Source organism: Kribbella turkmenica (assembly GCF_004348725.1).
GTDB classification, from domain to species: domain Bacteria; phylum Actinomycetota; class Actinomycetes; order Propionibacteriales; family Kribbellaceae; genus Kribbella; species Kribbella turkmenica.
The window spans coordinates 1-46,256 of sequence record NZ_SMKR01000037.1 but is presented as its reverse complement, the minus strand read 5'-3'; the positions used below and the strand labels follow the sequence as shown (position 1 = coordinate 46,256).

Annotated in this window: 53 protein-coding genes; 31 read left to right on the top strand and 22 right to left on the bottom strand. The window is 69.6% G+C overall.

Annotation, left to right across the window (positions count from 1 at the left end; all coding sequences use genetic code 11):
• A partial coding sequence (locus E1218_RS11325) for a hypothetical protein (RefSeq protein WP_132319050.1) occupies positions 1-336 on the top strand: 336 nt, incomplete at its 5' end.
• Here E1218_RS11325 and otsB read toward each other — a convergent pair.
• From otsB to E1218_RS11310, 3 genes are read right to left on the bottom strand one after another with little or no spacing between them, the layout of a single operon-like run.
• The gene (gene otsB, locus E1218_RS11320) at positions 302-1,135 is read right to left on the bottom strand and encodes a trehalose-phosphatase (RefSeq protein ID WP_132319048.1); all 834 of its coding nucleotides are present in this window, start codon (positions 1,133-1,135) and stop codon (positions 302-304) included. The two genes, E1218_RS11325 and otsB, sit on opposite strands and share 35 nt — an antisense overlap.
• Positions 1,132-1,752: a LytR C-terminal domain-containing protein gene (locus E1218_RS11315; protein WP_132319046.1), complete on the bottom strand. Its 621-nt coding sequence runs from the start codon at positions 1,750-1,752 to the stop codon at positions 1,132-1,134. Before E1218_RS11315 ends, otsB begins: the two co-directional genes overlap by 4 nt.
• A 2-nt stretch (positions 1,753-1,754) precedes the next feature.
• Positions 1,755-2,063: a DUF3263 domain-containing protein gene (locus tag E1218_RS11310; protein WP_132319044.1), complete on the bottom strand. Its 309-nt coding sequence runs from the start codon at positions 2,061-2,063 to the stop codon at positions 1,755-1,757.
• A gap of 202 nt (positions 2,064-2,265) precedes the next feature.
• On the opposite strand from E1218_RS11310, the gene E1218_RS11305 reads away from it, so the two are divergent.
• The 6 genes from E1218_RS11305 to E1218_RS11280 all read left to right on the top strand — a co-directional run bounded on the left by E1218_RS11305 (position 2,266) and on the right by E1218_RS11280 (position 9,658).
• Positions 2,266-3,648 (top strand): amidase, encoded by a 1,383-nt coding sequence (locus E1218_RS11305; protein WP_233712162.1) that lies wholly within the window; start codon positions 2,266-2,268, stop codon positions 3,646-3,648.
• A complete protein-coding gene (locus tag E1218_RS11300) occupies positions 3,639-4,640 on the top strand; it encodes a Gfo/Idh/MocA family protein (RefSeq protein ID WP_132319040.1) in 1,002 nt (333 codons plus the stop codon). The genes E1218_RS11305 and E1218_RS11300 overlap by 10 nt, the downstream gene beginning before the upstream one ends.
• Positions 4,641-4,646: 6 nt before the next feature.
• Positions 4,647-6,044 (top strand): alpha,alpha-trehalose-phosphate synthase (UDP-forming), encoded by a 1,398-nt coding sequence (locus tag E1218_RS11295; RefSeq protein ID WP_132319038.1) that lies wholly within the window; start codon positions 4,647-4,649, stop codon positions 6,042-6,044.
• Positions 6,031-7,485 carry an FGGY family carbohydrate kinase gene (locus E1218_RS11290; protein ID WP_132319036.1) on the top strand — a complete coding sequence of 485 codons (1,455 nt, stop codon included), beginning with the start codon at positions 6,031-6,033 and terminating at the stop codon, positions 7,483-7,485. The genes E1218_RS11295 and E1218_RS11290 overlap by 14 nt, the downstream gene beginning before the upstream one ends.
• Positions 7,486-7,667: 182 nt before the next feature.
• Positions 7,668-8,156 carry an aspartate 1-decarboxylase gene (gene panD, locus E1218_RS11285; protein ID WP_132319034.1) on the top strand — a complete coding sequence of 163 codons (489 nt, stop codon included), beginning with the start codon at positions 7,668-7,670 and terminating at the stop codon, positions 8,154-8,156.
• A complete protein-coding gene (locus E1218_RS11280; protein ID WP_132319032.1) occupies positions 8,153-9,658 on the top strand; it encodes an aminopeptidase P family protein in 1,506 nt (501 codons plus the stop codon). Before panD ends, E1218_RS11280 begins: the two co-directional genes overlap by 4 nt.
• 66 nt (positions 9,659-9,724) lie before the next feature.
• On the opposite strand, the gene E1218_RS11275 is transcribed toward E1218_RS11280, so the two are convergent.
• Entirely contained in the window at positions 9,725-11,680 is a 1,956-nt protein-coding gene (locus tag E1218_RS11275; protein WP_132319030.1) for a M13 family metallopeptidase, read from the bottom strand.
• A gap of 135 nt (positions 11,681-11,815) precedes the next feature.
• Between E1218_RS11275 and E1218_RS11270 the strand changes: the two genes are divergently transcribed.
• Both E1218_RS11270 and E1218_RS11265 read left to right on the top strand, forming a co-directional pair.
• The gene (locus E1218_RS11270) at positions 11,816-12,751 is read left to right on the top strand and encodes an SMP-30/gluconolactonase/LRE family protein (RefSeq protein WP_132319028.1); all 936 of its coding nucleotides are present in this window, start codon (positions 11,816-11,818) and stop codon (positions 12,749-12,751) included.
• Positions 12,752-12,810: 59 nt separating this feature from the next.
• Entirely contained in the window at positions 12,811-13,758 is a 948-nt protein-coding gene (locus E1218_RS11265; RefSeq protein ID WP_132319026.1) for an SMP-30/gluconolactonase/LRE family protein, read from the top strand.
• Between the two features lie 44 nt (positions 13,759-13,802).
• Here the strand turns inward: E1218_RS11265 and E1218_RS11260 are convergent, their stop codons facing one another.
• Both E1218_RS11260 and E1218_RS11255 read right to left on the bottom strand, forming a co-directional pair.
• Positions 13,803-14,096: an HU family DNA-binding protein gene (locus E1218_RS11260; RefSeq protein ID WP_132319024.1), complete on the bottom strand. Its 294-nt coding sequence runs from the start codon at positions 14,094-14,096 to the stop codon at positions 13,803-13,805.
• A 155-nt stretch (positions 14,097-14,251) separates the two neighbouring features.
• Complete coding sequence (locus tag E1218_RS11255; protein ID WP_132319022.1) at positions 14,252-15,043, bottom strand: phytanoyl-CoA dioxygenase family protein; 792 nt, start codon at positions 15,041-15,043, stop codon at positions 14,252-14,254.
• Between the two features lie 71 nt (positions 15,044-15,114).
• On the opposite strand from E1218_RS11255, the gene E1218_RS11250 reads away from it, so the two are divergent.
• The 4 genes from E1218_RS11250 (at position 15,115) to E1218_RS11235 (ending at position 18,483) form a co-directional block, all read left to right on the top strand.
• Positions 15,115-15,918, top strand: a complete 804-nt coding sequence (locus E1218_RS11250) for a helix-turn-helix domain-containing protein (protein WP_165949229.1) — start codon at positions 15,115-15,117, stop codon at positions 15,916-15,918.
• Between the two features lie 83 nt (positions 15,919-16,001).
• Positions 16,002-17,024 (top strand): LCP family protein, encoded by a 1,023-nt coding sequence (locus tag E1218_RS11245; protein WP_132319018.1) that lies wholly within the window; start codon positions 16,002-16,004, stop codon positions 17,022-17,024.
• Positions 17,025-17,041: 17 nt separating this feature from the next.
• Positions 17,042-17,923, top strand: a complete 882-nt coding sequence (locus E1218_RS11240) for a YndJ family protein (RefSeq protein ID WP_407657604.1) — start codon at positions 17,042-17,044, stop codon at positions 17,921-17,923.
• Positions 17,920-18,483 (top strand): DUF1990 family protein, encoded by a 564-nt coding sequence (locus tag E1218_RS11235; RefSeq protein ID WP_132319009.1) that lies wholly within the window; start codon positions 17,920-17,922, stop codon positions 18,481-18,483. Before E1218_RS11240 ends, E1218_RS11235 begins: the two co-directional genes overlap by 4 nt.
• Positions 18,484-18,660: 177 nt before the next feature.
• On the opposite strand, the gene E1218_RS11230 is transcribed toward E1218_RS11235, so the two are convergent.
• Positions 18,661-19,164, bottom strand: a complete 504-nt coding sequence (locus E1218_RS11230) for a tyrosine-type recombinase/integrase (protein WP_132319007.1) — start codon at positions 19,162-19,164, stop codon at positions 18,661-18,663.
• 553 nt (positions 19,165-19,717) lie between these two features.
• Here E1218_RS11230 and E1218_RS11225 point away from each other — a divergent pair.
• The 5 genes from E1218_RS11225 to E1218_RS11210 all read left to right on the top strand — a co-directional run bounded on the left by E1218_RS11225 (position 19,718) and on the right by E1218_RS11210 (position 23,141).
• Complete coding sequence (locus E1218_RS11225; RefSeq protein WP_132319005.1) at positions 19,718-20,152, top strand: VOC family protein; 435 nt, start codon at positions 19,718-19,720, stop codon at positions 20,150-20,152.
• A 53-nt stretch (positions 20,153-20,205) separates the two neighbouring features.
• A complete protein-coding gene (locus E1218_RS11220) occupies positions 20,206-20,883 on the top strand; it encodes a uracil-DNA glycosylase (protein WP_132319003.1) in 678 nt (225 codons plus the stop codon).
• Positions 20,884-21,249: 366 nt separating this feature from the next.
• On the top strand, positions 21,250-22,437 hold the full coding sequence (locus tag E1218_RS11215) for an ROK family transcriptional regulator (protein ID WP_132319001.1): 1,188 nt from the start codon (positions 21,250-21,252) through the stop codon (positions 22,435-22,437).
• Between the two features lie 8 nt (positions 22,438-22,445).
• Positions 22,446-22,592, top strand: coding sequence for a hypothetical protein (locus E1218_RS35995; protein ID WP_165949227.1), 147 nt, complete (start codon positions 22,446-22,448; stop codon positions 22,590-22,592).
• 18 nt (positions 22,593-22,610) lie between these two features.
• Positions 22,611-23,141, top strand: coding sequence for a hypothetical protein (locus tag E1218_RS11210; protein WP_132318999.1), 531 nt, complete (start codon positions 22,611-22,613; stop codon positions 23,139-23,141).
• Between the two features lie 329 nt (positions 23,142-23,470).
• On the opposite strand, the gene E1218_RS11205 is transcribed toward E1218_RS11210, so the two are convergent.
• Entirely contained in the window at positions 23,471-24,394 is a 924-nt protein-coding gene (locus tag E1218_RS11205) for a mechanosensitive ion channel family protein (protein WP_132318997.1), read from the bottom strand.
• Between the two features lie 244 nt (positions 24,395-24,638).
• Between E1218_RS11205 and E1218_RS11200 the strand changes: the two genes are divergently transcribed.
• Complete coding sequence (locus E1218_RS11200) at positions 24,639-25,103, top strand: GNAT family N-acetyltransferase (RefSeq protein WP_132318995.1); 465 nt, start codon at positions 24,639-24,641, stop codon at positions 25,101-25,103.
• Here the strand turns inward: E1218_RS11200 and E1218_RS11195 are convergent.
• The 4 genes from E1218_RS11195 to E1218_RS11180 are packed head-to-tail and all read right to left on the bottom strand — an operon-like array spanning position 25,096 to position 29,508.
• Complete coding sequence (locus E1218_RS11195; protein ID WP_132318993.1) at positions 25,096-25,992, bottom strand: neutral zinc metallopeptidase; 897 nt, start codon at positions 25,990-25,992, stop codon at positions 25,096-25,098. The two genes, E1218_RS11200 and E1218_RS11195, sit on opposite strands and share 8 nt — an antisense overlap.
• A complete protein-coding gene (locus tag E1218_RS11190) occupies positions 25,992-26,903 on the bottom strand; it encodes a neutral zinc metallopeptidase (protein WP_132318991.1) in 912 nt (303 codons plus the stop codon). The genes E1218_RS11195 and E1218_RS11190 overlap by 1 nt, the downstream gene beginning before the upstream one ends.
• Entirely contained in the window at positions 26,903-28,291 is a 1,389-nt protein-coding gene (locus tag E1218_RS11185) for a neutral zinc metallopeptidase (protein WP_132318989.1), read from the bottom strand. Before E1218_RS11185 ends, E1218_RS11190 begins: the two co-directional genes overlap by 1 nt.
• Positions 28,292-28,320: 29 nt before the next feature.
• Positions 28,321-29,508 (bottom strand): neutral zinc metallopeptidase, encoded by a 1,188-nt coding sequence (locus tag E1218_RS11180; RefSeq protein WP_132318987.1) that lies wholly within the window; start codon positions 29,506-29,508, stop codon positions 28,321-28,323.
• A gap of 575 nt (positions 29,509-30,083) precedes the next feature.
• Between E1218_RS11180 and E1218_RS11175 the strand changes: the two genes are divergently transcribed.
• The 4 genes from E1218_RS11175 (at position 30,084) to E1218_RS11160 (ending at position 33,184) form a co-directional block, all read left to right on the top strand.
• Entirely contained in the window at positions 30,084-30,821 is a 738-nt protein-coding gene (locus E1218_RS11175; RefSeq protein ID WP_233712160.1) for an SAM-dependent methyltransferase, read from the top strand.
• Between the two features lie 117 nt (positions 30,822-30,938).
• Positions 30,939-31,361: a hypothetical protein gene (locus E1218_RS11170; RefSeq protein WP_132318985.1), complete on the top strand. Its 423-nt coding sequence runs from the start codon at positions 30,939-30,941 to the stop codon at positions 31,359-31,361.
• 96 nt (positions 31,362-31,457) lie between these two features.
• Complete coding sequence (locus E1218_RS11165; RefSeq protein WP_132318983.1) at positions 31,458-32,009, top strand: TetR/AcrR family transcriptional regulator; 552 nt, start codon at positions 31,458-31,460, stop codon at positions 32,007-32,009.
• Complete coding sequence (locus E1218_RS11160) at positions 32,009-33,184, top strand: FAD-dependent oxidoreductase (protein ID WP_132318981.1); 1,176 nt, start codon at positions 32,009-32,011, stop codon at positions 33,182-33,184. The genes E1218_RS11165 and E1218_RS11160 overlap by 1 nt, the downstream gene beginning before the upstream one ends.
• Here the strand turns inward: E1218_RS11160 and E1218_RS11155 are convergent.
• Positions 33,181-33,675 carry a class E sortase gene (locus E1218_RS11155; RefSeq protein ID WP_233712159.1) on the bottom strand — a complete coding sequence of 165 codons (495 nt, stop codon included), beginning with the start codon at positions 33,673-33,675 and terminating at the stop codon, positions 33,181-33,183. The genes E1218_RS11160 and E1218_RS11155 overlap by 4 nt on opposite strands.
• A 16-nt stretch (positions 33,676-33,691) precedes the next feature.
• On the opposite strand from E1218_RS11155, the gene E1218_RS36610 reads away from it, so the two are divergent.
• Positions 33,692-33,940, top strand: coding sequence for a hypothetical protein (locus tag E1218_RS36610; RefSeq protein WP_202865923.1), 249 nt, complete (start codon positions 33,692-33,694; stop codon positions 33,938-33,940).
• Positions 33,941-33,967: 27 nt separating this feature from the next.
• Here the strand turns inward: E1218_RS36610 and E1218_RS11150 are convergent, their stop codons facing one another.
• The 4 genes from E1218_RS11150 to E1218_RS11135 all read right to left on the bottom strand — a co-directional run bounded on the left by E1218_RS11150 (position 33,968) and on the right by E1218_RS11135 (position 37,292).
• Positions 33,968-34,510, bottom strand: a complete 543-nt coding sequence (locus tag E1218_RS11150; RefSeq protein ID WP_233712158.1) for a molybdenum cofactor biosysynthesis protein — start codon at positions 34,508-34,510, stop codon at positions 33,968-33,970.
• Between the two features lie 20 nt (positions 34,511-34,530).
• Positions 34,531-35,280, bottom strand: coding sequence for an aminoglycoside 3'-phosphotransferase (locus E1218_RS11145; protein WP_233712157.1), 750 nt, complete (start codon positions 35,278-35,280; stop codon positions 34,531-34,533).
• Positions 35,261-36,280, bottom strand: a complete 1,020-nt coding sequence (locus E1218_RS11140; RefSeq protein ID WP_202865921.1) for a LacI family DNA-binding transcriptional regulator — start codon at positions 36,278-36,280, stop codon at positions 35,261-35,263. The genes E1218_RS11145 and E1218_RS11140 overlap by 20 nt, the downstream gene beginning before the upstream one ends.
• A gap of 151 nt (positions 36,281-36,431) precedes the next feature.
• Positions 36,432-37,292 carry a DUF11 domain-containing protein gene (locus E1218_RS11135; RefSeq protein WP_202865920.1) on the bottom strand — a complete coding sequence of 287 codons (861 nt, stop codon included), beginning with the start codon at positions 37,290-37,292 and terminating at the stop codon, positions 36,432-36,434.
• 183 nt (positions 37,293-37,475) lie between these two features.
• Here E1218_RS11135 and E1218_RS11130 point away from each other — a divergent pair, with 183 nt between their 5' ends.
• From E1218_RS11130 to E1218_RS11120, 3 genes are all read left to right on the top strand, one after another.
• The gene (locus E1218_RS11130; RefSeq protein WP_132318979.1) at positions 37,476-38,474 is read left to right on the top strand and encodes a TerC family protein; all 999 of its coding nucleotides are present in this window, start codon (positions 37,476-37,478) and stop codon (positions 38,472-38,474) included.
• A 103-nt stretch (positions 38,475-38,577) separates the two neighbouring features.
• Positions 38,578-39,117 carry a hypothetical protein gene (locus E1218_RS11125; protein ID WP_132318977.1) on the top strand — a complete coding sequence of 180 codons (540 nt, stop codon included), beginning with the start codon at positions 38,578-38,580 and terminating at the stop codon, positions 39,115-39,117.
• A gap of 21 nt (positions 39,118-39,138) precedes the next feature.
• Positions 39,139-39,807 (top strand): hypothetical protein, encoded by a 669-nt coding sequence (locus E1218_RS11120; protein WP_132318975.1) that lies wholly within the window; start codon positions 39,139-39,141, stop codon positions 39,805-39,807.
• Between the two features lie 143 nt (positions 39,808-39,950).
• Here the strand turns inward: E1218_RS11120 and E1218_RS11115 are convergent, their stop codons facing one another.
• Entirely contained in the window at positions 39,951-40,691 is a 741-nt protein-coding gene (locus E1218_RS11115) for a TrmH family RNA methyltransferase (RefSeq protein WP_132318973.1), read from the bottom strand.
• 64 nt (positions 40,692-40,755) lie between these two features.
• Here E1218_RS11115 and E1218_RS11110 point away from each other — a divergent pair, with 64 nt between their 5' ends.
• On the top strand, positions 40,756-41,571 hold the full coding sequence (locus E1218_RS11110; protein ID WP_132318971.1) for an ACT domain-containing protein: 816 nt from the start codon (positions 40,756-40,758) through the stop codon (positions 41,569-41,571).
• On the opposite strand, the gene E1218_RS11105 is transcribed toward E1218_RS11110, so the two are convergent.
• Positions 41,555-41,848, bottom strand: a complete 294-nt coding sequence (locus E1218_RS11105) for a DUF4287 domain-containing protein (RefSeq protein ID WP_132319052.1) — start codon at positions 41,846-41,848, stop codon at positions 41,555-41,557. The two genes, E1218_RS11110 and E1218_RS11105, sit on opposite strands and share 17 nt — an antisense overlap.
• A gap of 66 nt (positions 41,849-41,914) precedes the next feature.
• Entirely contained in the window at positions 41,915-42,682 is a 768-nt protein-coding gene (locus E1218_RS11100) for a GAF and ANTAR domain-containing protein (RefSeq protein ID WP_202865918.1), read from the bottom strand.
• A gap of 64 nt (positions 42,683-42,746) precedes the next feature.
• Between E1218_RS11100 and E1218_RS11095 the strand changes: the two genes are divergently transcribed.
• Together E1218_RS11095 and E1218_RS11090 are read left to right on the top strand one after the other, a co-directional pair.
• Positions 42,747-43,340: a TetR/AcrR family transcriptional regulator gene (locus E1218_RS11095; RefSeq protein WP_132318967.1), complete on the top strand. Its 594-nt coding sequence runs from the start codon at positions 42,747-42,749 to the stop codon at positions 43,338-43,340.
• 16 nt (positions 43,341-43,356) lie between these two features.
• Positions 43,357-43,626, top strand: coding sequence for a hypothetical protein (locus tag E1218_RS11090; RefSeq protein ID WP_132318965.1), 270 nt, complete (start codon positions 43,357-43,359; stop codon positions 43,624-43,626).
• Here the strand turns inward: E1218_RS11090 and E1218_RS11085 are convergent.
• Positions 43,600-44,976: a pyridoxal phosphate-dependent decarboxylase family protein gene (locus E1218_RS11085; RefSeq protein WP_132318963.1), complete on the bottom strand. Its 1,377-nt coding sequence runs from the start codon at positions 44,974-44,976 to the stop codon at positions 43,600-43,602. The two genes, E1218_RS11090 and E1218_RS11085, sit on opposite strands and share 27 nt — an antisense overlap.
• A 165-nt stretch (positions 44,977-45,141) precedes the next feature.
• Between E1218_RS11085 and E1218_RS11080 the strand changes: the two genes are divergently transcribed.
• Positions 45,142-45,306: a hypothetical protein gene (locus E1218_RS11080; RefSeq protein WP_233712156.1), complete on the top strand. Its 165-nt coding sequence runs from the start codon at positions 45,142-45,144 to the stop codon at positions 45,304-45,306.
• Here E1218_RS11080 and E1218_RS11075 read toward each other — a convergent pair.
• A partial coding sequence (locus E1218_RS11075) for an MFS transporter (RefSeq protein WP_132318961.1) occupies positions 45,263-46,256 on the bottom strand: 994 nt, incomplete at its 5' end. The two genes, E1218_RS11080 and E1218_RS11075, sit on opposite strands and share 44 nt — an antisense overlap.

Sequence of the window (46,256 nt, the reverse complement as noted above, 5' to 3'; positions counted from 1 at the left end):
TACCGGGTGAGGTTCCCGGTGGCAGGGGCGTTCACGATCGGGAACGTCGTCCTCAGCAAGCACGACCGCACGTACTTCGACGACGACGCCCTGGTGCGGCACGAGGAGCGGCACTCCTGGCAGTACTTCTGCCTGATCGGGCTGCCGCTGTGGCCGTTGTACGCCGTCGGCGTCGTCGTCTCGTGGGTGCTCACCGGTGACCCGGCGTCGCGGAACCCGTTCGAGCGGATGGCGAACCTCGAGGACGGGGGGTACGTCGAGCGGCCGATCCAGTCCTTCGGCCGGACGCTCAGCCAGACGTTCAGCGTGCTGCGATCGCGTCCGAAAGAGCCGTGAGCACGGTCACCACCCCGGTCGGGTCGTCCACGACGATGTCGGCGGCCTCGATCAGCTCGGTCGCGTTCGACGACCGCGTGGCCAGCAGCACGGCACGCAGACCGGCCTTGCGCTGCTCCTCGACCGCCCGGTACGCCGCCAGGTCGCCGAGGTCGTCGCCGGCGTACAGGATCGACCGAGCACCCGTGGACTCGAGCAGGCGCCGCACAGCGACTCCCTTGTCGATTCCCGGCGGCCGCAACTCCAGCACCAGGTTGCCCGGCTCCAGGCGGAGCTCTGTCGACTCCGCCAGCTCGGTCAGCGGCGTACGCAGCGTCTCGAGCGCACCGACCGGATCGGCCAGGCGGCGGGTGTGGACCGCGAGCGAGCTCTCCTTGTCCTCCACGAAGGCATCCGGTACGCCGAGCTCCCGCAGCAGCCCTGGAAGCCGGGAGCGCGCTTCGGCTACGCCTGCGGGCACCGGGTCGCTGGTCACCCTCCCGGACGCCGCCTCCCAGCGCTCCAGCCCGTAGTGGCCCAGGACGACGAGCTGCCCGAGGCCGGCGTGACCCGTGACGCCGCTCAGCTCGGTGGCGACCAGAGCCGGACGGCCGGTGACGATGGCGACCTGGTTCACCGAGCGGGCCAGCCGGGCGAGGGCGTCCAGAGCGCCGTCCACCGGCCGGGACTGCGCCGGGTCCTCGACCAGCGGAGCCAGCACGCCGTCGAAGTCCGTCGAGATCACCGCCGTGGCCGGATCGGCGACGATCGCCTCCCAACCCTCGCGTCCCGCGTCGGTCTGGATGGTCGGAGTACTCATCCGGTGTAGTCCGAGGTCAGGATCACGGTCAGGCGGTCCTTCTTCATGTTGTCCAGCGCGCCCTTGGTCCGGCCGACACCGAGGTCCCGGGCGAGCTGGTTGGCGGCGTCGAGCATGCCCGGCGGGTAGTACACGGTGCTGGCGGCGACCTTGCCGTGCCAGTTGTCGGCTCCGGCGACGGTCCAGCCGGCCTGCCGCGCCCGGCCGGAGACCGAGTCGGCCAGGCCCTTGCGGGACGTGTTGTTGTAGATCTCGACCGCCGGGCGCCGGTCGGCCGGGATGGTGGTCGGCTGCGTCGCCGGTGGCTGCGTGGGGGGCGGCGCCGTGGTGGGCTCGCCGGACGGCTCGGTCGACGGCTCGGTGGAGGGCTCGGTGGTGGGTGCCGGGGTCGGCTCCGCGGTCGGCGTCGAGGCCGGCCGCGGCACGCTCGCGCCTACCGTCGACGGACCGTCCGCCGGCTTCGGCGACGGCGTACTCGTGCCGGACGGCTCGTCCGCCGTGCTGTCGTTGCCGCGGGTGCCGAACAGCACCAGCAGGCCGGCGACGATCGCGACGACGGCGACCACGGCGACGAGGGACGAGAGGACCTGGCCCCTGTCGTCCTTCGGGCGGGTCATGGTCAGACCTCGATACCCAGCCGGCGTGCGGAGCGGGCGCGCTGCCGGGCGGCGCGCAAGCGACGCAGCCGTTTCACCAGCAGCGGGTCGTGGGCCAGCGCCTCGGGCCGGTCGATCAGGGCGTTGAGCACCTGGTAGTACCGGGTCGCGGACATCTGGAACTGGTCCCGGATCGCCTGCTCCTTGGCCCCGGCGTACTTCCACCAGTGGCGCTCGAAGGCGAGGATTGCACCGTCACGCTCGGAGAGCCCGTTCAAGGCCGGCGACGCAGCTTCGGCGGGGCCGGGAGAGCTGGCGTTGGCGCTGTCCATCTGCTGCTGACTCCTGTGCGGTCGGTGATCGTCCGTCCGCGCTCCACTGTACGTGTTGAACAACAGCGATGTCATTCACCGGTCGGACGACACGGAGCGTGTCGCCAGGCGGACTCCCGGCGCGGCCAACTCTGGCAGGATCGACGGGGTGAGCTCAACTCTGTCCGACCGGAATGGTGGGGTGGGGAAGGAATTTCGTGCGGTGGCGCTGGTGGAAGAGCTGCAGCAACGAAGCCGTGAGGTGGATTCGCTGGTCAACGCCGTCTGCACGCCCTCTCCCGCCGCACTCACGCATGCCGCCCAGCTGGACACAGAGCGTGACGAAGGACGCGTCCGTGGTCCGCTGCACGGCGTACCGGTTCTGGTCAAGGACAACGTCGACACCGCCGACCTGCCGACCACAGCCGGCTCGCTGGCGCTGGCCGACCAGCCGCCGCCCCTGCAGGACGCTGCCCTGGTACGGCGACTGCGTGACGCCGGGTGTGTCGTCCTCGGCAAGACCAACCTGAGCGAGTGGGCCAACTTCCGCGGCTCGGCGTCCTCGTCCGGCTGGAGCGCTTACGGCGGCCTCACCCGCAACCCGTACGCACTCAACCGCTCCGCCGGCGGCTCCTCGAGCGGATCGGGCGCCGCGGTCGCCGCGGGGCTGGCGGACTACGCCGTCGGCACGGAGACCAACGGATCGATCGTCTGCCCGGCCGCAGTGAACGGCATCGTCGGCCTGAAACCCACTGTCGGCCTCGTCCCACAGCAGGGCATCGTGCCGATCTCTCACTCGCAGGACACCGCCGGACCGATGACCAGGACGGTTTCCCAGGCGGCGGCGCTCCTGACCGTGCTCACCGGCGGAGGCACCGACTACAGCGAGAGCTGTCGAGGGACGGACCTCGGCGACGTCCGGATCGGCGTCCCCCGGGGTCCGCTCTGGGGCTACTCGACCGGGCTCGACGAGGTCACCGAGCACGCTCTCGGCATCCTCAGCCGCTGCGGGGCCACGCTGGTCGACCACCTGTCACTCCCGACCCCGGGCGGCGAGGAGGACCAGCTGCAGGTCCTCGCCCATGAGCTCAAGGTGGACCTGACGGCGTACCTGGCGACTCGTGCACCGGGCGGTCCGCGGACGCTGGACGACCTGATCGCCTTCAACAAGGAGCACGCCGACGTCGAGCTCCAGTGGTTCGGCCAGGAGCTGTTCGAGCGGGCGGCCGCCACCGAGGGCCTGGACTCCCCGATCTACGTCGCCTCCCGGCTGACCGCGCTGCGGGCCGGCCGGGACGGTATCGACGACCTGCTCCGGGACAACCAGCTCGACGCCCTCGTCACCCCGTCGTACTCGCCGGCCTGGACCATCGACCTGATCAACGGCGACCACGTGCTCGGCAGCTCCTCATCGCACGCCGCGCTGGCCGGGTATCCGCTGCTCTCGGTGCCGTCCGGACTGGTCGCCGGCCTGCCGGTCGGGATCACGTTCAGTGGCACCGCCCGGAGTGATGCCACGCTCATTCGCTTGGCTCACGCCTTCGAAACGGCGAGAATCGCTGCAGACGGACCGTTCCCGACCCCGGAGTTCACACAGTGGGTGTAGATCGCGTCAGGTGGGGCATCGTTGCTACTGGCAACATCTCCACGTCGTTCACGAGGGATCTGAAGCTGCTCCCCGACGACGCCGTGGTCACCGCTGTCGCGTCCCGGTCGCAGGACAACGCCGACCGGTTCGCCGCCGAGTTCGGCATCGAGCACGCGTACGACGACTACCGGCGGCTGCTCGACTCCGGCACGGTCGACGTGATCTACATCGGCACGCCGCACCCCCAGCACTACGCGGTCGCCCGGGCCGCTCTGCAGGCCGGGATCGCGGTCCTCTGCGAGAAGCCGGTCACGCTGACGGCCAAGCAGGCCCGGGACCTGGTCGCGGTCGCCGCCGAGCACCGGACCCTGTTCGCCGAGGCGATGTGGATGCGGACCAATCCCGTCGTCCAGGCGTTCTTCGCCGACCTGGCGAGCGGCGTGATCGGCGAGCCGCAGCAGGTCGTCGCCGACTTCGCCTTCCACAAGCCGGCGCTGCCTGCCCGGCTGCTCGACCCGGCGCTCGGCGGCGGATCGCTGATGGACGGCGGCATCTACCCGATGACCTTCACCTTCATGGCGCTCGGCCGCCCGGCCGAGGTGAAGGCGGTCGGCGCCCTCAACGAGGACGGCGTCGACCTGAACGTGGCGATGGCCTGGCGGTACGACTCCGGCGCGGTCGCCGCGCTGACCTGTGGCCTGCGCTCGCAGAACCCGTGGACGGCCTCGGTGAGTGGTCCGGAGGGCAGTCTGTTGCTGCCGCACCGCTTCCACCACCCGGAGTACTACGTGCGCAGCACGGCGGCCGGCCAGGAGCGGATCGACGTACCGGTGCATGGGCTTGGGTACCACTATGAGGCGGGGGACGTCATGCGCGCGTTGCGCGACGGCCTCGTCGAGGTGCCGTCACTGCCGCACGCCGGGACGATCGAGGTCCTCGAACTGCTCGACGAGACCCGTAGACAGATCGGGGTCAGGTACCCCGGTGACGACGAAGACCTGGGTGGATAACAGCAGATGCCGAACGGACGTAGTTCCTTCGTAGTGGTGGCCAATCGCCTTCCCGTCGACCGGATCGAGATGCCCGACGGCAGTACTTCGTGGCGGCGCAGCCCCGGCGGGCTGGTGACCGCGCTCGCCCCGGTGATGCAGCGTCACCACGGGGCCTGGATCGGCTGGACCGGCGGCGCGGACGAGAAGGTCGACCCCTTCGACAACGACGGGATGCACCTGGTCCCGGTGATGCTGTCCGCCGAGGACGTGCAGCTGTACTACGAGGGGTTCTCGAACGCGACCCTCTGGCCGCTGTACCACGACGTCATCGTCGCGCCGGAGTTCCACCGGGAGTGGTGGGAGTCGTACGTCGCGGTGAACCGGCGGTTCGCCGAGGCCGCCGCGGACGCCGCCGACGACAATGCCGACGTGTGGGTGCACGACTACCAGCTGCAACTGGTGCCGGCGATGCTGCGGCGGCTGCGGCCCGACGTCCGGATCGGGTTCTTCCTGCACATCCCGTTCCCGCCGACCGAGCTGTTCGCACAGATGCCGTGGCGGCGGCAGATCCTGGACGGCCTGATGGGTGCGGACCTGGTCGGTTTCCAGCGTCCCGGGGCCGCCTCGAACTTCGCCCGCCTGGCCCGCAACCGGATGGGCCTGCGCACCCGCGGCGACCGGATCCACCTGCCGGACGACCGGATCGTCCGGGCCAAGGCGTTCCCGATCTCCATCGACGTCGGCGAGCTGGAGAACACCGCCCGCCAGCCTGAGACCGAGGCCCGGGCGGCGGAGATCCGCGAGGAGGTCGGCAACCCCGCGCACGTGCTGCTGGGTGTCGACCGGCTCGACTACACCAAGGGCATCCGGCAACGGCTGCGTGCGTTCGGCGAACTGCTGGACGAGAAGCGCGTCTCGGTCGACGACGCGGTCTTCGTCCAGGTGGCGACACCGTCGCGTGAGCGGGTCGAGCAGTACCGCGTGCTGCGCGACGAGATCGAGCTGCTGGTCGGCCGGATCAACGGCGAGCACGGCCGGATCGGCACGCCGGCGATCAACTACCTGCACACGTCGTACTCCCGGACCGAGATGGCCGCGCTGTTCCGGGCCGCGGACGTCGCCGTGGTGACGCCGCTGCGCGACGGCATGAACCTGGTCGCCAAGGAGTACGTCGCCTGCCGGTACGACGACACCGGCGCGCTGGTGCTGAGCGAGTTCGCCGGGGCGGCCGACGAGTTCCGGCAGGCGTTCCTGGTGAACCCGCACGACATCAACGGGATGAAGGACACCGTCGTCGACGCGATGAACACCGACGACCGCCAGCTCGGCCGCCGGATGAAGGCGATGCGCAAGCACCTCGCGCAGCACGACGTGAACGTGTGGGCCGCGAGCTTCCTGAAGGCGCTGCATGACGACGACTGACGACGACCGGGGCGGTGGCGTGGCGCAGCCAGGACCCCGTGTTCTCGCACTCGACCTCGGTACGTCGTCCGCTCGCGCGCTGGTGCTGTCCGCCGAGGACGCCGCCCCGGTCCCGGGAGCGCTGGCGCGGTACAAGATCTCCCCGACGTACGCCACCGGCGGCTCGGCCACGCTCGACCTGCACGAGTACGTCGAGGGCCTGCTCGGCTGCCTGGACGAGCTCCAGCAGAACGGGCACCTCGACGACATCGGCGCGATCGTGGTCTCCTCGCAGTGGCACTCGATCGTTGCCCTCGACAGCAGGGGTGCACCGCAGACGCCGGTGATCACCTGGGCGGACACCCGCTCGGTGGACCTGGACCTCGGCTCGTCGTTCGACGAGCACGCGTTCCACGCGCGGACGGGTTCCTGGCTGCACCGGCTGTACTGGACGCGCCGCATTCCCTGGTTGCTGTCCGAAGGGTCGCCGGCCGGGTTCGCCGGTCTGCCGGACCTGGTGCTCGAGCGGCTCACCGGCGAGCGGGTGACCTCGGTGTCGATCGCGTCCGGCACCGGGACGCTCGACCTCGCCCGCGGGGTGTACGACGAGGAGGCGCTGGAGATCGCCGGTGCGAAGACCGAGCTGCTGCCGGCGATCGTGCCGTCAGGATGGACCGGTTCGTTGTCGGCGGAGTTCGGACGCCGCTGGCCGGGGCTGGTCGGCGTACCAGTGCATCCGCCGACCGGTGACGGTGCCGCGTCGAACGTCGGGACCGGTGGGTACGACGAGACGACGGCCGCGGTGACCGTGGGGACGTCGGCCGCCGTCCGGGTGGTGCACCCGATCGGCGACGCGCCGGAGCTGCCGTGGGAGTTGTGGCGGTACCGCGTCGACGACGAGCGCGCGGTGACCGGGATGGCGTTCTCTGCGGCGGGGAACCTGCATGCGTGGCTGACCGGGGTGCTCCAGCTGGCTTCCGAGGAGCCGACCACGGTCGAGATCGGGTCGTCGCGGGTGATCGCGATCCCGTTCCAGGCCGGTACGCGGCCGCCGGCGACCGTGCCGAGCGGCTCCGGGGTCTACTTCGGCCTGTCCTTCGACGACACCGGCGAAGACCTTCTGGCCGCGTCCCTGCAGGGCGCGTCCCTCGAGATCGACCTCGGCCTGCGCATGCTGGACACACTCTTCGGTCGCGAGCTCTCGGTCGTCCTGGGTGGTGGCGGCATCGACGCCTCCGCCTGGTGGCGGCGCTGCCTGACCGCGACCTTCGCCCGTCCCACCACCGTCTGTGCCGAGGCCGAAGTCGGCGCCCGCGGCGCCGCCGCCGTAGCCCTCGGCCTCTGCCCGGCGCCGGGCGGCGAACACCTCGAGCCGGTCGACGCGGAGGTCGCCCGGGTGGCCGATCTCCGCCCCCGCTACGCCGCCCTGCGCGAACTGGCCGCCCAGGCCTCAACCATTTGACCCGCCGCCCGACCTCGAGCGGGGGGCTTGAACACCATCCCGGGGGTGACCACCGGGAATTACCTGTTCCGGTCCACCAGTACCTGTTCAAGCCCCCGCCTTCTCGCGCAGGGCGGACCGCTGAACCGGTTGGGTGATGGCGGTTACTGACAGCGCCGGGGTGGGACCGGAGGATGGCGCGCATGTGGCGCGCGATGATGAAGTCCAAGGTGCACCGGGCGACGGTGACGCAGGCGGATCTGGACTACGTGGGGTCCTGCACGCTGGACGCCGCGTTGATGGACGCGGCCGACCTGCTGCCCGGCGAGAAGGTGGACATCGTCGACATCACCAACGGCAACCGGCTGTCGACGTACCTGATCGAAGGGCCGCGCGGCTCCGGCGTGGTCGGGATCAACGGGGCGGCGGCGCACCTGATCCACCCGGGTGACCTGGTCATCCTGATCGCGTACGGGACGTTCGACACCGCGGAGGCGAAGGTGTTCGAGCCGAGCGTAGTCTTCGTGGACGAGCACAATGCGATCACCCGCATCGGCTCCGACCCCGCCGAGGCGCTGCCCGACAGCGGCACGCTCCGCGGCGACGAAGTACACGTAGGTCCCGCCGTCGCACCGACCGACGGGGGCCTGACCGCACACACCCGCGCCGAGATGAGGACTGGTCGACGATGACCGACACGACCGAGACCACCGCCGATGTGACCGCAGCCGAGAACACCACCGCGGAGACCGCGACCGCGGCCAACGAGACCGCTGCCGCCACGCCGAAGACCGCGTCGCACGACAACGAGCCGAACCCGAAGCTCCGGGCGTTCATGAACTCCGGCTGGGCCGACTCTGAGCGACAGGACGTGACACTCAGTGACGTCGGCGGGTGGGCGGCCAAGCGGCGGGACGCGCTGTCGCAGGCCTTCCCCGGTGAGCGGCTGGTGATCCCCGCCGGCACGTACAAGGTCCGGTCGAACGACACCGACTTCGTCTTCCGCCCGCACACCGACTACGTCTGGCTGGCCGGCGACCAGACCTCGGACGCGGTCCTGGTGCTGGAGCCGAACGGCACCACCGGCCACGACTCGGTCCTGTACTTCCGCCCGCGGTCCGACCGCAGCGAGGGCGAGGAGTTCTGGCGCGACCGGATGTACGGCGAGCTGTGGGCCGGCCGCCGTCCGTCGCTGACCGAGACGGCCAAGGAGTTCGGCATCGAGACCCGGCACGTCGACCGGCTCGCGGACGCGCTGAAGGGCGACGTGCCGACCCGGGTACGGCGCGGTGAGCACGACTCGATCGCCTCGCTGCTGAGCGGCGCGAAGACCGACACCGACCGGGACCGGGAGCTGGCCGCGACGCTGTCGGAGCTCCGGCTGGTCAAGGACCCGTTCGAGATCGAGCAGCTGCGCAACGCGGTCGCGATCACGCACCGCGGCTTCTCCGACGTCCTGGCCGAGATGGACAAGGTCCGCGAGTACGGCGAACGCTGGATCGAGGGCACGTTCTGGCGCCGGGCCCGGGCCGAGGGCAACGACGTCGGCTACACGTCGATCGCGGCGGCCGGACCGCACGCGACCACGCTGCACTGGATCGAGAACGACGGCCCGGTGGTCGACGGCACGCTGATGCTGCTCGACATGGGCGTGGAGAACCGTCAGCTCTACACCGCGGACATCACCCGCACACTGCCGGTGAGCGGCGAGTTCACCCCACGCCAGCGCGACCTGTACCAACTGGTGCTGGACGCGCAGAACGCCGGGATCGACGCGCTCAAGCCGGGCGTCACCTTCCGGACCGCCCACGAGGCCGCGATGCAGGTGATCGTGCACGGCCTCGACGCGATGGACCTGCTGCCGGTGTCGGCCGAGGAGGCGCTCGACCCGGAGAGCATGCTCTACCAGCGCTACACGCTCCACGGTGTCAGCCACATGCTCGGCCTCGACGTGCACGACTGCTCGGCGGCGCGCGAGGAGAAGTACCGCAAGGGCGACCTGCAGACCGGCTACGTGCTCACGGTCGAGCCCGGCCTGTACTTCCAGGCCGACGACCTGACCGTCCCCGAGGACCTCCGCGGCATCGGCATCCGGATCGAGGACGACATCCTGATCACCGAGAACGGCGCCGAGAACCTCTCCGAGGCCATGCCCCGCACCGTCGAGGCGTTGCAGGACTGGATGTCTTCGTGAGCATGCGGAGTTCCTGAGCACCCGGGGACGACGGGGCGCACCAGTCGTGCGCCTCCGTCGTCCGGTTCACCAGATGCGGACGCGGTCCTCGGGCGCCAGCCACATGCCGTCGGACTCGCTGGTGGCGAAGGTCTGGTGGAACTCGTCGATGTTCTTCACCACCGCGTTGCAGCGGAACTCCGGCGGGGAGTGCGGGTCGATCGCGAGCCGGCGGGCTGCCTCCTCCGGGCGGGTCTTGGTGGACCACGCGGTCGCCCAGGAAAGGAAGAAGCGCTGGCTCCCGGACAGACCGTCGATGACCGGCGGCTCGGCGCCGTCCAGCGAGAGCTGGTGGGCGACGTAGGCGATCGACAGGCCGCCCAGGTCGCCGATGTTCTCGCCGAGGGTGAGCTTGCCGTTCACGTGCTGCCCCGGGGTCTCGGCCGGCGAGAGCACCTCGTACTGCGCGACCAGCTTGTCGGTGCGCTGCTCGAAGGCGGCCCGGTCGTCGTCGGTCCACCAGTCGTTGATGTTGCCGTCGCCGTCGTACCGCGAGCCCTGGTCGTCGAACCCGTGGCCGATCTCGTGCCCGATCACCGCGCCGATCGCGCCGTAGTTGACCGCGTCGTCGGCGTCCAGGTCGAAGAACGGCGGCTGCAGGATGCCGGCCGGGAAGACGATCTCGTTCATCCGCGGGTTGTAGTACGCGTTGACCGTCTGCGGCGTCATCTTCCACTCGGTCCGGTCGACCGGCTGCCCGAGCTTGGCCAGCTCGCGGGCGGTCTCCACCGCGACCGACCGGCGGACGTTGCCGACCAGGTCGGCCGGGTCGACCTCGAGCGCGCCGTAGTCCTTCCACTTGTCCGGGTAGCCGATCTTCGGCAGGAAGGTGCCCAGCTTGTCGAGCGCGCGCCGGCGGGTGTCCGCCCCCATCCAGTCGAGCGTGTCGATCCGCTGGCGGTAGGCCTCGACCAGGTTGGCCACCAACTCGACCATCCGGGCCTTCGCCGCCGGCGGGAAGTGCTCGGCGACGTACAGCTTGCCGAGCGCCTCGCCGAGGGCCGACTCGACCACGCCGACACCGCGCTTCCACCGCTCGCGCAGCTCCGGCGCACCGGTCAGTGTCTTGCCGTAGAAGGCGAAGTTCTCGTCCACGAAGGCCTTGCTCAGCAGCGGCGCCGCGTCGTGCACGACCCGCCAGCTCAGCCATTCCTTCCAGCGCTCGAGCTCGACCTCGCGCAGCGCCGCGGCGGCCGCGGTGAAGAAGTCGGGCTCCCGGACGACGACCTGCTCGATCGCACTCGCCGGTACGCCGGCGCCGGCCAGCCAGCGTGACCAGTCGAACCCCGGAGTGAGCTCGTCGAGCCCGGACCGGTCCAGCTTGTTGTAGGTGAGCGTGACGTCGCGGTCCTTGACCCGGTCCCAGTGGCCGGTCGCGATCCGCGTCTCCAGTTCCATGATCCGGGCCGCGGCACCGGCCGGATCGGGCAGCCCGGCAAGCTCGAGCATCCGGGTGACGTGTGCGACGTACGCCGTCCGGATCTCGGCGAAGGAGGTTTCGCGGTAGTAGGACTCGTCCGGCAGGCTGATGCCGCCCTGCATGAAGTACACGATGTACTCGTCGGACTTCTTCGCGTCGGCGTCGATCCAGATGTGGAACACCCCGGACACGCCCTGCAGCTCGAGCGTGCCGAGGGCGGCCACCAGGTCGCCGACGTCGGCGATGTCGCGGACCAGCGCGAGCTGGTCGGCGATCGGCTCGGCGCCGCGCGCCTCGATCGTCTCCTCGTCCATGAAGCTGCTGTAGAGGTCGGCGACCTTGCGCGCCTCGCTGCCCTCCGGGTGACCGGCGGCGACCGTCTTCTCGACGATGGCGCGGACGTCCTGCTCGGCCGTGTCCGACAACACGTGGAAGGCGCCGTAGATGGCCTTGTCCGCCGGGATCTCGTGCTGCTCCAGCCACGGCCCGTTCGCGTGTCGGTACAGGTCGTCCTGCGGTCGCACGTCGCCGGACAGACCCGAAGTATCGATCCCTGCTGTCATCCCTGCCCTACTCCTTCAGCGCGTGAGCTTGCTGCCAGCGACAGTACCCGCTGGCGGCGATCGGGGCTTTGAACTATCCACAGGTCCGTGCCGTTCAACCGGTAGAAGAACATCCGGATCAGGAGGGACCCGCCAATGCCACGCCTCGTCCGCCGCCTCACCGCCGTACTCAGCGTGCCCGCGCTGATGCTCGGCCTCGTCAGCACCTCGGCCTCCGCACACCCGACGAAGTTCCCCACCCGGATCGAGCTGCCGGACGGCTTCCAGCCGGAAGGGATCGCGATCGACCGCGGGACGGCGTTCTTCGGCTCGCGGCTCGACGGTGACATCTACGCCGCCGACCTGAAGACCAGCCGGGGCGAGGTCATCAGTGAGGGCCCGGGCACCGGCTCGCTCGGGATGAAGGTGGACCACCGGGGCCGGCTGTTCGTGGCCGGCGCGGCCGGTGGTAACGGCCGGGTCGTCGACACCCGCACCGGCGAGGTGCTGGCGAGCTACACCTTCGCCACCGCCCCGACGTTCGTGAACGACGTGATCGTGGGCAAAGACGCCGCCTACTTCACCGACTCGCGCAGGCCGGTCTTCTACAAGGTTCCGCTCGGCCGCCACGGCACGCTGCCGGCGCAGTCTGCTGTGAAGACCATCGCCTACAGCGGCGAGTACCAGCACGTACCGGACGTCAACAACGCCAACGGCATCGCCCTGACCCCGGACCGGCGCGCCCTGATCATCGTGCAGTCGTCCACCGGGTTCCTGTTCCGCGTCGACCCCGGCACCGGCAGCACGCGCCGGATCGACATCGGCGACGAGCTGATGACGAACGGCGACGGCCTGCTGGTCATCGGCACCACCCTGTACGTCGTGCAGAACCGGCTCAACCAGATCGCGGTGCTCAAGCTCGACCCGTCGGGCACACGGGGTCACCTGGTCGACAGGATCACCAGTCCGGACTTCGACGTACCCACGACCGCGGCGGCGTTCGGTAACCGCCTGTACCTCCCGAACGCCCGCTTCAACGTCCAGCCGCCCCTTCCGACCACGCCGTACTGGGTCACAGCGGTCAAGCGCTGAACCGTTCACCCGTACGACGGGTCGTCCTACGGTGGAATCTCTTAGGGGAGGAAGTACTCATGTTCATCCGTAGTGTCACTGCCCTGCTCGGTCTCGCCGCACTGATCCTCGGGCTGACCACCGCACCCGCCACAGCGGCGACCAGTTCCGGCAGCACCGGGAAGCACGCCTTCCCGACCAGGATCGCGCTGCCGGACGGGTTCCGCCCGGAGGGCATCGCGATCAAGGGCGGTACGGCGTACCTCGGCTCGCTGGCCGACGGCGACATCTACGCCGTCAGCCTGCGGACCGGCAAGGGCAAGGTGATCAGCCAAGGCCCCGGTACACCGTCGGTCGGGCTGAAGATCGACCGCCGCGGCCGGCTGTTCGTGGCCGGCGGACCGGCGGGGACGGCTCGCGTGGTCGACAGCCGCACGGGCAGGATTCTGGCGAACTACCAGCTCGCACCGGGCGCACCGACGTTCGTCAACGACGTCGTGCTCGGCAGGCACGCCGCCTACTTCACGGACTCCCAGCGGCCTGTCATCTACAAGGTGCCGTTCGGACGTCACGGCAAGCTGCTCGGTCAGTCCGCCGTCCGCACGATCCCGTTGACCGGTGACTACGAGCACCAGACCGGCTTCAACGTCAACGGCATCACCCTGACTCCGGACCGGCGCGCGCTGATCATCGTGCAGTCGTCGACCGGTCTGCTGTTCCGGGTGAACCCGTGGACCGGCGTCACCCGGCGGGTCGACCTGGCCGTCCCGATGACCAACGGAGACGGGCTGCTGACGATCGGCCGGAGGCTGTACGTGGTCCAGAATCAGTTGAACAAGATCGCGGTCGTCAAGCTGAACCGGGCCGGCACCTCGGGCTCACTGGTACGTGAGATCACCAGTCCGGACTTCGACGTACCGACGACGGTGGCCACGTTCGGCAAGCGGCTCTACCTGCCGAACGCGCGCTTCAACGTCCAGCCGCCGCTTCCGACCACGCCGTACTGGGTGACAGCCGTACGGCGCTAGCGCCAGAGCAGCCGGGTGGCCGCGTGCCGCCCGGCTGCACGGCGTCAGGAGAGGGTGCGGAGGTCTCCCCGGGCAGCGGCCTTCAGCCGGCTGCCGCAGGACAGCCGGACGGAGTAGCCGGCCGGGATGGACAGCGGCTCGCCGGTCTGCGGGTTGCGGCCGGTGCGCGGGGCCCGCATCACCCGCTCGATGCTCAGCAGACCGGTCAGCGACACCTTGTCGCCCTTGTGCACGGCCTCGGTGACGACGTCGCCCAGCGCGTCGAGGACCTTCTCGGCCTGGTTCCGCGGAATGCCCGCCTTCTGCGCCACGCCGGCGATCAGCTCGCTGCGATTCACGGCTCTCCTCAGACTCGTGCCGCCGGGCGGCACTTCGGACGCCGCGCGGTCGATCGCCAGCACCTTAACCGAAATGATTGTCGTTAGCGAGAAGCGACCGCATTCCGGTCAACCGCGGTCCCGCGGGAACTTCGCGGCCGGGCGGCGTCGTCCGGTCACAGCCCGTCCTGGTCGTGCCAGTGGTTCTGCCACCGCCCGTCGATCGCGTCGTCGGACCGCTGGTACCGGATGTCGGTGGACAGCCGGATGCCGTCGGAGACGTTGTCCAGGGCGGCGTGGATCGTGTGCGCGGTGTGAATGACCAGGTCACCGGCCGCGTAGTCGGTCACCAGCCAGCGGGCGTCGTACTCGTCGGCCAGCCCGGGCAGGTCCGCGGTCATTGACGCGGCCGGGCGCTTGAGCCGTCCTGCGGCCTCCTCCTCGAGCACGCGCTGATGACTGCCCTCCAGATACGTCAGACCGCCGCGGGCGACCGCACAGTCGCCGAGCGGGATCCACGCGGACAGCACCTGGTCACTGCCCCCTCTGAGGTACACCAGGTCGTAGTGCGCCTGTGTCGCCGTACCGATCCCGTTCTCGCCCGGTGCGGTCTGCCGGATGATCTTCCGCTTGTGCAGAAAGGGTTCTCCGCCCAGGAACCACTGGAACCATCCCTTGATGGCCGGCTGCGCGCAGAAGGCGGCGTACTCCGGCCCCGGCACGACCTGGTCGAACAGCACCTTCCGGTACGACGCCCTGTCCGGCGCAGCCCCCGTCAGTCCGAAGTAGTACCGGCGGAAGTCCTGCACCACAACGGGATCCAGCAATCCGGTCAGGAACAGGTACCCGTCCCGCCGCAGCCGGTCGCGCAGCCGCGGCAGCTCCGTACGTTCGCGATCCGGCACGACGGCCAATTCACCCAGCCGCTGTGGGGACTGGTCGAGCACATAACCGTTGGAAGTGAGCACAGCACCATTCCACCTGCGGTTGGCGGCCAGCCGGAATGGACACGGACGACCTGTTCTTGGACCCTTGTGACGTGCGGAACTGGTCGATCTACCTGACTCCAGGTCACTCCGAGCGTCAACTTGGACTCTTCTGCCTCGGGGCCGGTGAGCAGGAGAACCGCCCCGGGCCGACACCGGAACGCGCGCTGGGGTGCCATGCCCTCGTATGGATCAAAGAAGGCCACGGGCACCTGCTGCACGGGCCTGACCGCCAATTGTTCGACGTGCAGGCACCCGCAATGCTCTGGCTACACCCAGGCGTGTTGCACGGCTACCGCCCTGCCACTCGCTGGCGCCAGGCCTGGGCGCTCTTCAGTGGCCCCGCGACCACAGCACTCACCACGCTGGGCCACCTCGACCCCACTGAGCCAGTACGGCGCTATGCCGATCCGCGAACCGTCGACCGCGCGTTCACTCGACTGCTCCGCGTCAGCGCGACGCGAAACGCCGTACAGACTGTTGCGGCGCTTTATGACCTCGTCGCCCAGGCAGCACCGCCACCGGACGACGACATAGCTGCTCAACTCGCCGGACTCGCCTGCAAGGCGCTGAGCATCCAGGACTATGCCGCCGAGCTCGGCCTCAACGTGAAGGAGCTCCGCGACGCTGTCCGGCGAACGACGGGTTCCACGCCGCAGGAACTGGTCCTGACCACAAGACTCAACACTGCCAAGGCTCTGCTCGCGGAGGAGGAACTGTCCGTGGGAGCGGTCGCACGGCGGGTCGGGTACGACGATCCGGCGTATTTCACCCGGTTGTTCACCGCACGGGTCGGTCTGTCACCCCGCGCGTTCCGGCGGTCCGGTTCGATTCCGACCCCGTTTTCCTCCTTCTGAAGGAGGCGCGATCGACTTTCAGACCGGTAGAACCGTCCACCGGGGTGACGTCCTGACCGGCCGGCCCCGCTACGGTCGTGGGTATGAGTCAACCGCAGCCCATCGACCCGCGCTACGTGAACCGGCCGCCGGCCAAGCCGAAGAAGCGGCGCAACTGGTTTCTCCGGACCGTCGGACTGATCGTCTTGCTGTTCGTCCTCATGCTGGTCGCGGTCCCGCTGTACGCGTGGAGCCGGATCGACAAGATCGACGCGATGCCGACCGGCGACCGGCCCGCCGACACGCCCGGTACGACGTACCTGATGGTCGGCTCGGACAGCCGCGACGACCTCAGCCGGGCCGAGCGGGCCAGGCTGCACACCGGCGGCGAGGCCGGTGCCCGGACCGACTCGATCATGCTCATGCACGTCCCGGAGTCCGGCCCGACCGCGCTGGTCAGCATTCCGCGCGACAGCGTGGTCGATGTCCCGGGGCAGCGGAACAAGCGCAAGATCAACGCCGCGTACGCGATCGGCAACGGCAACCCCGCGCTGCTGATCCAGACCATCGAGGAGGCGACCGGACTGCGGATCGACCACTACGTCGAGATCGGCTTCGGCGGCTTCGCCTCGGTCATCGACAGTGTCGGCGGGATCGAAATGTGCTTGCCAAAGGCAATGAAGGACGCTGACGCGCACATCGACCTGCCGGCCGGATGCCAGGAGCTCGACGGGGTGAACGCCCTCGGCTACGTCCGGTCCCGGAAGGCGGACGGACAGAACGACTTCGGCCGGGTGCAGCGGCAGCGCGAGATGGTCGGCGCGGTCGCGCAGGAGGTCGCCTCGCCGTCGACGTTCCTGAACCCGGTGCGGTTCTACAACGTCGCGACCAAGGGCGTCGACGCACTGACCGTGGACCGGGACATGGGGCTGGTCGACTTCGGCCGGTTCGCCCTCGGGATGCGGGCGATCTCCGGCACCGGCGGCGTCAACCTGACCGTCCCGATCGGTGACGACAGCTACCAGACGCGGCAGGACGGTGTCGGCGTCCGCTGGGACCGCCCGAAGGCGCTGGCCCTGTTCAACGCGCTCAAGGAGGACAACACCAGCAGTCTGAAGAGCAGTTGACCGCTCTCGTCCACGCAGTGGTGAGCCTGGGCATGCTGGTCATAATCCCTCTCGGGCTCACCCTGCTGCCCCACCCGCTCACTCACCCCGCGAGTCTGCTCCGCCGCACGCTCACCACGTCGCCACACCCCGCCAGCCTGCTTCCGCGGACCCTCCGATCGCGGCCTGAGTCCGTCACGCCCAGCCCTCGGTGGTGCTTCTTCTTCGCGGTGCCCGGCGTTCTTTCCCTCTGGCTCCCGCGCGGTCCGGTGTCGATCGCCCTGGCCTCGGTCTATCTCGCCGGCACCCTTCTCCTCATCGCACTCGCCGCCCACGACTTCCTCCGCAACAAACGCCTGCACCCCCGTGAGATCGCGCTGTACACCGCCCTCGCCACCCCCTCGATCGCGGCACTGGCCCTGGTGGCCGAGCGATCGTCGTACGAGTTGTTCGGCTTCACCCTGACCGTCCTCTCGCTGACCGTCGCGCACTTCCACTTCGCCGGGTTCGCGGCCGCGCTGATCGCCTTCCTGGTAGCCGGTCCGCGGACGACAACCGGCGACGCGGCCGCGGTCAGCGTCCCGCTCGGCACCGGGATCGTCCTGCTCGGCTTCTTCCTCGGCGACCCGGTCGAGCTCTCGGGCGCCGCCGTACTCACCGCCGGCATGTGGCTCGTCGGCTGGAACCTCTGGCGCCGATCACGGGCCACCGACCGGACCACCGGCGTACTGCTCACGACGTCCGCCGCAACGCTCGTCGTCACCATGCTGCTGGCGTTGAGCTGGGCGTTGGGTCACGTTGCCCCCACGCCGTACCTACCGTTGGAGTGGATGGTCGCCACGCACGGCTTGGCGAACGCGGTCGGCTTCGCACTCTGCGGGGTACTGGCCTGGCGACGACTCGCGAAGGGGGCCGGATGAAGCTCGAGGACCTGGACGATCTGCGGTTCACCTACCACGCGGTCGGTTCCACCCGGTACGGCGAGACCCCGCCCGGCTACCACCGGATGGAGTACAGGGCCCGGCTCGGCGAGGGCGACGAGGTGTTCCACCGCGCGGGCGAGGCATTGCTGAACTGGCGGATGCACCGCACCGCGGGCCTGCCGATGACCGCGACCGACACCCCCGCGACGATCGGCACGAACTCCCTCGGCCGCCTGGGCGTGGGCATGCTGGTCGGCCGCCTGCGTACCGCGATACCCATCGGCCTCGTCGGTTTCCCGGTCCCCTGCCGCGTCGTCTGGACGGTCGACGAACCCGACCGCGTCGGCTTCGCCTACGGCACCCTCGAAGGCCACCCGGCCTCCGGCGAGGAGTCCTTCGTCGTCACCAGCGAACCCGACGGCATCCACTTCACCGTCCGCGCCTACAGCCGCCCCGCCACCTGGTACACCCGCCTCGGCGGCCCGCTCACCCGCCGAGCCCAGCAACAGGCCGCTCGCCGCTACACCAGATCCCTCCGCCGCCTCGCCACCCCCTGACCCCACAGCAAAGGCCTCGCAAGCTCATACCTTGCGAGGCCAGGCTCATTCCTACCAGGCGAAGCAAGCCCCACAGGTGACCAACACGCCAACAAATCAAGAGCTTCACCCGGCCTGAACGTGATGCCACGCCAATCACGATCAGCGCGATGGTTGCAGTCGCGGTTGCAGTTGGGTTCATCCCCACAGCGCCTTCCCCATCCGGTCGGCGGCATCGCGGGCGAGCCGCGATGTGACGTGGGTATCGCGCTTGGTCACCGCTAGCGACGAGTGGCCTAGGATCTCTTGCACGACCCTGATGTCCACGCCCTGCTCCAGGAGCAGAGTCGCGGCGGTATGGCGAGCATCGTGGAAACGAGCAGGCGGTACGCCAACCTCATCGAGCAACGCACGCCATTCCTTCCGGTCGTCAGTCGGGTCAATCGGCCGGCCATCCGGGCGACGGAAGACAAGATCCCGATCGTTCCAGGCGCTGCCTGCTGCCAGCCGTTCAGCCGCCTGAGCAGCTTTGTGTGCCCTGAGCAGCGGAATCAGCGGCTCCGGAATCGGCACGGGTTGAGTCTTTCGTCCTTTGGGCTTCTTGAACTCCCATTCACCGCCGCTGCGCTCCGGACAGTACCGCGCATGCCCAACACAATCAGGGCCACAGGTTTCCTTGTGCCTGGTTCGAATGCATTCCACGGGATCTGCACACGGGCCATGGCATCATCGCTCGTATGTGGCGGACTGGGGATTGGCGCGATAGCCCCTGGTATTTCGTGGTGGGTGGCGTTGGGATCGCGCTTGGCGGCCTGATCGCAATCGTGGGTGACAGCTCTCGACCAGGCTGGGCCCGGTGGCTCGCGGTAGCCGGCATGCTGATCAGCGTCGTTGTCCCCGCATGGGTTCTGTGGCGACTGTACCTGCGTGGCGGCCGCGGGAGACACGGCAAGCAGTGAACTGAGGCCAGTGCTTTGAGTACCGGATGGACTGGCCTCGGACCGAGTCTCCTCGGTTGCAGTTCCGGTTGCAGTTCGGCGAAGTTCGACCCGATCCACAGGAGTCCAGTGTCCTGCAAAACAAGGACTCTTCAAACGTCGGTGAACCAGGGCACACCACGGACGGCCAAGCTCATACCTTGCGAGGCCGCCACCTTTGTACCAGCGCCCGCCATCCATCCAGGTGAGCAACACACCAACAAACCAAGAGCAACAACCGGCGTGCGGTCGGAGTGCGCGGGTTCTAGAGTGGGCTGATGTCGTCGGTCAAGAAGTTCCAGGTCACTTTCGACTGCGCGGAGCCTGAGCGGGTCGCGCGGTTCTGGTGCGAGGTGCTCGGGTACGTCGTACCGCCGCCTCCGAAGGGGTTCGACAGCTGGACGGATTTCGACCGGGCGCAGCCGCCGGAGGAGCAGGGGGCGGCGTTCGCGTGCGTCGATCCCACCGGTGTGGGACCGCGGCTGTTCTTCCAGCGCGTTCCCGAAGGCAAGGTCGTGAAGAACCGGGTGCATCTCGACGTCCGGGTCGGTACCGGGCTGGTGGGTGACGAGCGCGTGGCCGTGCTCGAGGCCGAAGCTGCGCGGCTGGTCGCTCTCGGCGCGACCCGCGTGCAACTGCTGGTCGCCGACGAGCAGAACGAGTCGTGCCTGGCGATGCAGGACGTCGAGGGCAACGAGTTCTGTCTCGACTGAGCGGCCCCGACCCGGGGATGCGGGTCGGCCGCCGGGCTGCGAAACTGTGGCGGGTGAGTCCTAAGACGTTGACGGATCTGGTGGCTACCGGCTGGGCCGAGGCGCTCGCCCCGGTCGAGGACACGGTCGCGAAGATGGGCGAGTTCCTGCGGGCGGAGATCGCCGCCGGACGCCCGTACCTGCCGGCGGGTGAGAACGTACTGCGCGCCTTCCAGCGACCGCTGGAGCACGTGAAGGTGCTGATCGTCGGCCAGGACCCGTACCCGACACCCGGGCATCCGGTCGGCCTGAGCTTCTCGGTCGCACCGGACGTCCGCCCGATCCCCCGCAGCCTGGCCAACATCTACCGCGAGTTGATGGCGGACGTCGGCGTACCGGCCCCGTCGAACGGCGACCTGACCCCGTGGGCCGACCAGGGCGTGCTGATGCTCAACAGAGTCCTGACCGTCCAGCCCGGCAAGTCCGGCGCCCACCGCGGCAAAGGCTGGGAGATCGTCACCGAGCAGGCGATCCACGCCCTGGTCAAGCGCGGCGGCCCCCTGGTGGCGATCCTCTGGGGCCGCGACGCCCAAACCCTCAAGCCGATGCTGGGCAGCACCCCGTACGTCGAGAGCGCCCACCCCAGCCCGATGTCCGCCGACCGGGGCTTCTTCGGCTCCCGCCCGTTCAGCCGAGTCAACGCGATCCTCGCAGAACAAGGCGCAGCTCCCGTCGACTGGCGCCTTCCTTAGGCCTCTCGGCACGGCCATCTGTCTGAACCGACAGACAGCCGCCGCCCAAGGCGGTGTCCGTCGGTGGTGTTCAGGTGCCCGCGGGCTGCGTGGTGCCGGTCCAGCTGTGCCATAGGGGTGTAGCGGCCTCGGTCGCCTGGTGGAGCGACAGCAGCAGCACGCTGACAATCACCCGGCCGCGGTGCCGCCGGACGGCCCGCCACAACACTCCCTCACTGACCTAGTGAGGTCGCTGACCCAGCTGGAGCGATTGACAGCGCCGCGAGTCCGCCGTACGGTCTCGCATCAATAGGAAACTTTCCTAACAGTTGAGCGACCCCGAGCGGCGGCACCGCCGGAAACCAGGAAGGGAGGCAGGGTTGTCCCATGGCCACGACACCTGGAACTCCCCGCCTGCTCCGCGCGATGAACGATCGCGCCGCCCTGGACCTGCTGCTCGCCCACGGCCCGCTGTCCCGCACCGCCCTCGGCACCCTGACCGGCCTGTCCAAGCCGACCGCGTCCCAGCTGCTCGCGCGGCTGGAGGCAGCCGGCCTGGTCCACGCCAGCGGCACGACCGCGGGCCGGCCGGGCCCGAACGCCCAGCTCTACGAGATCAACGGCAGCATCGCGTTCGTCGCCGGTCTCGATGTCACCCCGACCCGGATCCGCTCGGCCGTGGCGGACCTGACCGGCCGGGTCGTCGGCAGCTACGAGCTGGCCACCCCGGGCCGCAGTGCCAAGGGCACGGTCGAGCGGGTGCTCAAGGCGATCGACGGCGCGCTGGGCGAGGCCGGGCTGAACCGCGCCGGGCTGCACCGTGTCTCGATCGGCACGCCGGGCGGTTTCGACCCGACGACCGGCCGGCTGCGGTACGCGACGCACCTGCCCGGCTGGCACTCCCCGCACCTGCTCGACGACCTGGCCGCGGCGATCGCCGTACCGCTGGAGGTCGAGAACGACGTCAACCTGGCGGCCATCGCCGAGCAGCGCGTCGGCCACGCCAAGGACAGCGACAACTTCGTGCTGCTGTGGGGCGAGGAAGGCGTCGGTGCCGCGGTCGTCATCAACGGCCGCCTGCACCGCGGCGCCACCGGCGGTGCCGGCGAGGTCGCCTTCCTGCCGCTCCCCGGTACGCCGCTCGTCCGCAACGTCAGCCGGAACAACGCCGGCGGCTTCCAGGAGCTCGCCGGTGGCGAACCGGTCCTGAAGCTCGCCCGCGAGCACGGCCTGAAGGCCCGGACGCCGGAGGCCGCGATCGCGGCCGCCCTGCAGCACGAGGGGGCCGGCGACGCCGTCCTGACCGAGTTCGCCCACCGGCTGGCCGTCGGTCTGGCCGCGATCGTCGCGGTCGTCGACCCCGAGCTGATCGTGCTCGCGGGCGGCGTGATCACCGCCGGCGGCGAGCGCCTGCGCGGACTCGTCCAGGACGAGCTGGCCGAGCTCGCCGTACCGCGACCGCGGCTGCTGATGGCCGCGATCCACCAGGACCCGGTGCTCGCCGGCGCCCTGCAGTCCGCCCTGACCACCACCCGAGACGAAGTCTTCGACACCGCTGGCGCACCCATCACCTAGGAATCCGGATGCAACGCTTCCCCCGCGTTTCACTGGCCGCCGCAGCCGTCGCACTGCTCGCGACCGCCTCCACCGGTACGTCGACCGCCCCGCAGGCCGGTGACGACGCCACCATCACCTTCTGGCACCGCCGGCGGCTTGAACGGCGGTTGTAGTGGTGTAATCATGATTACATGAGTACGAAGACTGAATCCGAGCGGGTGCGTGGCTGGTTGACCGGGCGGTTGCCGGACGGCTGGTTCGAGGGCGAGCCGGAGCTGACGATCGACCGCGACGAGATCCTGATCGTCGGGCGGATCGCGGCCCCGGAGCAGAAGGGTGACGTCAGCGCAGCCGAGCGCTCCGCCGCCGAGGAGGGCCGGATCAAGCAGTACCGGGAGGACACCCGGGACCGGCGGATCGAGATCGCCCGGGAGCTCGAGCACGCGACCCGGCGCAAGGTGGCCTGGGGCGTCGACTGCGGCGACACCCGGACGATCTTCACGTCGCTGTCCGCCCCGGTGATGACGCGCCTGCGCCAGCCCGAGCGCCAGGTCCTCGACACCCTGGTCGACGCGGGCGTGGCCCGCTCCCGCAGCGACGCCCTCGGCTGGTGCGTGAAACTCGTGGCCCAGCACAGCGAAACCTGGCTCGCCGACCTGCGCGAAGCCATGACCAAGGTGGAGGACGTCCGCCGAGCCGGCCCGGACGCCACCAAGAGCTGACGCACGCCCTGCACGCAGCTCGGCCTGGTGCGTGGCGAACACGTTGTTGATCCTCAGTTGGAGACCCGCGACTTCCTGAGCTGCGGCGATGGGTTGTCTCGGGACGTGCACGAACGCAGCAGGACCTTTGAACCGGCTGGTCGTCGAGCCGCCGAACAGGATCCGGTGGGGTCGCACAAGCAATTACCTGTGTCATCCCACCACCTAGTGTTCACTCCCCCGGCTGCTGGCGGCTGGATCTGCGAGCGGGACGATCGGCGGCGCCTGCTCCCGCACACAGCGCACGCCTCCGCGCCGGAGCGCGGAGGCGTGCTGATCGGTGGTGTGTTCTAGCGCTGGCCGCCCTGCCAGTCGCCGTCGGAGGTGGTTCCGTTGGAGTAGCCGCGGGACTGCGGAGCACCGTGGGTTGCATGGTGCTGCTCCTGCGACGGGTAGTCGCCCTGCTGGTACGCACCCTGGTCCCGACCGGACTGCTGGTACGCACCCTGGTGCTGGTAGCCCTGGTCGTAGCCGCCCTGGCGGCTCTGCTCGTAGCCGCCCGCCTGGCTCTGGTCGTAGACGCCGTTCGCCGGCGCCGTGCCGCTGGGCTGCGACTTCATCATCGTGTCGCGGTCGAACAGGTTGGCCAGCGCCCGCCCCGCCATCTCGCGACCGCCGAGCCCGAACGCGAGCCCCAGCGCCAGCGCGGCACCGGCGAGCACGATCAACAGCGTGTTCCCGGTCAGCTGGACGGCGATTCCGAGTTGCGTCAGCGCGGCGAAGGCGGCGTACACCAGGATCGCGTACTTGCCCACCTTGGCCAGCGTCTCGTTGCCGGTGGCGCCCCGGATGATCGCGGCCAGGAAGTTCGCGAACAGCGCGGCCAGGCAGACGATCACGATCGCGGCGAAGATCCGCGGGATGTAGCCCAGCATGTCGCTCATGAACGCCGAGATCTCGGGTACGCCGAGGGCCGACGCGAACATCGTGAAGCTGATCAGGAACACGAACCAGAACACGACCTTGCCGAGCATCTCCGAAGCGGTCAGCCCCGTGCCGGACCGCTGCAGGACGCCGGACACTCCGGCCCGCTCCATCCACTGGTCGAACCCGACCTTGCCGAGCAGCTTGCCGACGAGCTTCCCGAGCACCTTGGCGACGAAGTAGCCGACCACCAGGATGACGAGCCCGCCGAGCAGGTTCGGGACGAACCCGAGGAGTTTGCCGAAGGCATCTTCAAAAGGCTGCGTGAAGTCGATCGCTAACGCGGACATCGAAACTTCCTTCCGGACTAGGCCCGCATCCGCTGTCGCGCAGCTCCGCACACGACCCCGGCACGGGCGGATGCAGTGGTGTCTAGTATTCCCCGTGCCCCGCGCCGCGCACCCCAAACAGTTGTCTCAGGCATGTAAAGGCACGATTGCAACGAAAGGTCTTTGCTTAAGGCAATGACCGTCGGACCCGTTCGCTGGTTACCCCGGCGGCTCAACCGGTCCACCCGGTTGGGAAACTGGGGCCATGACCGATCAGCTCACCGCCGTGATCCGGCGGGCCACCGCCGCCGACGTCGCCGGCATCGTCGCGATGATCGCCGACGACCAGCTCGGCGCGAACCGCGAGTCCCTCGACGACCTCACGCCGTACCTGCGCGCCTTCGAGTCCATCGACACCGACCCGAACCAGGCCCTTGTCGTTGCCGAACGCAACGACAAGGTGATCGGCACCCTCCAGCTCACCATCATCCCCGGCCTGTCCCGCCGCGGTTCGACCCGCGGCCTGATCGAAGCCGTCCGGGTCGCCGCCTCCGCCCGCGGCTCGGGCCTCGGTACGACGCTGATCGAGTGGGCGATCGAGGAGTCCCGGGCCCGCGGCTGCGCGCTGGTCCAGCTCACCTCGGACAAGACCCGCACCGACGCCCACCGCTTCTACGAACGCCTCGGTTTCACGAACTCCCACGAGGGCTTCAAACTCGGACTCAGCTGACCCGCTTCGCCGACGCCGTGAACGTGTTGCACGACGCCCGATCGCCGGACTCGAACGCCCGCAGGGTCCAGTAGGCGTGGCTCTTCCGGGATCCGTGGTCCGGGGGTGAGCCCGGGGAATCCTCGTCGCCGCTGTCCCGGACCTGGTACTCGAAGATCTCGCGCCGTTCGTCGGTCCATCGCAGGGACTGCCGGTTCGCGCCGAGAAAGGCGGCCCCGAAGCAGCCGGCCTGTAGTTCCAGGCGTCTCTCGTCCTGCAGTACCGCGGCCTCGGACGCCGACTCGTGGTTCACGTCGTAGGCCGCCATGATGCCGACCGCCGACTGCAGGTGATGTCCGTACTCGTGGGCCAGCATGTACTGGAAGTCGACGAGACTCCACTCCGGGTCGTCCGGATCCTCCACGAACAGCTCCCACTCGAAGTGGATGGTCCCATCGGCAAGGCAGTAGAAGGCAACGCTGTCCTCCGGCGCCGGCCCGCAGGTCGTCGAGTTCTCGCCGGGCTCGTAAGCGCCCAGCTTCGGCATCTCGAAGAAGAAGTCGCCACGGGCAACCAACGGCGCCCACGCCCGGTGCATGCAGTCCACGACGACCCGTCCGTGGCCCAGCAAGGCCGCCTTCGTCGTCAACGCGGTGCCAGGCGGTCGGCAGCGCACCGCCGGCACCTTGCCGACCGTGTACAGCATGTTCTTCGTTACCTGCGCCGACAGGTCGATGGCACTCGGCGAAACCGATCCAGACCGCGCTGTCGCCGCCGGCGTCACCGAAGGCGCCGACACCGGCGACGCCTCCCCGGCCGGTCGATCCGTCGGCCGAACGACGTCCCAACCGACCACAACGGCCAGTACGGCGACCACCCCGAACACAACCGCCTTCGCCGTATTCGCCATCAGCTGACCCGTTGCGCCGGGGCTGCAAAGGTGTTGCAGGAGGACGGGTTCCTGGAGCCGAAGGCGCGCAGGCTCCAGTAGCCGTGATTCTTGCGGGAGCCGTGGTCGCGGATCTTGTCCGGTGCGTACTCGTCGCCGGTGTGCCTGACCATGTCTTCCCACACCTCCAGGCGGCGGCCGGTCAGGCGCAGCGCGCGCTTGTTCGCTCCCAGGAACGCCGCTCCGAGGCAGCTCGCCTGGAGCTCGAGCCGGCGCTCGTCCTCCAGCAGCACCGCCGTGGACCCGCCGGGGTGCGCGAACACGTACGTCCGCAGGATGTCGACGGTGTCCTGCAGATGGTGGCCGTACTCGTGCGCGAGCATCTCCTGGAAGTCGATCTGGTTCCAGACCGGGTCGTCCTCAGCGTCCGCGAACTCCCGCCACTCGAAACAGATCACGCTGCCCGAGCTGCGGTAGAAGGCGTTCGTGTCCTTCGGCGGGTTCCCGCACAGCCGGCTGCCGGACGTCTTGGCGTCGACGTACGCGTCGACCCGCGGTGTCGTCAGGAGGTAGCCGGTGCCGCGAAGCACCAACGGCTCCCACGACTGCTGCATGCACGCGACCATCGCCCGCGCGTACGTGAGCAGACCTGCCCGCGTCAGCGTGAGCTTCGAGGGCACCTTGCAGTTCACGGTCGGCACCCGGCCGGCCGTGTACAGCCCGTTCCTGATCGGCACCAGCGTCGGATCGGTCGAAACCCGCGGCGCCGGCCGCGGCGCAGCCTTGGGCGTGGCCGACGAGGCCGGTGCAGGCGTCGCCACGACCACCGGCTCGGCCACAGCAGGCACAGCCGGATGCGTCGCGACCCCGGCAACCACAGCAGCCAGTACGGCGACAGCCGCCAACCCGGCCCCCTTCGCCGCACCGGCCATCAGCTCACCTTTTTCGCCGGGGCGGTGAAGGTGTTGCAGGCCAAGAGGCTGGTCGACTTGAAGGCCGGTCCGGCCCACAGCCACTGGTTGTGCCGGGAGCCGTGATCACGGATCTTCTTCGGGTGGTACTCGTCGCCGCTGTGCTGGGTCTGCCATTCCCAGATCCTCAGCTTGTCGCCGCTGAGGCCCATCGACTTCTTGTTCGCACCGAGGAACAGCGCACCGAGGCAGGTTGCCTGAAGCTCGGTCCGGCGGCTCCACTCGAGCTTCTCCGGCTCGGTCTTCGCCCACCCTTCGCGCGACCAGGCAGCGGCGAGGATGTGCGTCAGCTCCTGCACGTGATGTCCGTACTCGTGCACCATCGTGTCCAGCATCCGAACCCGGGCGGCGAGCGGATCCGCCTTGTAGTCCTTGAGGTCGTCCTGCCAGTCGATCGCGATGACCTCGTCGGCCGGACAGTAGTACGCCGACTCGGCCTCACCGGTGCACGTCGATGCCGGCGCCTGCGTGCTCTGCAGCGCGATCTTCGGCGGGCGGAACTCGTACCCGGCCTTCTTCACCACCGGCTCCCAGGCCTTGTTCAGGCAAGGCAGGAGAGCCTTGTAGTAGTTCAGGATCGCCGACTGGGAGTTCGGCCTGATCGCCGGTTCCTTGCAGCTGACCGAAGGGACCTTGCCGGCCGTGTACAGCTTGTTCTTCTGGAGGCGGACCACGTCGGGGACCGGCTGAACAGTCACCGTCACCGTCGGGTCGGGTGGGACTGGCAGCGGCGGGTCGGACTTCCTGACCGTGGGACGGGCCATCGGGCTGTCGAGGTTGTCGTAGGTGTCGATCAACTGGAAGCCCGCGAAGGTGCCGCCGGTGACCAGGAGGAGGGCGAAGGCGGACAGGCCGGCGATCACGGGTTTCGAGTACTGGCGTGGTGGGGTGCTCGGTGGCGCTTCGGTGGAGAACTGGGCTCCGGTGCGCGCGTACGGCTGGTGCCAGCCGGTGCGCTGGAAACTGCCGACGCGACGACGGGTGCCGGCCAGTGGAGTCACCGGGGCGCCCGGCGACGGCGCCGGTGGTGGCGCTCCGAGGCCGGGCTCCATGCCGGCGTCGGTCGGGAGCGGACGGGCCTTCTTCCGCAGCGTCTGGTCGATCGGCGCGGTGAGAGCGCGGGCCTTGCCCAGGTCGAGCGAACGCCGGCGCGCGGCAGCGCGGGCCCGGTCGCCCTCGGTCAGGATGTCGCCGGCACCGCCCGGCAGGAAGTGCCCCGGCTTGGGCGAGCCGGAGCCGAAACTTCCGGCAGCGGTGGTGGCGAGGGGACACCCGGGCGCACCGAACGCGGCCGGCGCGGGTGCGCCGGCCGCGGACGACGCTTCTGCGTCCGGGTGCTCCTCAGGCATCGCTCGTCCCCATCGCTCGTCCTGTTCCGTCAGCGGACCTTGGCGGATGATGCCACGAAAGTGTTGCAGGTGCCGGGATCGGCGCTGGCGAAGCCCTGGTTCATCCACAGCGCGAGGCTGGCGGCCGAGCCGTGGTCGCGGACCTTCTCCTTCGTGTTCTCGTCACCGCTGTGCCGGATCAGCCGGTTCCACTCCGCCAGCAGGGTGCCGCGCAGCGGGAAGCTCGCCTTGGCGGCGCCGAAGAACACGGCCGACAGACAGTTCGCCTGCAGCGCCTGCCGCCGGTCCGACTCCAGCCGCAGGGCCTCGGTCGCCTGAGTGTCGCGCAGGTTGCTGGTCGCCTCCAAGATGCCGGTCAGGTTCTGCAGGTGGACGCCGTACACGAAGCCGAGCGACTGGGCCATGTCGACCCGGGCCGTCGCCTTGTTCTTCGAGTACTCCTCGGTCAGTTCCTGCCAGGGCATCGTCACGCTCCCGCCCTGCTCGTCGGCGCAGTACGACGAGACTTCCTCCTGCACTCCGCAGGCCGTCTCCTGCCCCTCGTCGAACACGATCAGCCGGGGCGAGCGGAACTCGAACCCGGCCTGGATCACGATCGGCTGCCACGCCTTGTCCATGCAGGCGATCAGGGCCTGGTGGTACGACCGGACGTTCTCCTTGGACGTCGGGCGGTACGACGGCTCGGCGCACTTGACCGTGGCCAGCGGACCGGTCGCGTAGAGCGGGTTCTCCTGCTGGACGACGGCGTCCGGGGTCGGCTCCGCGGTCGGCGTGGGTACGCCGGACGGGTGGTACGCCGGCGTACCGAGCGGATTGGCGACGAAGTCGTCGTACGACGTCATCACCTTGGCGGCCACCGCGACTCCGCCGCCGACGACCACGAGCACGGCGACGACGACCGCGGCGATCAACGCCTTGGACCGTTGCTTCGACACGAACGGAATCGGACCGGGCGCGTAGACAGCCCGGTAGGCCGCCGCGGCCGGGTCGTCGGGCGGTGGCGGCCCGAACCGGGTTCCGGACAGCTGCGGCGACCGGCGCGACTCGATCCGCGACCCGGGCAATTGCGGCGGCCCGGCTGGTGCGCCGGCCCCTAGTCGCGGCGTCGGCGCGGTCAGTGGAGCCGATCCGGGCGCGGCCTCACCCTCAGTCGCGCCGCCGTCGCCTGCCCCTCCGGGCAGGAAATGGCCAGGCTTGGGCGCCGGCTTGTCCGCCATGATTCCCCGCTTCTCCCCAGTGCCGGCGCTCGCCGGTCCCCACCCACTCCGCTGACTGTCCGGCCGGGACCCCTCCCGGAACCGCCGCAAGATGGTAAGTCTTTCCACCGCGCGGGCGATACACCGTTGCAGCTTTTGACATCGTTTCGCGACACCTCGCCCGGAACTTACGCAGAGCAACGACGGCCGACCGTTCCGCGGGCAAGAGGTGGAAACCGGCGCCCATCAGCCGGGGAACGGCTTCGACCCGCCGTGCGAGCCAGACCGCGGACGGGAGCAGGCGATCGACCTCCGCCGGCGCGGTTCCACCACGCCGGCGAGTGTAGGCGTTGGTGAGACCGTCCGGGTCGTCGTGGTTCCGGCCGGTCTCGAAAGCCTCGACACAGTCGCGCTCGTCGAGGCTTGCCGCACGTGCTCGTCGACCAGATGGGCGATGACCGTCGGTCGCCGGAGGCAACCACCGGCGGAGGAGCTCCTGAGTTCGGAGGAACTCGAGCCGGCCGTGCCCCCGAGCGGATCAGCCCGGCCGGAAAATTCTCAGCACATCCCGTTGACCGCGCGCTACGCTGCGGCGCGTGGTCGAACTGGCGAACGAGCGGTATCCGCGGTCGAACGGGTACGACGCGGAGTGGGTGCTCGCAGGCGACATGGGGCCGCATCCGTTGTGGTTGCTGGAGGATCTGGCCAGGGATCTCGAGCTGCGACCGGGAATGCGGGTGCTGGATCTCGGGTCGGGGAAGGGCGCCACGTCGGTGTTCCTCGCCAAGGAGTACGGCGTGCAGGTGTGGGCGGCCGACCTGTTGATCGAGCCGAGCGCGGCCGCCGAGTACATCGGGTCGCAGGAGAACGTCGTACCGGTGAAGGCGGAGGCACACGCGTTGCCGTTCGCGCACGGGTTCTTCGACGCGATCGTGTGCATCGACGCCTACGAGTACTTCGGCACCGCGGACGGGTATCTCGCGTACATCACCCGGTTCCTCAAGCCCGGCGGTCAGCTCGGCGTGGCGACGCCGGCGCTGCGGACGGAGATCCGCGAGCTCGGGTACATCCCCGACCACATCAGGAAGCTCGTCGGCTGGGAGGCGATCGCCTGGCACACCGCCGACTGGTGGCGGTTCCAGTGGGAGATCACCGAGTTGGTCGACGTGACCGCGGCCCGGCTGCAGGAGTCCGGCTGGCAGGACTGGCTGACCTGGGCGCGGGCCGTCTCCGAGCATCGCGGCGAGCGGGATGCCGCCCTGGACATGCTCGAGGCCGACCGGGGCGAGTTCCTGACCTTCGCGCTGCTCGCCGCCCGCAAACCGGCAACCTGACTGTTGCCCCGGCCGACCGGTAGGACATGCTGGGGACATGAACGAGCGGAGCGAGTTCATCGACAAGCACTGCGCGATTTGTGCCTCATCCGCGCCCGGAGCGAAGCGAGGACGTGGATGAGCTGGGCTGTGTACGCGATGCGAGGACCGGGAGGCGTACGCCGCCTCGACGACATTCCGGACGGATACGAGCCGCCGTCGGTCGGTACGTCGGCCGACGTGGTGGCGAAGGTCCGCGAGGTCGTACCCGACGTGGACGCCAGCAAGCCGTCCTGGCTGGCGTTGCGGAGCGACGAGTTCGACGTCGAGATGACGATCGGCAAGGGCGTCGAGGTCCGCGACATCACCTTCTACCTGAACGACGGGCCGCGGTCGATCCCGATCGTGATGGAGATCAGCCGGCGCCTCGGCGTCACGCCGTACGACACCGAGTCCGGCAACTTCCTCACCGAGGAGTCCCGCCCACCGGTGCCGCCGCCGCTGACCGAGGACGAGATCAAGGCCAACAAGCCCAAGTGGTGGAAGTTCGGGCGTAAGTAACACCACCCCTGGTTGCCTGCCGGTCTTGCCATGTCCTACCATCAGGGCGATCGTACAGGACGACTGTTCAGGACATATGCACAGGAGGTGACCGGCATGTCGTCACCCGCGGCGGTACGCGGGCAGGAGGTGCGCGGGCGGCTGCTGGCCGCGGCGGCCGAGTTGATCCCGGAGCGCGGCTGGTCCGCGGTGAGCACGCGGATCCTCGCGGACCGCGCCGGCGTCACGCCGAGCGTGGTGCACTACCACTTCCCGTCCGTGCAGGCGGTGCTGACCGAGGCCGCCGTCAGCGCCATGCGGCAGATGCTGGCCGTGACCGACGAGCAGTTCACCGCGGCCGCCACGCCGGCGGAGGCGATCGACGCGATGCTGGCCTCGATCGAGCGGCACTCCGGCGTCGACCCGCTGTCGCTGCTGTTCGTCGAGGCTTATCTGGCCTCGACCCGCGACGAGCACCTCCGGGCGCAGATCGCGGCGCTCGTCGCCGACTTACGGCACCGCGTCGGCGACTGGCTCGCGATCCACCAGGTCCCGGATCCGGCCGCGACCGCCGCCGTCCTCGCGGCCGCGATCGACGGCCTCCTGCTGCACCGGGGCCTCGGGTCGAGCGGCGAAGGTACGGCGAAGATCTTGAGGAGGCTGGTGTGATGAGAGTGATCGTCTGCGGAGCCGGCATCGCCGGACTGGCCGCCGCGAACAGGCTGGCGGCCCAGGGACACGACGTGGTCGTGCTCGAACGCGCGCCGGGCCCGCGCGGCCAGGGCTACATGATCGACTTCTTCGGCCCCGGGTACGACGCGATCGAGGCGATGGGCCTGCTGCCCGCTCTGGAGGAGGCCGGGTACCGCGTGACCGAGGCCGTCCTGGTCGACGACCACGGCCGCCGCCGGGCCGGGATGAACCTGCGCCAGTTCGCAGAGGGCGCGCTGGTGAGCGTCATGCGGCCCGACCTCGAGCAGGTACTGCGCGCCGGCCTGCCGGTCGGCGTGGACCTGAGGTACGGCGCCGGCGTGCAGAGCGTGACACCGGCGGACGACGGCGTACGGGTCGAGCTGGACGACGGCACGACCCTCGGTGGGGACCTGCTGATCGGTGCCGACGGCATCCATTCGACCGTTCGCCGGCTGCTCTTCGGACCGGAATCGTCGTACCTGCGTCATCTGGGGTTCCACACCGCCGCCTACACGTTCGACGCGCCCGACATTCACGCGGCGTTCAACGGGCGGTTCGTCCTGACCGACACGATCGGGAGCCAGTTCGGTTTCTACGGTCTGCGGGACGGGCGGGTGGCGTCGTTCGCGGTGCACCGTACGACGGACCCGTCGCTGCCGGCCGATCCACGGGCGGCGATTAGATCGTCGTACCGCGGGCTGGGCTGGGTGGTGCCGAAGGCGCTCGAGCTCTGCCCGGAGCCGGCGGAGATCTACTACGACCAGGTGGCGCAGATCGTCATGCCGGCCTGGAGCAAGGGCCGCGTGGTCCTGCTCGGCGACTCCGCGTCCGCGGTCTCGCTGCTGGCCGGTCAAGGCGCGTCGCTGGCCGTCGCCGGTGCCTACGTCCTGGCCGACTGCCTCCAGCGGGCCGACACCTTGGAGGCCGGGCTGACCGAGTACGAGCGGGTGTGGCGCCCGGAGGTCGAGGCCAAGCAACGCGTCGGCCGCTCGGCCGCCCGCTGGTTCCTGCCCGCATCCAAGCTCCAACTCGTCGGCCGTCGCCTCGCGCTGCACCTTCTCCGGCTGCCGCTCGTCAGGCGGCTGGCGCCCGCCGCGGTGGCCGGCAAGCCGATCACGCTGATCCAGACCTTGCAACCGTCCCAGAGCTAGGCCGGTCGGGTGGAGACCAGGACGCCGATCTTGTTGATCCGGTGCTCGGGGTTGCCGAGCTCGTCGCTCCAGTAGTTCCCGGCGGCGTGGTCCTCGGGGGTGGCGCAGGTGGAGAGGGTGATCATCGCCTGCGTGGGCGCGACACCGGGCCGGCCCGGGACGGCGGCGTTCTGCTGAGCCTTCTCGGCCGGCTTGCGGAACGAGATCGTCATCGTCCGGTTGATCACGTAGTCGTACACGCGGCCGTTGGCGGTCACCAGGACGTGGTCGCCGTTCTTCAGCTCGGGGACCCGGCCGAACGGGCGCCCGTGGGTGGTGCGGTGGGCGGTGACGATGTAGTTGCCGATCTCGCCCGGCCCGACCCCTCCGGCCTTCCCGCGCGGGCTCGCCGCGACCCCGCGATCCTGGATGACGGTCCCCGGCCGGTCGTCCGCGGTGCCGGTGTACGGCACCACCCGCAGCCGCCGTACGCCGATCGCCGGGATCGACATCCCCGCCACGGTCCTGTTGTTCCGCGAAGCGGTCGGACTGGGCGTCGGCGACTCGGTCGGCGAGACCGCGGACGGCGGTGAGCTCGACGGTGGTGAGCTCGTCGAGGCGGACGGTGAGTTCGTCCGCGCGGTCGCCGAGGGCGCTGCACTCGGCGTGACACTGCCCGGCGCCTCACCCGCCGGGCCTGCCACATCGGCACACCCGACCAGCCCAGCCGCCACCAGCACCGCACCAACCGTCAACCGCCCCACCTTCCGAAGGTAACCCCTGCCCCCGAAAGCCGCCCGAAAATCAGTCGAGAACGCTGAGCTGTGCAGGGCCCAGGCGAAGGATCCCGGAGCTCGTCGGGGTCGTGCGGATGCCTCCGTGACCGCGAAGCCCCTTGAACGCGCCGGGCGCCAGCACGGTGTCCATCCAGGCACACGGGTTGGCCGGGCGGTGGGCCTGGAACCCGATCGGTCCGGAGCCGGAGTCGAGTGTGAAGCGACGACCGGGGACGCGGGTGCCGTCGGGGGCGCGGTGGGCCGACAGGGAGTCCACGGGATAGCCGCGCAGGGTGATGTTGCGGCGGACGAGCAGCGGGTCAGGGGCCGCGGGCAGCTCCAGCGCCTCTGCGAGCGCGTCCAGCGAGGCGGCGTCGAAGAAGGTGACGGCGGCGTTGCGGTGGGCCGTCTGACCGAAGTACCTGTCCCCCACGATCCCCAGCTCGGCCCGGACCTCGACCTCCGAGCGGCCCACCGGCACCGGATCCGGCCGCGGACCGCCGGCCGGCCGGCCCTCGAAGGCATGCACGGGCGAGACCATCAACGCGACGATCTCCACCGGGGTGCTCACCCGGTCAACAGTACGGGCGGTCAGCCCCACGTCAGCGGATCGAGCAGCCGGTAGAACTCCAGCCGGCGTCGGTCCGGCTCCGGTACGCCGTACGCTCTCAGGAACGGCTCGGGGTCGGCCGACCACTCGTCGTGCAGCTGGATCGTGATCAGCGCGAGATCCGAATACGGGTCGGCGATCCCGAGCCGGCCGACGTCGATCAGGCCGGTGACGGCCAGGGACTCCGGATCGAAGAACACGTTCGGCAGGCACGCGTCACCGTGACAGACGGCGAGCTCCGCGCCGGTCTCGACATAGGGGCGCTCGGCAACTACCTGGGCCAGCAGCTCGGCCGGTTCCAGCAGTCGCCACTCGTCGGTGAGGAACTGCGGGTTCACCGCGCCTCGGCGTACGACGTCCTCGGCCGTGCCGATCACCGACGCCAGCGGCCGGTCGAACGGGCAGTCGGGCAGCGAGTGCAGGTCGCGCAAGGTCCGCCCCAGACTCTGCATCGCCCTCGTGTGCACGGCCGGCGGAAGGTCCGTCCCGGCGACGCCGGGCACGGCACTCGTGATCAGGCAGGCTCCGTCCGACGACTCGAGCCAGTCCACGACCGTGGCCGCGGGCAGCCCTGTTCCCGCCAGCCACTCGGCCCGATCCCGCTCGCCCCGGAGGTCGCGGACGCCGTCCGTCGAGCAGCACTTCGCGAAGACCCCGTCCCGCCGGTACACCGAGGTGTCGGAGTCCCCGACCGCCACCGCTGCCCAGCCGTCACCCGTCAGTCGGAACACGTGACGAATCCCGGACGATCAGTTGCCAGGGGAAGTCGAACACCTCGCCGGGAGCGCCCTCGCGGGCGGTGAGCCGGCCGACGATGATCCGGGTCAGCGCCTCGTTGAAGCCGACCGGTCCGACCGTCGACAGTGATGGGTCCAGGTGCTCCCCCTCGGGCGTGTTCCCGACCCCGACGACCGCCAGGTCCCGGGGTACGTCGATCCGCAGCCGGTGGGCCGCCCGGACGGCCGCGATCGCCGCGAAGTCCGTCGTACAGTAGAGCGCCGACGGCCGGTCGGGCTTGGTCAGCAACGCCATCGCGGCCCGGTAGGCACCTTCCGGGTGACGCTCGAAGATCTCGATGTCCTCGTCGCGGACCGGCCGCCCGGCGGCGCGCATGGTGTTCAGGTACGCGTCGAAGCGGGCGAATCCCGAGGTCCGCGAGGTCAGCGCACCGACCCGGTCGTGGTGCTCGAGCAGGTGCTCGACGGCCAGGTGACAGCGCGGCTCGGCCCCCGACCGGATCACGTCGAACCCGCGCGGCTCCAGCGTCTCGCTGAAGGCGACGATCTGCACGCCCTGCGCCGCGAACGCCTCCAGCTCGGCGATCTGGGCCGGGTCGTCGCTGACGCTGTCGATGAAGATCACGTCCGGCGTCCGGTTCGACAGCACCGTCCGCCAGTCGCCGTCCGCCACGATCAGCGCGGTCTTGCCGAGCGGGCTGACGGCCGCGCTGACAGTCTCCGCGACGGCCTGCGACCAGGGGTCGGCCAGCACGCTGAGCGAGAGCAGCACCAGGTCGGACTTGCCGGTGCGGATCGCTCGGGCCGCGTCGTTGCGCCGGTAGCCGAGCCGGGTCGCGGCCTCGCGGACCCGCTGCGCGGTCGAATCCTTGATCGTGTGGCTGCGATGCCGGCCGGACAGCACGTACGACACAGTCGCGACCGACACCCCGGCCTCGGCCGCGACCATCCGCAGGGTCGGCCGCTCGGCCGCGGAAGGTTGCCCCATCGCCATGTGGCCGATTCTCGCAGAGTCCACAGACGTACATTCGGCGCCGCCTCGGATGCGCGACAGCGGGCACAAAGGAGCCGGCGGTCGCGGGGTACGACTCCCGCGGCCGCCGGCCGGACACCGGATCAGCTGATCCGGTGGAGTTGGTTCGGGTTCAGCACCTCACGATCAGGCTGGTGAGCGCCCTACAGGTGGTGCTCGCCTGGTCGTTCGCCGCGTTCGGATCGGCCGGCGCACTCGCCGTCCGGTTCGCCGTCGCGGTCAGAGAGCCGAGCGCGAGCAGACCGGCGTCAGCCGCGAACGTGCTTGTCGTGGTCGCACCGCTCGCCAGTGCCGGGAAGTCACAGTTGACCGTCCTGGTCCCCGCGACCCGAGCGCAGTTCGACGATCCGGCGTACACCAGGCCGGCCGGGTACGTACCGGTCACCCGGAGGCCGGTGGCGTCGCCGGGACCGTTGTTCTTCACCGTCACGGTGTAGGTGATCCGCGAGACCGGCAGACCGCGCGCCGAGGCGGCCAGGGACACCGCGAGATCGGCCTCGTCCGGCACGGCCGGCAGGATCGTGAGCACCGGACCGTCCAGGGTTTCGAACGCGTAGTTCTCGCCGATGAACTGGTGCTGCAGAGTGATCGGCCCGGCCGGCGCGGTGTCCTTCACCCTCAGGGTGAACACCACCGTCCGGGTCTCGCCGCTGGCCATGTCACCGAAGCCGCCGCGGATGCTGCCGCCCAGGATGTCACAGGCGAATGCGCCGGGGCACGACACCAGGTCGACCAGTCCCGGAAGCGGCGACTCCTTGCCGTACAGGCCGGCCTTCGCGCCGGTCACCGTGAAGGCGCGGTCGTTGTGCAGCGTCTGGGTCACCGTGAAGGTGTCCCCCGGACGCGCCGCCGTCGGACTCAACTCGATCACACTCGACGGCGGCGCCGCCGCCGCGAGCTGCGGAATCGCCACCAGCCCGGCACCGACCATCGCCGTCACCAGCGCAGCACGCAGCAATTTCAAGGCACGCATGGCAAAGCCCCCATTCCCACCCCAGGTGATATTTCCCCCACACCGCACATCCGCAGACCGCGGGTGAGAAGAGTATGGACCGCCCGGCCGGGTGGCACAACCACTGAGCGCGACGACACCGTCCGGCACAGGTCACTCGGTAGTCTCGACATCCAATGGTTGCCCTTATCAACCGGAGGACCCGTGCTCGAGATCAGTGGCCTGACCTGGGCCGTCACCATCGGCCTGATCGTCGCCCTGCTGGCCGCCGATCTGGTGATCGCCGCGGTCCGGCCGCACCGGGTCGGGTTCCCCGAGGCGGCCGCTTGGTCGATCTTCTACGTCGCGGTGGCGATCGGGTTCGGCCTGTGGTTCATGGCCGCGCACGGCGGCGACTTCGGGGCGGAGTACTTCGCCGGCTACATCGTCGAGAAGAGCCTGTCGGTCGACAACCTGTTCGTGTTCGTGATCATCATGACGACGTTCGCCGTGCCCGAGGAGCACCAGCACAAGGTGCTCACGTTCGGCATCGTGCTGGCGCTGGTGATGCGGGCGATCTTCATCGCGCTCGGCGCGACCCTGCTGTCGCTGTTCTCCTTCATGTTCGTGGTTTTCGGCCTGGTGCTGCTCTACACGGCGGTGCAGCTCTTCCGGCACCGCAACGAGGATCCCGACGTCGAGAACAACGTCGTCGTCCGGTCCGCCCGCCGGGTGCTGCCGGTCAGCGACGACTACGTCGGCGGCAAGCTCCTCGCCCGGGTCGACGGCCGCCGGGTCGTCACTCCGCTGTTCGTCGTACTGGTCGCCATCGGCGGGGTCGACCTGCTGTTCGCGCTGGACTCGATCCCCGCGGTCTTCGGGGTGACCGAGGAGGCGTACATCGTGTTCGTCGCCAACGCGTTCGCGCTGCTCGGGCTGCGGGCGTTGTTCTTCCTGGTCAAGGGGCTGCTCGACCGGCTCGTCTACTTGTCCGCCGGCCTGGCGATCATCCTTGCCTTCATCGGCGTGAAGCTCATCCTGCACTGGGCCCACCTCGACATCGACGACCGCATCCCCGAGGTCCCCACCCCGGTCAGCCTCGGCGTCATCATCGTCATCCTGACCGTCGTCGTCGTCGCCAGCCTGGTCAAGACCCGCAACGACCCCACCGCCACGGCGCACGCCGGCTCCCTCCGCGGCCACCGGGACGAGCGGCCGGACTGAGCTGCGGCACACCAGGTTGTCTATCCCGGTATCGATAGGTCGAGTAGCGACTTTCCGGCTCAGGTGAAAGCGGTTTGAAAGCACCCCCTAGTTCGCTGGTGCCATGAGAAGAACTGCGAAGGTCGCCGGCAGCTTCGGCGTTCTGGGTCTGTTGGTGAGCGGCCTCCTGAGCGCAGCTCCCGCGGCGCCTGCGACCGCGGCGGCCGGCGAGACCGCGGGCGCACAGCAGACCAGGAGCGGGACCGCAGCCGCCCCGGCCTTGATCTCCCGGTCGATCTACCTGACCGAGAAGGCACACACCGGTACGGCGAAACTTCCGGCCACCGCGCCGAGGGTGATCGACCTCGCCGGCGGCGTGTACCAGTGGTCGGTCTACCTCAGCGACTCGGACCTTGCGTTTCCGTTCGAGGTGGAAAGGCGCATCCCGAAGGACACCTACAACTGGCGCTGCTACCTCAGTGGCACCGGCCTCCCGTGGGACCCGGACGAGTACAACTTCAACTACGCCGGCAACTGCCTGCTCGATCCGGAGAACCCCGACCTGCCCAACATCTGGCTGCCGGGTACCGCGGGCAAGCTCAACTACACCCGGTACAAGGGAACCTTCTACTGGGAGAGCAAGCTGGTGTACTTGCGTCAGTGACCACCGACGTTGGAGGCGATGATGACCGATCGACCTGCGGAGGAACGGACGCCGCAGGCCCTGCAAGCGCAGGTCCTGTCGACCGAGCACTGGAGTCTGCTCGCCACCCGGGGACTGGCGTGGAGTGAGAGTTTCAGCCGGGCCAACTGGTTCGTGACGGTGGTCTCGGCCAGCGTGGTCGCGTTGGCGTTGGTGGCCGACAGCACCGATTTCGGCGTCGGGTTCCGGCTGTTCGCGCTGCTGCTGATCCCGCTGGTGATCGTCATCGGCCTCGCCACCGTCGTCCGGCTCGTCCAGCTCAACAGCGAGGACGTCCACCTGGTCGCCGGCATGAACAGGCTCCGCCGCGGCTACCTCGACCTCGCCCCCGACGCCGAGCCGTACTTCGTCACCGGCCACCACGAGGACATCCCGGGGCTCATGCGCACCTACGGCACCCGCCGTACCAGGATCCCGGCCGCGCAGTACCTCTCGAGCATCGCCATGCTCGTCAGCATCATCGTCGCCCTCCTGGTCGGCGCCCTGGCGGGCATGGTGGTCGGCTCGTTCGACGCGGCTCTGGCGGTTGCCGTCGTTGTCGGCTTCGCCGCCGCACTGATCACCCTCACGGTCCTCGTGCTGGCCATCGTCCGCCACGTCGATCACACCTGGACGCAGTACGCGGCGACCTCATCGGCGCCGTCCAGCTGAGACCTTTACCCGGCACGCGCGTGTAGCGCTGAGCGCCGCACAGTTCGACAGGACGTATGCCTACCAGGCACCACCGCACGGCGGACTCCACGCTCAGCGCACGCCGTAGCGCCGGACACGTCCTGTCGAACTGTCCGCCCGCCTCAGCGGTTGGTGACCTCGAAGGCGACCACCGCCGCGGCGATGGCGACGTTCAGGGACTCGACGCCGGGATGGAGGGGGATCTGGAGGTCGGAATCGGTGGGGACGGTGAGGCCGTGGGTCTCGCCGCCGAGAACGTAGACGGCGCGCGGGGCCAGGTCGGCCTTGAACAGGGACTCCGGGGAGCGGGCCGAGAGGCCGTAGAGGTGGTAGCCGGCCGTCCGGAGGAGGTCGACCGCGGCACGGGGCGTGGACGTGTTTACGATCGGCGCCTGGAACGCGACCCCGGCAGAGGCCTTGATCACCAGCGGACCGACGTGCGGCGTACCGGCGCGGGGCAGGATGACACCGTCGAACCCCGCGCCGGTCGCGGTCCGCAGGATCATGCCGACGTTCCCCGGGTTCGTCACCCCGTCGAGCAGGAAGACGTTTGTCGGCCGCTTTCCGCGGGCCCGGACGAACTCCTCCAGCGGCGTCATCCGCGGCGCGTCCACGTCCGCGACCACACCCTGGTCGTGCTTGCCGTTGCCCGCCAGCCACTTCACCCGGCTGGCGGTCGCCCGCTCGACCGGTACGTCGTACTTCGACGCCGCACGGAGGATCTCCTGCAGCGAGCCACCGGTCGCATTGTCGGCGACGACCACCTTCGCCACCGACAGCGCCGGGTCGTGCAATGCCTCGAGGACGGGCTTGCGCCCGTAGATGGTGATCCACTTGTCCCGCGGCGACCTCTTCGATTCCACCCGCCTACGGTAACTTCATCTCGCCGCAACAGCCGGGCAACGTCCGTCCCGCACGCTGAGTGGCATGGAACAGCTGCGTACGGCGCTCGTCGGCGGAACGGCCTGTGAGGTGTGCGGGCGCCTCCCGCATCCGCGGCGGTTGCGGTTGACGCTGGCCAAGCTGCTGGCGATCTTCCCGGTCGAGCTCGCTCTGCACGCGATCGTGCTGGCGGTGCACCCGCCGTACGTCGTGGCTGTCACGGTCATCGTGATCGTCACCACGGCCCTGGTCGTCTGGGTGGTCGAGCCGTCCACGATGCGCCTGCTGCGGTCGTGGTTGCATGCACCGCGGACGCGGCCGAGCTCCGGAATCGACGCGCTGTGGCGGATCCGCGTCACGCTCGCGGACCGCACCGGTGCGCTGGAGCGGCTGACACATCACCTGGCCGAGCTGGACGCGAACATCCTCGGACTCCACGTCCACCCGATCGAGGACGGCGTACGCGACGAGCTCGTCGTCTCCGCTCCGGAGTCCACGAATCCGCAATCGTTGCTGACGGCAATCGAAGCGGCCGGCGGGCGGGACGTGCACGTCTGGCCGACGACCACGCTCGCGCTGGTCGACGGCCAGACGAAGGCGCTCAGCCTGTCCGCGCGGGTGGTCGGCGATCCGGGGGAGCTCCCGCACGCCGTCGCCGAGCTCCTCGGCGCCCGGCTCGTCACCGACCGCGCCAGCCTCGCCGGTCCGCTGCCCGGCGACGGCACCGTCCTGAAGATCCCGTCGCCGTGGACAGGCCTGTTCGCCTTCACCCGCCCCGGCGAACCGTTCACGCCCGCCGAGTCCGCGAGGGCCCACCGGCTGGCGCAACTGGCGGAGCTGGTCCTCAGCCGGCCGGGTTAGTCGCCTTGCCGTCGAGCCAGACGACGTTCGACGGGTCGCGGTGCGTGCCCTTGCTGCCGATGTGCTTGTCGCTGATCTCCGGCCCGTTCCTGATCACGTGTACCAGCGCCATCGCATGCCCGCGGCCGAGGTCGTAGTCGGCCTTCAGCCAGTCGCAGATCACGCCGGCTTTCACGCCCGGGTCGTCGTACCCAAGGTGCTTCGCCTGCTCGACCAGCTCCCGCGGAGTCCGGCCGGTCTTCTCCTCGATCTTGTCCAAGTACGCCTGGAACGACATCTGTTTCCCCTCCACGAGTGCGTCTTCACCGCTGCGTCGATCGGCCGCTGCCGAAATCGACACCACTCACTCGCCGCTTCGGAGACCGTACCTGCGCAGTGCCTCGGACAGCCGGCCCTGGTTCTGGGCTTCCACGAACTCCTCGGACAGCTGGCGGAGCTTCACGTTGGAGTCCTGCGAGGCCCGTTTCAGTACGTCGAACGCCACACTGGTCGTGATCCCGTACCGGTGCATCAGCACGCCCTGCGCCTGACCGATCACGGTCCGCGTGGCGAGCGCCGTACGCAACTGCTCGATCAGACTGCGGCTGTCGTTGAACAGCTGCACGTTGTCGAAGGCCACGCCGGCATGCAGCGCGAACAGCAGCACGAGGTCGTACGACGTACTGTCGAACGCGTCCTGCTTCGCCGAGAACAGGCTGAAGGCGGCCGGCGCCTCGGACACCCCCGGCAGCGGCAGGAACAGGCAACTGCGGTAGCCCGCGTTGATCGCGGCCGCGTCGAACTCCGGCCACCGCTGGTCCGAGGCCAGGTCGGCGACCCTGCGCGGCTCCCCGTAGGTGAGCGCGTCGTGCAGCGGTCCGCCGGGCGCGACCAGCTGCTCGGCCAGCGTCGCCCGGACCGGTTCCGCCTGCGCGTCCGCCGTCTTGTGGTACCGCGCGACGATCTCCGCCTCGCCTCGCAGCAGCACCGTGATCGAGGCCTCCTCGCAGTCCGGCACGGTGTTGACCACGCGACTGACGAACCGGCCCAGCGTGGTGGCGACGTCGTCGTCCTCGACCAGGCGGCTGACCTCGGCCAGCTCCTGCGCCAGTTCCAGAATCCCCTCACCCATGGCCCCATCATGCGCCATCGATGGGTTTGGGTTCGGGCACCCAGACGAGCGCTAGTCTCGGTTCATGGACGAACATCGCCTGACCGCCAAGGGCCGGGCGACCCGCGAGCGGATCCTGGCCGCCGCGGCCGACCTGGTCCTGCGGCAGGGAGTGGCCGGCGTACAGCTCGACGACGTACGGCGGGCCGCGGGGGTGAGCGGTTCGCAGTTGACGCACTACTTCCACGACAAGCGGACACTGATCGACGACGTGATCGCGTGGCAGGCGGCCACCACCCTGGACCGCGAGCCGCTGCTCGACTCGCTCGCGGCCTGGCGACGGTGGGCCGACCACGTCGTCGCGCGACAGACCGCCCGGAAGTTCCAGGGCGGCTGCGAGTTCGGCTCGCTCGCCGGCCAACTGGCCGAGACGAGCGCCGAGACCCGCGCCCAGCTCGCCGAGGGCTACTACCGATGGCTCGCACAATTCCGGCGGAGTCTGCACCGGATGCGCGCGCAAGGTGTCCTGCGGGCCGACGCCGACCCCGATTCGCTCGCGCACATGCTGCTCGCAGCGATGCAAGGCGGCGTACTGCTGTCCCAGACTCTCCGCCGCCCGGCGCCCCTGCGCGACTCCCTGAACGCCGCGCTCACCCAACTCGAGTCGTTCGCGCAGTAGCGGGTACCGGCGGGCCATGGCCACTCAGAAGCAGCGTGCGGCGGCACGCAAGAACGTGAAGTCGGCGGCGAAGGCCGCGACCGCCAAGAAGTCGATCTCGCACATGCCGAAGAAGACCCGGACCGCCCTCGGCAAGCAGGGCGCCGCGGTCGCACAGCGCAAGCGCACCGGCGGGGACGAACCCAAGACCCGCCAGGAGCTCTACCGCGAAGCCCAGCGGCGCGACCTCAAGGGCCGCTCCAAGATGGGCCGCGACGAGCTAGCGAAGGCGCTCGGCCACCGCTAGTACGGCGGCCGCCGAGCGGTCCACGTCCTGCTCGTCCGTCGTCCAGTTGCTGACCGAGATCCGCATGGCGGCCTTGCCCCGCCAGGTCGTGCCGGACATCCAGCAGGTGCCTTCGTGCTGGACCGCGCGAACCACGTTGCGGGTGAGCTCGTCGTCGTTCCCGAAGCGGACGAGGACCTGGTTGAGGACGACGTCGTTCAGTACGTCGACGCCGTTCGCCGCCAGCGTGTCCGCGAACCGCCGCGCCATCGCGTGACACCGGTCGACGATCTCGGCGATCCCGTCCCGCCCCAGCGCCCGGATGGCGGCGTACACCGCGAAACCCCGCGCCCGGCGCGAGAACTCCGGGTTGAACTCGAGCGCGTCGCGCTCCCCGTGCTCGTCGTGGATCAGGTACGACGCCCGGACGGACATGGCGGCGCGGTGGGCCTCGGGATGCGCGCAGAGCACGAGACCGGAGTCGTACGGGACGTTCAGCCACTTGTGGGCGTCGGTCGCCCACGAGTCGGCATTCTCGATGCCTCGTACGTGCGGTTGGAGCGCCGGGCTCACGGTCGCCCAGAGGCCGAAGGCGCCGTCCACGTGGACCCAGGCGTTGCGTTCGTGTGCGCGTCGGCAGATCTCCTCGATCGGGTCGATCGCGCCGGTATTCACGTTGCCTACTTGGGCGCAGACGATCGTCGGCTGGTCTGTCGTGAGTTCTTCGGCCAGCCTGTCGGCTCTCATCCGGCCTTGCTCGTCCACAGCGATCGGCACGATGCAGCTCGTCCCCAGGCCGAGGAAGCGCAGCGCCCGGTCGACCGTGTCGTGCCGCTCGGCGCCGGCCAGCACGCGGATGGGCGGCGCGCCGATCAAGCCGTCCCGTTCGACGTCCCAGCCGTGGTTCCGGAGTACTGCGTGCCGCGCCGCTGCTAGCCCGGTGAAGTTGGCCATCTGCGCGCCGGTGACGAACCCCACCGACGTACCGCTCGGAAGCCCGAACAGCTCGACCAGCCAGTCGGCCGTGATCTCCTCGACCACGGCCGCTGCGGGTGCGGCGGCGTACAGGCCGGCGTTCTGGTCCCAGACCGTCGTGAGCCAGTCGGCCGCGATGGCCGCCGGCGTGGCGCCGCCGAACACGAACCCGAAGAAGCGACCGCTCCCGCTCGGCAGCAACCCCTCCTCGACGCCTTTCGCGAGATGCGCGATCACCTCCTGCGCGTCCGTGGCGTGCTGCGGCAGCGATCCCCCGAGCACCTGCCGCAACTCCCCCGCCGTCGCCCGCGGCCCGACCCGACGCACCGGCAGACCCTGCAAGTACGTCGTCGCCCGCTCGAACGCCTCGCTGAGCGGTCCCTCCCAATCCGTCATGTCTCCTTTGTACGCCGGTTGCGTGTGAACGGGCGTGTGACGGTATGACGGTTCGCTCAGGCTTCGGAGGGGGTACGGGGGTGTGACTGTGAGTCGCTGGTCGGCGATCGTCGGTTATTCACTGGTCGGCGCGGCGACCGAGGAACCGCCGCCGGCCTGATCTGGATGGCCGGCAACCTCGGCGGTCTCCTCGTCGCGGTCGTGGTCGGCCTGCTGGTCGACCACCCGCTCGTCGCGTTCCTGACGATGGCCGCCATCGCGCTGATCACCGTACCGGCACGAGCGCTCAAGGCGCCGATCGCCGAAGTCCGATCGCCGTCGCAACCGTAGCCAGCAATCCCCCGACACCCGCGACGATGAACGTGACCCGAGCGTCGGTCCGCTCGAGAAGCAACCCGCCGAACACGTACGACACCCCAGCAGCCAGACCGATCGCGCCGTACAGATTCCCGAACACTCTGCTCAGCATGGTGGCCGGCACAACACGCTGCAGATACGTGTTGATGGCGACGTCCAGCCCCGCGATCCCAAGCCCGCGGAACACCTGCAGCGCAAGCGCCGCCCACATCGCCCACGCCAGCCCGGTGAACAGGTTTCCGGCGCTACTCACCGCGAACCCGGCCAGCATCAGCGCGGGCATCCGGAATCGGCTCGCGTACTTCGTCAGTACGGCGTACCCGACGACGAGACCGATGCCGACCCCGGCGTACAACGCGGCCGTGGCCGACTGCCCGCCTCGGAGTTCGTCCCGCCCCAGGAACACCAGCGCGACGTCGTCTACTCCGCTGAACGCGACGCCCGCGAAGAATCCCAGCCCGATCACCCGGATCACCTTCGTCCGCCAGATGTACCCGAGCCCGTCCTTCGCATCCCTGATCAAACTGTGCCCCGACGGTTCACTGGGCGGGATCTTCGGCAGCCCGCTCAGAATGACCGCCGACACCAGGAACGTCGCCGCATCGACCAGCAGAATCCCCCGCACGTCGGTCACCAGGAACAACCCGGCGGCCACCAGCGGCCCGATCGCCTCGAGCCCGTTCGTCCCCGCGCCGAGCGCCGAGTTCGCCCTCTCCAGGTCCTCGTCCTTCACCAGCGCCGGGACCGCGCTCCGCGAACACGCCTGGAACACCTGGGCCACCACGCTCCGGACGGCGACCAGCACGAGAAGCACCGGCAGAGGCGGCAACGCAACCGCCATGACCAGCACCAACCCACCCTGGATCACGTCGCAGGTCACCATCACCCGCCGCAGATCGAACCGATCCCCCACCGCCCCCGCG

Bases quoted from the DNA above. Each gene is read 5' to 3' on its own strand.
- otsB (WP_132319048.1), bottom strand. From the start codon at position 1,135: ATGAGTACTCCGACCATCCAGACCGACGCGGGACGCGAGGGTTGGGAG.
- E1218_RS11315 (WP_132319046.1), bottom strand. From the start codon at position 1,752: ATGACCCGCCCGAAGGACGACAGGGGCCAGGTCCTCTCGTCCCTCGTC.
- E1218_RS11310 (WP_132319044.1), bottom strand. From the start codon at position 2,063: ATGGACAGCGCCAACGCCAGCTCTCCCGGCCCCGCCGAAGCTGCGTCG.
- E1218_RS11295 (WP_132319038.1), top strand. From the start codon at position 4,647: ATGCCGAACGGACGTAGTTCCTTCGTAGTGGTGGCCAATCGCCTTCCC.
- E1218_RS11290 (WP_132319036.1), top strand. From the start codon at position 6,031: ATGACGACGACTGACGACGACCGGGGCGGTGGCGTGGCGCAGCCAGGA.
- panD (WP_132319034.1), top strand. From the start codon at position 7,668: ATGTGGCGCGCGATGATGAAGTCCAAGGTGCACCGGGCGACGGTGACG.
- E1218_RS11280 (WP_132319032.1), top strand. From the start codon at position 8,153: ATGACCGACACGACCGAGACCACCGCCGATGTGACCGCAGCCGAGAAC.
- E1218_RS11275 (WP_132319030.1), bottom strand. From the start codon at position 11,680: ATGACAGCAGGGATCGATACTTCGGGTCTGTCCGGCGACGTGCGACCG.
- E1218_RS11270 (WP_132319028.1), top strand. From the start codon at position 11,816: ATGCCACGCCTCGTCCGCCGCCTCACCGCCGTACTCAGCGTGCCCGCG.
- E1218_RS11265 (WP_132319026.1), top strand. From the start codon at position 12,811: ATGTTCATCCGTAGTGTCACTGCCCTGCTCGGTCTCGCCGCACTGATC.
- E1218_RS11245 (WP_132319018.1), top strand. From the start codon at position 16,002: ATGAGTCAACCGCAGCCCATCGACCCGCGCTACGTGAACCGGCCGCCG.
- E1218_RS11235 (WP_132319009.1), top strand. From the start codon at position 17,920: ATGAAGCTCGAGGACCTGGACGATCTGCGGTTCACCTACCACGCGGTC.
- E1218_RS11225 (WP_132319005.1), top strand. From the start codon at position 19,718: ATGTCGTCGGTCAAGAAGTTCCAGGTCACTTTCGACTGCGCGGAGCCT.
- E1218_RS11215 (WP_132319001.1), top strand. From the start codon at position 21,250: ATGGCCACGACACCTGGAACTCCCCGCCTGCTCCGCGCGATGAACGAT.
- E1218_RS35995 (WP_165949227.1), top strand. From the start codon at position 22,446: ATGCAACGCTTCCCCCGCGTTTCACTGGCCGCCGCAGCCGTCGCACTG.
- E1218_RS11210 (WP_132318999.1), top strand. From the start codon at position 22,611: ATGAGTACGAAGACTGAATCCGAGCGGGTGCGTGGCTGGTTGACCGGG.
- E1218_RS11205 (WP_132318997.1), bottom strand. From the start codon at position 24,394: ATGTCCGCGTTAGCGATCGACTTCACGCAGCCTTTTGAAGATGCCTTC.
- E1218_RS11200 (WP_132318995.1), top strand. From the start codon at position 24,639: ATGACCGATCAGCTCACCGCCGTGATCCGGCGGGCCACCGCCGCCGAC.
- E1218_RS11195 (WP_132318993.1), bottom strand. From the start codon at position 25,992: ATGGCGAATACGGCGAAGGCGGTTGTGTTCGGGGTGGTCGCCGTACTG.
- E1218_RS11190 (WP_132318991.1), bottom strand. From the start codon at position 26,903: ATGGCCGGTGCGGCGAAGGGGGCCGGGTTGGCGGCTGTCGCCGTACTG.
- E1218_RS11185 (WP_132318989.1), bottom strand. From the start codon at position 28,291: ATGCCTGAGGAGCACCCGGACGCAGAAGCGTCGTCCGCGGCCGGCGCA.
- E1218_RS11180 (WP_132318987.1), bottom strand. From the start codon at position 29,508: ATGGCGGACAAGCCGGCGCCCAAGCCTGGCCATTTCCTGCCCGGAGGG.
- E1218_RS11170 (WP_132318985.1), top strand. From the start codon at position 30,939: ATGAGCTGGGCTGTGTACGCGATGCGAGGACCGGGAGGCGTACGCCGC.
- E1218_RS11165 (WP_132318983.1), top strand. From the start codon at position 31,458: ATGTCGTCACCCGCGGCGGTACGCGGGCAGGAGGTGCGCGGGCGGCTG.
- E1218_RS11160 (WP_132318981.1), top strand. From the start codon at position 32,009: ATGAGAGTGATCGTCTGCGGAGCCGGCATCGCCGGACTGGCCGCCGCG.
- E1218_RS11155 (WP_233712159.1), bottom strand. From the start codon at position 33,675: ATGTCGATCCCGGCGATCGGCGTACGGCGGCTGCGGGTGGTGCCGTAC.
- E1218_RS11140 (WP_202865921.1), bottom strand. From the start codon at position 36,280: ATGGCGATGGGGCAACCTTCCGCGGCCGAGCGGCCGACCCTGCGGATG.
- E1218_RS11135 (WP_202865920.1), bottom strand. From the start codon at position 37,292: ATGCGTGCCTTGAAATTGCTGCGTGCTGCGCTGGTGACGGCGATGGTC.
- E1218_RS11125 (WP_132318977.1), top strand. From the start codon at position 38,578: ATGAGAAGAACTGCGAAGGTCGCCGGCAGCTTCGGCGTTCTGGGTCTG.
- E1218_RS11120 (WP_132318975.1), top strand. From the start codon at position 39,139: ATGACCGATCGACCTGCGGAGGAACGGACGCCGCAGGCCCTGCAAGCG.
- E1218_RS11110 (WP_132318971.1), top strand. From the start codon at position 40,756: ATGGAACAGCTGCGTACGGCGCTCGTCGGCGGAACGGCCTGTGAGGTG.
- E1218_RS11105 (WP_132319052.1), bottom strand. From the start codon at position 41,848: ATGTCGTTCCAGGCGTACTTGGACAAGATCGAGGAGAAGACCGGCCGG.
- E1218_RS11100 (WP_202865918.1), bottom strand. From the start codon at position 42,682: ATGGGTGAGGGGATTCTGGAACTGGCGCAGGAGCTGGCCGAGGTCAGC.
- E1218_RS11095 (WP_132318967.1), top strand. From the start codon at position 42,747: ATGGACGAACATCGCCTGACCGCCAAGGGCCGGGCGACCCGCGAGCGG.
- E1218_RS11090 (WP_132318965.1), top strand. From the start codon at position 43,357: ATGGCCACTCAGAAGCAGCGTGCGGCGGCACGCAAGAACGTGAAGTCG.
- E1218_RS11085 (WP_132318963.1), bottom strand. From the start codon at position 44,976: ATGACGGATTGGGAGGGACCGCTCAGCGAGGCGTTCGAGCGGGCGACG.
- E1218_RS11080 (WP_233712156.1), top strand. From the start codon at position 45,142: ATGGCCGGCAACCTCGGCGGTCTCCTCGTCGCGGTCGTGGTCGGCCTG.